Here is a 41,122-nt window from a genome sequence, read left to right as displayed (position 1 = left end):
ATCCACGTTCAGTGCTCTATATTCCTAGCCGATATCCATTGAGATATAAGCGCTAGTGCTTAACCGAATGGCATTAAACCTTGTGTTGGCTTTTCCTAACCAGACAAAGTCAATCATTTTGAAGGGTACTCACCCGTTTTACCTTTATCTGAATCGCTCGTTACAGTCCAGTGCTCGTTAGAATCATATGCTTCATCGCAGATATCTAACGAGAAGCCCATATCCACGATTTCTTTTAATGTGAGGTTATCGGCAAGCTTTGCTATGTCACCTGATTTATTACGTAATTCCATATCCATCTACCTCTTAACAAACGCCCTTTCACCATATTAAATATAGTGGTCATGCGGTCACTTGTCCTGCAAGTAAGAAAAAGGCCCGCAAATTGCGGGCCTTAATTAAGAATGTCATCACTAAATTCATATTGAATCAGAAGCTTAACGCATCGATGTTAAATTTGTTGCCAAGGACCACCAGCATTTGCCGGCTGCTCACCTTTAGTCCACCACTTCGCTTTGTATGTCTGACCATTAAATGTGACTTGATCGCCACCTGAATAGGATTTGCTTGCGCTCCACTCACCCACACTCCCATCATCAAATGCTTCCCAAGCAGAGCTATTCCCTGGTTCTTCACCTTTGGTCCACCATTTCGCGGTATATTTCACACCATTGAACAGTACTGTATCACCAGTGTTGTAGACCTTGTTTTGATCCCAAGTCGTTTGGCCAGCTGTCGAGTCAGCTTGTACAGTCACAGCAATCGTCGCGGCTTCACTGGCAATGCCATCAGAAACAGTAACCGTCACATCAACAACGGTATCCACTGTGACAGTAGGTGCAGTAAAAATAATATCAGCACCAGTTGCGGTAGTTGCTATTGAGCCTTCAGAAGCAGTGAAAGTCAGTAAATCACCATCGGCATCTTCCGCTTGGACACTGATCACTACGCTCTGTCCACTCTTCACCGTCGCATTCAACGGCGCAGTCAGTACTGGCGGCGTATTATCTACGATACCGCTACCTTTAACGTTAATAACAACAGAACTCGTGGCCGACTTACGTCCATCAGAGACTTTCACCGTAACGGTATCTTGCATGTCCGTCGCAGTATTAGGGGCTTGATAAGTGACAGTCGCAGTACCGTCACCGTTATCAATCACGGTTGCATTAGTCACGGTAAAGCTCAGGAGATCGCTCTCTGCATCTGTCGCAGACACAGCAAAACTGATCACAGCACCAGCATCAACATTTTGCGAGGCTGGTACGGTCAAGGCTGGTGCAGTGTTTACAGTGCCATCACCAGCTGAGAATACCTTGTCGATTGCTTCAGCCAAAGGTGAGCTAAGGTTAGTACATTGCTTCAGCTTAGTACCGTAGCTAACAAACGAACCTTCACACTTTATATCGCCATGTACCTGCCAGACAATAACACCGCCAAGCTGGTTATCGACAATATACTGCGCTTTTTGCTCGATCGAAGGCACATCGTCATAGCTGAGGAAGTACTTCCCCTTCACCGCGTAAGGAACTTCAGCATTGGCATCCCACATATGCTCCCAGCCAGCGGCTTGCATAATATAGTTATAGTTTGGCTGCCCTTCGAACTCTTTCCAGTTGTCTAGGTCAACAGCAGACTCTGTAGGGCCATCAACACTAAAGTTCACGGTGCGCTTGTCTGTTGGAGCCCCGACATACGCGGTTGCTTCGGTGGTTTGGACCCCACGGCCATAGAACGCCGCACCGAAGTTAATTTTATCTGACGGGATCCCTTTGGCTGCCATCCACACACGAAGATGATCAAGATCTAAATCCTGATACTCTTCTTCCGGGTATGGGTATAGCGGTGCATTGTGCCCCGCAACATTAGACCACCCACCATTTAGGTCGTAGGTCATCATATTGAAGGAGTCCATCGATGCAACCAAGCGTGGCCAATTATAGCCTTCGAGTTTCGCTGTAGAAGCTGAAAATGCCGCTGTCAGCAACTTGTTAGGGCCAATACGCTCGCGGATATCTTCCATTAATAGTTCAAAATTGCCGTAATCTTCCGGGTTACCCTGAAAGTTCATTCCACCGGTTCCTGGGTATTCCCAGTCAATATCGATACCATCGAAGCCCAATGCCATTAATTTATCGACATCTGCCAAGAAACGGGCTTTTTTCACCGGATCCGCCGCCATTTCAGGAAAGTGCTTTGACATACTCCATCCCCCCAGTGACGCCATCACTTTCACCCCTTTCTGATGGGCAAGATCAATCAGGCCGGGAGCACCACCCGCTTTCTTAAGTGGGATCGGCATTTGGCCAGAAACACCGCTTGGTGTATGAAGCCAGCCGTTACCTGATTTAACAAAGCCTTGCTCTTGAACTTTTCGCAGTGCATCCGCTTCCCAAGCTTCATTGCCTGGGAACTGATGGATATACTCTAATTCGCCCCACAGAATATGGAAGTCCCAGCTAGAGTAAACATCCGGATGTAGCAGGGGACCAGGCTCCTGCACAGCACTCGGTTGATAGATATTTTTATTGCGTAAGTCGCCACTGTGTAGCGAACCGTCTTTGGCTACGCCGAAAAAAGAGAAGTTCAAAATGGAGTAAATATCCATATTGACGTTCAAGTGTGTGGCTTCCCCTTTCACACTGAACCCAGCATTCGTCCCTTTCCATGCTTCCCACTGAGTAATATAACCAATGACATTCTTGTCATGGGTTGGAGCGGCCTGGACACTTGTGGCAGTGCCTGCCATCAGCATGGCTGCCATAGCGCATGCCAATTTACTCAGGTGTAATCCCTTTTGCATTTTTGTTCTCCACGTAATGGTTGTACCAACCTACATAAGTGTTTGATCAACCTTGCAGGTTAAAATACTTGATCAACGACTGATCCAGATTGGTATTATTGGAAGTAAAAATTGAAGGCACATTTTTTTCGCCCTCAAAAAAGTTCCATTAAGTGTTAGCTAGGTTTTTATGATGTGTGAAAGCAAAAATGTACCCCTAGCGGCGTTTTTAATGTCATTTCAAATCAATATGAAATAGTCATGCAAGATAGCGACAAAACATCGATAGCCGTTCAAAATTTAACCGCGCAGCAAAACATTGAATGATAGAGGGAAAATATATCGCTTATCTATATGGCTGAAGATCAAAGTCCGACCATTTATCTACCGCAGCCTGTTCCATCCTCACTATTTACCGTTAAAATATACTGATTGAGGCACCGCACGTTAGGCGTGACCCATAATATAAAAAAGGGACAAGCAATGATTAAAGCAGCAACAAATCAATCTCAGGGGATGCTGTTATTTAAACTGACTCATCTGCAGTCTTTTGCCATTGGCACACTTAAGGTAAAAGAAATTGTTCCCTTTACCCCGTTAACCGCTATCCCTCATTCGCATCCGACAGTCTTAGGTGCCGCTACCTTACGCGGCGATACCCTGCCTGTTATTGACATGGCGAAGGCCGTGGGCTATCCCCCTCTTTCTAAGGATGAGCTCAAAAACAGCTATATCATCATTACCGACTGCCGCCGTATGTTGGTAGGTTTTCTTGTCCGAGGCATTGACCGTATTACCGAGTGTAATTGGCACAATATTGACTCGCCGCCCAGCGCTCTGGGTAAGAACGTGTTCGTCACTGGCGTTACCAAGGTTGATAATAAATTGGTCCAACTACTGGATGTAGAGCTACTTCTGTCGAAGGTGTTTCCGGACAACCCAGATAGCCTACAGCCCATTTTGACCGACATGGAACGTGAAGTATTGAGGCCGCTGAAGATTCTACTGGTTGATGACTCAGCGGTTGCAAGACGGCAGTTGTCACAAGCCCTTGACAGTATTTCCATTCCCTACTTTATTGCGACAAATGGCCATGATGCTCTTGAGATGCTCAAGCATGCAGCAGGAGCCGGTACGCCATTTGACATTCTGGTCAGTGACATTGAAATGCCAGGGCTTGATGGTTATGAGCTTGCTTTTGAGGTACAGAACACAACACAACTCTCGCATGCTTATATTATTTTGCACACCTCTCTATCTAGCGAAATCAGCGTATCGCAAGCGCACCAGGTAGGCGCGCATGAAGCGCTGACAAAATTTGAAGCCAATGAGCTAATCCATGCCATGCTTCGCGGCGCTGAAAAGAAGAACAGCTTAACTGCGGCATAAACGCGATACCGTCACATCCGGGAGCTATACACTCCCACATAAAGCCAAATATTCTCGTTTGGCTTTATAGCCCTCCTTTCCCCTCAGCAATAGCATACCCACTCCTTCGTTGACGCTTATTAAAAGGGAATGACATTCCTGTAAAGCTGCGCCTTGTTGTAATACCAATCTGGATAAGTAGTTGATCAAGCATTTGCACTGGAAAAATCGTTGTTATCAAGGCAGAGATTGCAGTAACTAGTGGCTCTAATTACAAAATATCTAACGTAGAGAACAGCGATTTTAACCTGCAAGGCAGATCAAATATTTATGTAGGTTGGTATAACTTGGGTATAGGGATAAAAAGGTGAAATTAATCTTCACCAGCACGTTCTTTATTCCTAATTAAACTAATCTGATACCCATCCATTGAACATAGATCGCGTTTTCACCTTGGAGGCACTATGGGCGATTCATTAATCTTCGGCATTAATTTTCTATCAGGGCTATTCATTATCTTTGTCGGGCTAGGTGTAGTTGCGGTGATATACATGTACATCACTGACATCCACCAGCACAACCATGCTATTCGTCATAACTACCCTGTGATTGGCCGTTTCCGCTATTTATTCGAAAAACAAGGGGAGTTCTTCCGCCAGTACTTTTTTGCCATGGATCGAGAAGAAATGCCTTTCAACCGAGCGGAACGAAGTTGGGTATACAAAGCCGCCAAAAACATTGACCGCACTCTTGCCTTCGGTTCAACCCGAAGCCTTGAACCAACGGGGACCATCATGTTCATGAACTGCGCTTTTCCAACACTGGAAGAGGATGCCGTCACTCCTGCCCCCATCACCATAGGTCCCACCTGTCGCACTCCCTATACCACCAGCTCAATTTTCAATATTTCAGGGATGAGTTACGGCGCAATATCTAAGCCAGCCGTCCAAGCGCTGTCACACGGTGCCAAAATAGCGGGTTGCTGGATGAACACAGGGGAAGGAGGCTTGAGTCCTTATCACTTAGAAGGCGGCGCCGATATTGTATTCCAGATCGGTACAGCCAAATACGGCGTCAGGAACGCAGAAGGTCACCTCAGCAAAGAGAAGCTCGAAGAAATCGCGGCTCACCCTCAAGTCAAAATGTTTGAGATCAAAATGAGCCAAGGGGCTAAACCCGGTAAAGGTGGGATATTACCCGGCGGCAAAGTGACAGCCGAGATAGCTAAAATTCGTGGCATTCCCGAAGGTCAAGACTCAATCAGCCCTAACGGACATATCGATATCCGTACTGTTGGGGATTTACTGGATATGATTGATTTCATCCGGCAGACCACAGGTAAACCGGTCGGTTTTAAATCCGTTATCGGTTCGTTAACCTGGTTTGATGACTTTTTGGAAGAAATTGAACGCCGAGGGAAAAACAGTGCTCCGGACTTTATTACCATCGACAGTGCAGATGGTGGTACAGGGGCTGCGCCTCAGCCACTTATCGACTATGTTGGACTACCACTGAAAGAGAGTTTACCGCTTGTTGTTGCCAGACTGGAAAAACACCAGCTGAAAAATCACATAAAAGTCATTGCATCAGGAAAGCTGATCACACCATCCAAAGTGGCCTGGGCCATTGCACTCGGTGCTGACTTTGTCGTTTCAGCCCGCGGGCATATGTTTGCCCTTGGTTGTATCCAGGCGATGCAATGTAACAAAAATACCTGCCCAACAGGCATAACGACGCACAACAAGCGACTACAACAAGGGCTGCATGTGGAAGATAAAACCCAACGAGTCGCCAATTACAATAAGTATATTCATTATGGCTTAGGGGTCATCGCCCACTCCTGTGGTGTATCCAATGCCCGGCTACTTAACAAGTCACACATTCGAATAGTGACAGAGAATGGCTTATCCATCGCACTGGATAAACTCTATGAGAACCATCAATAGACCGTTTCCGTCAATGCGTAATTTCAATTAGAAATTAAAAACAACGTTTTCAATAAACTCAATGGTTAAATAAGCAGCACACAACAACTTATCCTAGACTAATTGATGGTAATGAACGGTGTTTTAATATACTTTTGGCACCCAGCGCCTTTGAATGCACTCAAAGGCGCATTTTCAACTGTTTTTACCTTGCTCTGACATTGCCTGACAAAAGCCGTGTCAAAGTAACCTCACTGACTGACAACATATTATTAAATCATGATATCCCGCACAATCGCAGCTATTGCATTACTGACAGCATCCGCATTCTCTTACGCTTCCCCTGAGCTGCTTGCCCCTATTGAAGTCCATAATATACAACTTAACGCTGTAGAAACGCTCATCATCGATGGTGATATCAATGACAGCCTACAGCAACTGGTGAACAACAAACTGAAAGATAAAAGTAGCGATTTCTACGTCATTGATGAAATATCAGAAGATACCTTCAACAATACACTGACGGTTGTGATTACCCTGTACAACCAACACCTATCGTTTCTGAGTGAAGATTTGTCTCTCAGCTAAAGACAAAAGATCATATATCAAAAACAGCGCCGCAAAGGGCGCTGTTTATAAATAACTCATGCTAAACATCCCCCGTCAGGAGACTGGCACAACCGCGTGTTGTTCAAGCTTATGCTTCAAGATCTTTAAAGATACAGGCTTAGAAACAAAGTCATTCATACCAGCGGCAAAACATTTATCTTTTTCTTCTTTCACGACATTGGCAGTGAGAGCAACAATCGGTGTAAAACCTCCAGTTTGCTTCTCTATTTCACGGATCTGACGAGTCGCTTCAAAGCCATCCATGACTGGCATCTGGCAATCCATGAATATCACATCAAAGTGCTTCTCTTGGTAGAGATCCACCGCGAGTTGGCCATTTTCTACCACCTCAACAATCGCACCGGCTTTCTCCAACATCATCCTTGCCACTTTCTGGTTGATCAGGGTATCTTCAACCACCAAAACCCTAACCGTCAGTTCGCCTTGCTGTGAGGCTTCGTTCCCCTTAACACTTTCTGTTAATGCTTTAGCACCAAGAGTATTATCGCCATCGTCACGCTTGTTTGACTTACTCTTCAACACGGGGGGTTGCACTGCTTCTTCTATCACTTTTTGAGGTTGAGCACGAACAGTATTCTTATCTGGCCGAGACGGCACTGGCTCCAGTACCCTTTCCTTGTCTACCCCCCCTGTTTGTGGAGAGAGCAACTTCAATATCGCCCACTTCAAATGCGCATCTTTATATGGCCTAGTCAGAAAAGATTTTATACCTAGGTTCAGCGCTTTCTCTTCATCATTCATTTCTGGCGCTGCAGAAATCATCATTAACTTCGGACAATTAGCCCCAAAATGCTCCTGTAGCAGCTTGGCTAGTTCAAAGCCATCAAGCAGTGGCATAAACTTATCAATGATCACCACGTCGAAACTGACCCCTTGTGTCATTGCCTTTTCAGCCATCGGGATTACCATATTTGGATCGAGGCAACTTACCGCTTTTGCTCCAAAAGCTTCGAGTTGCACCGTTGTAATACGCATATTCAACATGCTGTCGTCAACAAGAAGAAAATTCAGTCCTTCAAAAATAGATCGCTCTTCTACAGGGATAGTTACTTTTTCAGATGGTAAGTCAATCACGAAAGAAAAAATGCTGCCTTCACCGGGTTGGCTTTCAACGCTGACCTCCCCTCCCATAAGCTTGACCATTTCCCGGCAGATTGCCAATCCCAAACCGGTGCCACCATATTGCCTTGTCGTACTGCCATCTGCCTGCTGAAATTTTTCAAAAATGGTGTCTTGCTTATCCTTTGCGACTCCAATGCCTGTATCAGCAACTGAAAATTTAACTCGACAATAATCCTTTGTGCTTTTCTGTTGCTCAATAGAAAGCGAGACTTGACCTTTATCGGTGAACTTAATCGCATTACTCACTAAATTATTTAGAACTTGCCTCAACTTAGCCCCGTCCCCCGCTAGCATAGGACTAATACTTTTATCAACCGAGCATGTAAAATTCAGGCCCTTCTCTGCTGCTTTGACTATAAACAGGGACTCAACTTCTTTGTTCAGCTCAAACACATTAAGCGGCACAGTTTCCAACTCCAACTGACCCGCTTCTATTTTTGAAAAATCGAGGATATCGTTAATCAAATCAAGCAGAGACAATGAAGAGGTATGGAGCATTCTAATATATTCTTTTTGATCAGTAGGCATCGACATGTCACGCATCAAACCTGATAACCCAATAATGCCATTCATCGGAGTACGGATTTCATGGCTCATATTGGCAAGGAACTCACTTTTCTTCAGGTTTGCCTGCTCTGCAGTTTCTCTCGCCGATTCCAGTTCTCTATAGTGGTGTCGAATGTGTTCTGCGGAACGATTGTACTGCGTGGCCAAGGTTGTCATTTCATCATCAAACCAGCGCTTCGTTAACTGCACAGGAAGCGGGACATTTTTTTCATCAAACTTGGTTACCGAAATAGACATCTTGATTAGCGGCTGAACGACAAGTCGATATGCAATAAACCATATACAAACACAGATAAAGAATACTTGGAGGCTATGGCCAAATAGCAGTAAAAGAAACGTATCATAGAGACTCTGATAAACTGGCTGGAGATCAGACTGGACAACCAAAGTGCCAAGTACAAATTCTTTTTTTCTTGTTTGATACGTCAATGGCCACTGCCGCTCAATAACATCCTCAGCAAGGGGGGTGCCTAGCTCAAGGATAATCTGATCACGGTCGAAAATTTTGACATAAGAAATAGAAGGTAAGCTCAAAACCCCTTCAGCCTGTGTCATTAACAATTCGCGATCTTCTACCCACAAGCTCGACGTTAAACTGGACTGGTAACTGTCTTTAATTTGGACAAATCGACTGTCTATCTCTTTTAACTCCCCTTTGTATTCTAGATACAAACTCAACGTCGTTGACAACAATGTAAATAAGGAGCTCAACAAGATAATCAAAAACAGTAACTGCTTAGCCAAGCTCAATTGACGACTTTTTTTTAACGGTCCTGTCACGTCCTTCATCCTTAAACTCGCATCTTCCTATTCCTCGACTAATCTAATAATAGACCTTCAAAACGGAATATTTAGACAAGGATAGAAAATGAAGAAAAAATCGTTATTTTCGTTAGGTTTCGTGTTCGCTCTCCCACTTTTCGCTTCCGAAAGCAATGCTGAAACCATCAATTATTATGTCATTGCCAAACAAGCGGAGCCATTCCAGATTGAAAGTGGAAATAAGCACAAAGGCATAGTGACTGATATTGTCAACGCCGTATTTGAGCAAAGCCAATACAATATCCAATACCACACTTATCCCTTCAACCGTATGATCGCCTTACTAGAAGCAGGCGATGAGACAAACTGGATCACCTATGGCAGCCCGCACTGGGGAGGAGTCCAAGCTGAAAACCTATCAAACTCCCCCATATACAATGTTCAACATGTGTTAGTCAGTAGCAACGCCAGCCCCTTTAATTTCAACACGATGCAAGATTTAAAAGACAAGGTTGTTGTCTTATTACATGGCTTTGACTATCCAGAACTTATTCCTTATATCAAAGAGGGGACGATCGATGAACTAAGAGTTAAAGACTACAGTGCAGCCTTTCGTGTAATAAATAAAATCCCTGGTGATACCGCTTTTGTGGAAATGGCTTCGCGAATTAAGTACAACTTAAAAAAAGAAGACCAGGATAAAAACAAATATATACTGCAGCCTTTTAGTACTGTTATCCCTGACTACCCTATTTATCTCGCATTTGACCCTAAAATGGACCCTGAACTACAGGCGTTTATCAACGAAAGACTCGATACACTAAAGTCAACAGGAAAGATAGATAAAATTGTTGACACTTATTTTTAATCAGCCCATAGGTATAAAGCCATCAATACATAAAAAAAGCCATCTTCTTCAAGATGGCTTTTTTACAATCATATTTCCTTCGTATTACTTAATAAATGAATTATCAAACATATGGCCTAACTTACTGGCTTTAGTTTTCAAGTACCCCTGGTTATACGGGTTATTTCCCTCTTGTAAAGGAACACGCTCAGATATATTTATCCCCGCTTTTTCTAATGCTTTAACCTTCCTCGGATTGTTTGTCATTAACTTTACCGATTCAATATTTAAAAAGCTCAACATTCCCTTACAGAAAGAATAATCTCTCATGTCTGCCGCAAAGCCAAGTGCTTCATTAGCCTCAACAGTATCAGCACCGTTATCTTGAAGATGATAAGCACGGATTTTATTTATTAGGCCAATACCTCGGCCTTCTTGTCTTAGATAAAAGAGCACACCGCTACCAGCATTTACGATATTCTCCATCGCCCTTGATAACTGGAATCCGCAATCACAGCGAGCGCTGAACAAGGCATCTCCAGTCAAGCATTCCGAGTGCAAGCGGATCAGTGGTGGCTCGCCGCTTTTCAGGTCACCGTAAACCAGCGCTAAATGTTCTTTTCCTGTTGCATGCTCAACAAACCCATACATCCGGAATGTACCCCACTGAGTAGGAAGCTTTGCACTATCAACAAAATGGACGTAGTTGAAAGGCTCTTGTTCAGCGAAGTAATCCCTCACTTCCATAAGAATTTTACCCAGTTCATTCTGGCCTTTACCATCACCACCATCCCCCCAGTAACTGTCTTTATGGGAGTGCTCTGTCAATAGCTTGTCACCCGTACTGACCAATAAATGCGTAAAGTGTGGATTCTGACGAAATTTTTCAAAAACAATATAACGCATCACTGAATGGCGTACATCCATCCAGTCCGATTTTACCAAGTGGCCATAATTACGGCTTAATTGAAACGCCTCGTCTGGGGTTGAAGCATTTAGTATTTTTTGTTGAACAGAGTGGTCGGTAAACTTCTGAGCTTGATAATAATGTTCGCTGGTTGGCCAAGTAACGTCACTCAACTGAATAGGACTATCAGCAAAATTAGATAAAAATCCGAAATCTTCGTTGGGCTCATAGAACTGAATTTCTTCAATCATTTATTGCACTCCTAATAAATGAACAATTACAACTAATGGTATTGTAATGCCTCCTTTTACTTACAATTAAGTATAGTTAAAGTATGAGAACCACAACAAAAAAGTTAAACTATTTTATTAGTATTTTTTTTCGTTAAAAGTTAAAGTCATTATAATTTAGAGCGTTATAGATAAACTATTGGTTATCAAACAGAAATTATTACCACAAAATAGTTATAAAGTGTTAGAAGTCTGCCTAGTCAATTAGCCAACCAAAAAGGCTGTAATTAACGAGGACACTTCCTGTTCGAAATTTAAGCAACAGCAAGAAAGTAAGGAAAATATGAGATAAAAAAACGACACCACGATAACTCATGGTGTCGTTTTTTTATCTTTATTAACGCCAAGCCTCAAAACTTAACATTTAAAGGCTTAAGCTTTATAAGCTTTATTATTCGCTTTTAGGTGCTGTTCGTTTACCGGTCATAAACTCTTCAAGCACTTCAGGTGTCAGTTCACCTGCGGCTTCTAAGCGCTTTAGCTCTTCAACAATGCGCTTTTGCTCGTCAATCGATGGAATAGCCAGCTCAGGCTCTTGTTCGATATCTTCTGGAATAGAAATATTGTCTAGCATCATTTCACTCTTGTTTTGCAGTACCTACATTCAAACTCGGAGCAGTATACATGATTTACAACAAGAAATATTGATCAAAAACCATCAACTAAACTGGCCTATGACCAACTCCGTTTCCACTAGTACCTCGTAGTCATGGTCATGCTTGTGAATCACATGCAGTTCCACTTCACCGAGTTTAGGGTGCTTAAAGTGGTAGTGGCCATCAGGAAAATGGGTGCTACCATCACCTTGAAAAGTGATCACAAAATGTTCAATGAACCTGCCAAGGTCATCAAAACCGTGCCGAGGCTGCTGTGTAACACCACTCACCGTAAATTCTGCCTCATGACCGGATTGATCAAAAACTTTAACCTTCTCACCAACCAACTTTTGTACATTTTCCATCGACATTGGATTTCTAGACATTGTGTTAGCCCTTTCAACAGCCATTCTTCTGTCTTTAAGCGTAAACCACTCACCCTAAAAAACCACAAAGGGCGCCATAAGGCCCCCTTTATCGTTAAATCAACCGGTTAAATCGAGTCATTAAATCAATAGCTATCGTCGTACTCCGGATAAGCGTCACGCTGGCGTGCGATACGGCGCTTTTTCTTCTTTGATGATTGGTCGAAATCTTGAAAATCATCTTCAAAATCGAAGTTGTGTTTTGACTTAGACCCTTTAGAGAATTTTTGATCTAACTTAGCCATGCTTGCTTCCTGAAACCATTCCAGAGTAAGTAACAAATACAGATTAATTGAACGCTGGCAACGACACATGCCAACAGCAAAATATCACTACCAAACCGAATTGAAGTGTAACTTTGGATTATGACAAAAATACTAAAGATCATCGGACCGGCGACAAATAGTATCAAGGTCATCAATCCCATAATGCCATTTGTGATATGCATCTATATTCTCTTATCGCTACCTCCTCCAACTTAGAGGAGATATCGAGAGAATAGGAGATCACCGCAATTTATGTACAACAAGTAATTTTACTGGCCACGATAAAATTTGTTGATGATGTGATCTTACGTTTTCCCGCTAAACACTTTCAATAACTTGATTGAACGGCACTGCTAGCATTGATTCCAGCATATCGGCTTTTTCTGTGTCTTCACGCCATACCAAATACAGCGATTGCTCCATTACTGGTGCGTTTTCAACAGGAAACAGCAAACCATCCTGCACACTGCCCGCAACAACAGGCGAAGGCAAGAACCCCACCCCCTTGTTGTTGATCAAAAACTCTAGCGCCATCTTGCTCGAGTGGGTATGCATAATTGGCGTCTTCTGAAGCTCAACAATCCGGCTATGCTCAACCGAAAAACGTGTTCCCCAATCGAGATACACCATTGGCAGTGACTTCACCTTCTCCATCGTGCAGTTTGTTTCTTTGGTAACGAGCTGCAACTGATAATCACGCACTTTAGTCACCTGCAGATTTTCAATCTTTGGTGGCTCAGAGGTAATCGCTACGTCAACACTCTTATCCAACAATTGCTTCGCCAAACTTTGGCGAGGAATAGATTCCAAACGCAGCGCAAGCCCATCGACATGCCGATAGATCCGACTTATCCAATCTGAAATACCGTCGAATTCCCAGAACAGCGATGAGGCCCCAATGGTCACTTGCTGATTAAGCGTCTCGGTCAATGCCACATCCTGCCTTGCCCGTCCCCAAGTTTGCAAAATGGCTTCGGCATAAGGTTGGAGGCGTTCACCGGCAGCAGTTAAATGTACATTTCCGCGTTGACGCGAAAACAGATCATTCCCCAGCTGAGTTTCAAGTTGGCGTATACGAAAGCTCACCGCGGACTGGGTTAAAAACAGGTTATCTGCAGCACGGCCAAAGTGGCGCGTTTTTGTTACTTCCAGAAAGGTTCTAAGTAGTTCAGTATCCACAAGGTCCTCGACATCGAAGATAATAGAATAAAGGCGGCATAATACATGTGTATTCCCCCTCATATTAATCAATATTTTTTATCGTGACGAATAAAATTTCTTACTTTACAAATCAAACAACCTGAAAGAATATCTGCGTAAATTACCTTTGGAAGCATAGCCAATGAGAAGTGTAGGCAAATTTTACGACGATAATAATTTCCCACGAGGTTTCAACCGCTCAGGTGTTTTCACTGTTAGCGAAGCTCAAATACTCGAAAACTATGGTCGCACCATGCGCGGCCTCGCTGAAGGTTCATTGATTCCTGAAACAACTAGTGAGCAAGAGTTTTTGGCCGAAATCAGCGGCAGTAAAGAAATTCAAACCAACTATGCCAAGTGCTGGTTTAAGTATTTGAACAAAACCACCAACAAAGTCCGTAGTTACACACTTTGTGTTTCACAAAGAAGGCAAAGTGCTAACGACTTTGATGATGATGATGTCGAGACTGATATCGATATCTTAACTGAGTAAAGTACCTTTACTCATCTATTACCCATTACGAATAAGCCATCCACCTCCGTGCGATGGCTTATTTATTTATACCCCTGTCAAGGTTGACAGTAATTAGGCGACTGCTATGAAAATTTGTTTTGTTATGTATCCGTGGGACAAAGTTGAGCCAGAGAATGACTCGACATTACGTCTGATCCACGAGGCTGCCTCGCGCGGTCACACGGTCGCCATTACAACACCGAATAATCTGACTATGCGACACAGCACGGCTATCGCATTCTGCCAAGTGCTGAAACAGACGGAGGTATCTAGCAATATCCTAAGTTTTTACCGCAAAGCAGAGTTTCGTAAAGTCCAGTTGCCATTGGCAGGTTTCGATGTCATTTTCATGCGCGCCAACCCGCCGCTAGATACCATGGCATTGAACTTCCTCGACTCAGTGCGTGATCACACCTTCATCATGAACGATATCGACGGGTTACGTGTAGCAAATAACAAGCTTTACACTACATCGCTGCCTGATCCGAACAATGAGTTCATCCCGGTGACCCATGTATCGAAAAACCGCGACTACTTGGAGCGCGTGCTGGAAGAAACCCCTAACGATCGCATGATCATGAAGCCGCTGAATGGCTACGGTGGCAAAGGGGTCATCTTGGTTGAGAAAAGTGCCAAGTCGAGCGTGAAGTCACTGTTGGATTTCTATATCGGTGATGACAAGAACTACGTCATTCTTCAAGACTACATCGAAGGTGCTGAAGAAGGTGATGTACGCATCATGATGCTAAACGGCGAGCCTATCGGTGCAATGCGCCGCGTGCCAGCCAAAGACGATGTGCGCTCTAACATTCATGCTGGCGGTAAAGAAGTGAAGCATACATTGACCAAGCAAGAACTGCGTCTGTGTAAGCACATTGGTCCGAAACTGGTTCGCGATGGTCTTTACTTTGTGGGATTGGACGTTATAAACGGCAAACTGGTTGAAGTAAACGTGTTGAGCCCTGGTGGCATCACTCGTATCAACCGCTTGAACCGTACCAAGTTGCAAATGCAAGTTATTGATTTTGTCGAAACGGTTGTTAAGGCAAAAGAAGTCAGCATTACTCGTAAAAATGAATTTCGTCAGGTGATTGCCGATGCTACAACTTTCTGAAGCGGAAGTACTGGAAAGGATCCAGCAGTTCATTCCGTTTGAAGCACAGCTTAACGATGGAAGTTTGACCATTCGTATCAGCGAATATCAGCCATATATCGCCACAGCTCTCCATCATGGTCACAACCTACGCGGTGACCTGATGCCAAACTGTTTGCTTACAGAAGAAGAACGTTACTTCGAGGAAGATCCCTTCACCGGTGATTTCATTTCCTCGCTGCCAATCGTTCTTCAAGGCGAAGACTCGCGCTACGAGTACGACTTGAACCGTGCGCCTGAAAACTGCATCTATGATGAAGCATGGGGCAAACCGGTTTGGCAAACAGCGATCACCGATGAGGAGCGTGCGGTTTCGCTGGCAAAACACGACGGTTATTACCGTATTCTAGCGTGTCTTATTGACACGCTAGAAAGCCAGTTCGGTCTTTGCCTGTTGTATGACGTTCATTCGTACAACTACCAGCGCATTGACCGTAATGTGCCTGTGTTCAACCTGGGCACAAAGCAGGTCAACACGCGTCGCTGGCGCAAAGAAATTGATAGCTTGGTCGATAAGCTGCGCAACATCGAGCTCCCGAATGTTGAGGTAACCGCTGAAGTCAATGATGTTTTCCAAGGTATGGGCTATCAAGCCAGCTTTGTGAAATCCAACTTCACCAATACACTGATCATGCCGTTGGAAGTGAAGAAAGTCTTCATGGATGAGGCCCGCGGTGAAAGCTTCCCGCTGGTTATTGACAAGCTTCGCGCTGAGATGAAAAACGTACTGACCGAACACGCCGCAGAAACCATTTTGCGCCGGACAAAGGTTAAAAAGCTGACAGGCAGCCATGTGCTGGCTTCTAAGTTGCCTCGTGAAGTACTCAAGCTCGATCGCCAACTGTTTTCGATTGCAAGGGGTGTCAATACACTTGGCTATATCACCCCGCTGAATATCAAACAGGAAAAACGCCGGTTCTTGCACCGTCCTTATGACTACCAGTTGAACTTTACTTATCGTCAGCTGGATTTGGACCCGTTCAAGTTCCGCGAGCAACTATACCGCTTGCCGGTAGAAGATATCCGTGACGCGGATATCCAAGCAATGTACCGCAAGGTGATTGATCAACTCGCGGTTCGTATCGACTTGCTGACCAGTATTGGTAGCGATGAGTTCCTATACAACTCGTTACGCTACTATGGCCAGCCGGATCAGAACGATATCGCCAACGCGAATTTCTTCTTGCACGCCGGTGAATACAGCGAACCAGAAGAGGAAACCATTTCAGCCCAAGAAGCGATTCAGGCTTTTAAGCAAGCCGCCGATGAATATGGGTTGAAATGTAAAGTTGCAGGTTCTAAACAGCTTATCGCCCGTGCAATGGTCAGTGGCCGGACAATCAAGGTTAACCAAACGGCAAAATTCAACCGTAAGGATCTTGATGCCCTTATCCACCATGAACTAGGGGTTCACCTGGTAACTAGCGCCAATGCCGATATACAGCCATTGAAGGTGCTTAAATTGGGTTTACCGGGCAACACCCATACCCAGGAAGGCTTGGCGATTTTATGTGAGCATTTATCGGGTAGCTTCCCTCTACACCGTTTAAAAACACTGGCATTACGTGTGGTGGCCGTCGATATGATGGTCAAAGGTGAAAGCTTTAATGAGACCTTCCATGTGCTAAAACATGATTATGGGATCAGTAACGATCAAGCCTTCACCATTACGGCCCGTGCGTATCGTGGAGGAGGCTTCACCAAAGACTACCTCTATCTGAAAGGGTTGAAAGATGCATTGCATGCCTATGCCAATGACGATCTGACATCGTTGTTTATCGGTAAAACTGGTTTTGAATTCAAGCCATTGCTTGATGAGTTAATCACCCGTGAGATCCTCAAAAAGCCGACTTATATGCCAAAAGCATTGGCTATGAAGGATACCAGCGATCCTATCATTAACTACATGCTCAAATGCATTAAGTAACGCCGGCTTCAAAAACATAAAAGCCGCGAGAGTCATTCCTTGCGGCTTTCTGTTATGTCAATTCACTCACACTCTTTTTGCTCGTAAGCAATGACAGAAACAATCGCACCGTCTTGATCGCTGATAGCACAAATACGGCCAACACCGGGAATATCTTTGGGCTCATAGACAGCACACCCGCCCGCAGTCTTCGCTGCTTCTACCGTCGCATCAACATCATCAACCGTAATATAACTCCCCCAGTGGTTGGGAATATTCTCATACCCTTTGGGTTTACCCATGATACCGCCAACAGGTTGACCTCCCGCTTTGACAATATGGTAGGTCCCCTCCTCCATTGGCATCGCTTCAACTTCCCAACCGATAACCTGACGGTAAAATGCTATCGCTTTCTCAGGATCATCAGTCATTAACTCAGACCAGCTGAATGCACCATGTTGCTCAAAAACATTTGCCATACGTTTCTCCTTATCGACAATATACCAATCTGGATAAGCATTTAATCAAGGATTTGCGCAAGAAAAATCGTTGTTATCAAGGCAGAGATTGCAGCAACTAGTGGCGCTAATTATAAAATCTCTAACACAGAGAACAGCGATTTTAACCAGCAAGACTGATCAAATATTTATGTAGGTTGGTATTACATATCTGCTATTAAAGCTAGCCCAACTCGTCAAATCTGGGCCTATTTATACTGCTTTTCAATAAAAATACACGGGGTAAAATCACCTCTTGCTATCTTGATCCGCATTCTGTTTTTTAATGATTTTGACATGCACAGTACTTTGCTTTTATCAGTATGAAGGATACGATGAACCAATGTATCGTGAGAATTAGAGAGGATTGGTCGGGTAAACATGGACGATATCCAGCGGGCACTGGATGCCTACAATAGCCCCAGACGCCACAACTTCAATTTAAACGGCAAAGCCGTCTCGAACCTTGAAGCCGTGCAGCATTTCTTATCTCAAGCTTTGTGCTTGGCAAAGGATACTGGAAAAGCTGATATCCTCATGACCATGGCCAACATCAATAGCTTCCAAGGGAATATAGACCAAGCAATACACAGCTATAATCAAGCATTGTTAAGCGCTAACCACCACCAGCAGATCAAACTCAATAGCTACCTTGCGGTATGGCATCATTTCCTAGGAAAACCTCAACTCGTCACTGCGCACATAGAGCAAATCTCTCATCTCGATCCAAAAAGTGCAAAGGCTATAACGGGTGTTATCACTATTATTGAAAATAACCTCGATACCCCTATCCTTTACCACCACACTGGCTCTCTCCCAATATCAAACTGTTCTTCACGCCATGCCATTGTAACGCTAGGTTATAAGCTCAATAGCGACGGCTCTATCGCTAAGCCTTTAGTACTGAGACTGAAGCACACCCTCAAGCTTGCGACCCAGTCACCAAACAGCTTAATCATTGTCACTGGTGGTGTTGAGACAGCTGGCATCACCGAAGCCGATCAGATGCAAACATGGCTAGTCGAAAAAGGAGTAAGTATCAGCAGAATAATAAAAGAAGAAAAAGCGGCCAACACCATAGATAACGCCCAGCTCAGCCTGGAGATATTGCAACGTCGCCAAATCCAACATGCCACTTTGGTTAGCGCGTCGATTCACGTACACCGTTCACAAATACTGTTCGAGACCATTCAAGATAGCCAGCAACAAAACGGCTACAAAATGCCTGACTCCCACATCGCTTTTAACCATCTCGCCGTTGATGACGAATTATCACCCGGGCGTTTTCCTAGCGGTCAAACACGCATTAACTGTTACATTGATGCGCTGCGTGGTTATGGGTTGGCGGCGTTTAGTTGTGGTGACCTTCGACAAATATGATCAAAAATAAAAAGGACCCGTCATGGGCCTAATTTCCACCCCCCTCATGGGCCGGATCAAATCAATAATAAAACCCTTCATACTGGGTATATTCAAAAGGCTCTAGCTCGTACTTACTTTCAAGGAAGGTAATAAGATCAACCAAGTCTGTTACTGTCATGACATCGTTATAACTTGGCATTATGGACTCACCCGAACGCATCACTTCTTCGGGTTCATATCCCTTGGCAATTCGGTGTGATGGATTGATAACGGAAACAACCAGTTCCTGATATTTTTTCAGGCTTGTTACCTTTCCGCCCAGCGCGACATTGACACCGGACTCATCCAATACCTCCGGCCGCTCATAGCCTTCCATTATATGACAGCTTAAGCATTGATAGTGCTGGAACAATTCTTCACCATGAGACACATCCCCCGGAGGTAACGTAAACGTTGCGGTATTTCCGCGCTCTGACGGTTCACAGCCGGTCAGCGCGATGGTCAATATAGAACCAAGTAGCAATGGGAAAAGTTTCATAAATCACCACCTGTTTTTGCTTAGATTTGTCAGCAGATTCTGTGGCTATGATAAGTGTAGAAGGATATAGAACGAGATAGTTGCCAAATCAGCAACTGTCTAACACTTGATTGACTGCGATCAAAAAACAGCTGTGCGTTCAAAGACAGAACAGAAGCTATCTTCGCAAAAATCAACGGTAGATTCCCTTTGCTTACATGGTTAGGATTAGCGATGAGCAGCTTACTGATATATGTGTCATCCTAATCGGACGACAATAATGTTCAGTTATGCGCTATAAACTAAACGAATACACCTTGATTAGTGAGAGTTACCCAAATGTCTAACGTAGTTCAGTTCTCGGCTTTCAGTGGCAACAAAAATAGCAGCATTCCCCAATCTAACAAACCACTGAGTCCAAAGGTATTAAGAGAGCAAGCGGCTATAAAGCAAGACAAACGCTGTTACTTCTGTGGTGAACGCAAAGAACCGAAAGAGCTAAACTGGCTTGATAAGACCGGCTTCAAGGCAAAAACGCATGTTATCTGTAGCGCCTGTAGTTCTGGTGCCAAATCACGTTCAATGGATGAGCTGCGAATAATTCTTGCGCTAAAAGCGTTGGATTTCAGAACGATAAAACTGCAGCAATACCTTGAGCTAAGAGAAAAAGGTGTTCAGATAGACGGTGTACGAGAATATAAGTTCTACTTTGAAAATGTAGCCAATAACCCTGTTCAGGTATAGTAATCTTCTTACTTTGATGCGCTAATCAAAAACAGCCTGGCAAAAGCCAGGCTGTTCAATAGATATCTGTAAACGAGGTAATGAGTTAAGTTATACCAATCTCGATATGTAGTTGATCAAGTATTTGCACTGGAGAAATCGTTGTTATCAAGACAGATATTGCAGTAACTAGTGGCTCTAATTACAAAATCTCTAACATAGATAGCAGCGATTTTAACCAGTAAAACAGATCAAATACTTATTTAGGTTGGTATTATAGTAGGAACAAAAAAAAGCCTCCGCATAAGCAGAGGCAATACCAGCAAATAACAAACACTTTTGAATCGCCTTCAATATAGCGTCAGCAGCAAACATAAACTTACCATTATGCGCCACCACCGTTAATTGCCAGCAGATAGTGTATTTTACTGGCTCACTTTTTCTTGAATAATGACAACGATACCCTCGACCCTTATGACTTCAACCAAGGTGCCTGCAGGTATGTTGGACTCTGATTTAGCGGTCCACGTCGTATCACCGAGTTGCAAACGCCCTTGCCCAAGCGGGAAATCATTTTCGAGTACGCATGTTTGGCCTATCAATTGTTCTGAGCGCTGATTCAAACTGCGTTGCTCGTCACCGGCTCTATCTTGTTTGTGCTGATAGCGCCACCACAACCAAGTCGTGAACAAGCAGAACACAGCAAAAGTCAGCCATTGCATTTCCCAACCTAATGGTAGGAAGAACATGATCGCTCCAACCAACAGTGCTGATACTCCTAGCCATAGCAAGTAACCTGCTGTGCCTAATAATTCCAATAGCAACAATACCAGCCCTAGCGCTAGCCAGTGCCAGGCGTTCATTTGCTCAAGTAACGTGATCATACCAGCTTACCTTTCTCTCCTTCTTTACTGCTCCCTGACTGGCTGAGGATCTCAGTGATCCCCGCAATTGAACCCATCAGGCCAGTCGCTTCCAGAGGTAACATAATAACTTTACCATTCTCCGCTTGGCCTATCGCTTTCAACGCATCAGTATATCCCTGGGCAATGAAGTAGTTCACCGCTTGAAGATCCCCGTTGGCAATGGCATCGGACACCATAGCAGTCGCTCTGGCTTCTGCCTCTGCCGCCCGCTCCCTTGCTTCTGCTTGCAGAATAGCGGCTTGCTTATCACCTTCCGCCCGCAAGATTGCAGATTGCTTGTGGCCTTCAGCTCGCAAAATTTCAGCCTGTCTTACCCCTTCAGCTTCTAGAACCTCTGCTCTCTTATTACGCTCCGCTTTCATCTGAGCATTCATTGCTGAAGTCAGATCAGCCGGTGGTTGCACATCTTTTATTTCGATACGAGTGACTTTAACACCCCAAGGGTTTGTGGCCTGGTCAACAATGGTCAGTAGCCGTCCATTAATGGTGTCTCGCTGTGATAGCATCTCATCGAGCTCCATCGAACCAAGAACAGTACGGATATTAGTGAGGGTTAGATTACGGATAGCATGTTCAAGATCAGTCACTTCATAAGCGGCTTTTGGCGCATCGATGACCTGCACAAAACACACCGCATCAATGGTAACATTGGCGTTATCTCGTGAAATTACTTCTTGCGCCGGAATATCCAGCACTCGTTCCATCATATTGATCTTGTTACCGACTTGGTCGATAAAAGGCACAATCAAATTCAAACCAGGACGAAGGGTTTTGGTATAACGCCCAAAACGTTCTACGGTCCACTCACTACCCTGTGGAACGGTTTTAACACCCGAAGCAATAAACACTATTGCCACTATGATAAATACACCAACAGTGACCAAAGTATCGTACGGCATGTGGCTCTCCTTAATAAACAGCGTTCAGTTAATAACCAGAATACCGTATGCAACCATATCAATACAATGGCTACATCCCTGAACTTTAATCAAAAAGCCCCACAGTTGTTGGGCTTCGCTAGCAATCTATGGTTATCAAACTTGGAAACGACCAACTTGCTGCCGCAATGTCTGGCATTGCGTTGCAAGTTGTATAAAGGCTTCTTCCGTTGCACTTACCTTCCCAACCACTTCTTGACTTTTATCCGCTATTTTTTGGACGTTCTGGCTAATATCTTCACTCACCTGGCTCTGTTGGCTCGCTGCAGTGGCAATACCACTCTCACGACTACGTTCCATTGCCGCTACCGCTTGCTTCGCAGCATGTTGCAGACGCTCAATCATCGTTTGGATTTCACCAGTGCTCATTTGTGTTTTGCTTGCAAGTGAACGTACTTCATCGGCTACCACCGCAAAACCTCTTCCCTGCTCGCCAGCACGAGCCGCTTCAATGGCCGCGTTCAATGCCAGTAAATTTGTTTGCTCGGCATTTACCTAAGTCTGTATAAAACCTACAAGGTATATTTTGAAGCGCAATTCTAACACTAACACCATAAGGCACTGATTTTATTTGCAATTAATGTAACTGAAATCATTACAAACCATTCATGCTCACTTAGATTGAGGCATTGCTGACTCAACCCCCATCCTTGTGTTTCCTTCGCCCCTAAGCTATCAAGCTAACCGAATGGGCAATCACTCCATACTTAGGTATGATCGGTGTATGGTCCCATCAACATAAACTGCCCATGTATCTCAACAACCTTAAACAGTATTTTGGCTTCGATAACCTCCGCCCCGGCCAGGATGAAGTGATCAGTAAAGTCATTGAAGGCCATTCAGCTGCCGCTATCTTCCCTACTGGCTCGGGCAAGTCACTGTGCTATCAGTTACCTGCTTTGCAGCTTCCCAACCTGACACTGGTCATCTCGCCATTACTGGCGTTGATGAAAGACCAAATTAACTTCTTGCACAGTAAGGGCATTCAAGCGGCTTCCATTGATTCAAGCCAAAGCTGGGAAGAGACACAGCAAGTCATGCAAGGGGTACGGTCGGGGACCATTAAGATTCTGATGATTTCAGTCGAAAGGCTGAACAACGAACGTTTTCGTCAGTTTATCTCCCAAGTACCAATTTCATTATTAGTGGTCGATGAAGCCCACTGTATTTCCGAATGGGGCCATAATTTCCGCCCAGATTACCTCAAACTTCCTCAGTATCGCCAGTTGTTGAATATCCCTCAGGTGCTCTTGCTGACAGCGACGGCAACCCCAGCGGTTATCAGCGATATGGGACACAAGTTCGGGATTGAAGATAACAATATCGTGATCACTGGCTTCTATCGCCCTAACCTCGATTTGACTATCACCCCGACGTCAGAGTCCGACAAACAAGCTGCTTTATACAATACACTGGCTAGCGATCCGTCACTGCCGAGCATTGTTTATGTGACGTTGCAAAAAACAGCAGAAGAGCTTGCAGCGGCGCTGCAACAACAAGGGATCATGGCACAGGCATATCATGCAGGGATGGACAGCGATCGTCGCCAACAAATTCAAAGTGATTTCATGGCGGGCAAACACCAATGTACGATTGCCACCATTGCCTTCGGGATGGGGATCGACAAAGCAGACATCCGCCGAGTTATTCACTTTGATCTTCCCAAATCAATAGAAAACTACAGTCAGGAAATCGGTCGAGCCGGACGTGATGGCCAGCATTCAGACTGCATACTGCTTGGCAACAAGTCAGGGCTCAATGTGCTGGAGAATTTTGTGTATGGCGATACCCCCGATCAATCTGCGATTGAAACGGTACTTAGGCTCATCAAACAAAATGTACCACAGTGGGAAGTGGTGCAACTGCGGCTCTCCAAAGAAAGTAATATCCGGATGTTGCCACTGAAAACCTTGCTGGTATATCTGGAAATGGCCCAAATCATCGAGCCTCAGTACACCTACTTTGCCGATTACCGCTTTAAACTGCTTACTGATCAGCAGTTTATTATCAATCAGTTCCAAGGTGAACGACAAAGCTTCGTTAGCCACATCTTTGCCTGCTCGCCAAAAGCGCGTACCTGGCATACGGTTGATTTCGATGCCTTATGGCAGACTGCCCAGACAGAGCGTAAACGTGTTGTCGCAGCCATCGACTACTTCAGTGAAAAAGGCTGGGTTGCTTTAGAAAGCAAACAGATGACCGATGTGTACCGTGTTACCAATCCAAACTTCGATATTAAAGAAGAGGCCGCTCGCTTATATCAGCTGTTCAAGGCCAAAGAGCAGAGTGAAATTGCAAGGTTAGACAACATGCTCGCCTTCTTCGAAAACGAGCAATGCCTAAGCCACGAATTAGCCAGCTACTTTGCTGATCACCAAGCCCCACAACAATGTGGTCATTGCTCGGTCTGCCGTGGAAGCGTTGCCAAGCTGCCATCTGATAACCAATTGGCTGATGTATCGGAAAACATGCTTAAAGCATGGTGCGATCCATTTATTTCCGCTTGCCCAGCAGCCCCTTCAGCAGCCGCTCTCACCCGTTTCCTATGCGGTATGACAAGCCCGCTTCACAACGTCATTAAAGCTCGCCAGCTATCAGGTTTTGGGAAAATGGAACAGTACCCTTTTCAGCAGACATTGACCCAAATTCATCATATTTATCCAAACCTTAGCTAACAGAATTAAATCATATATTTCTTGCCCTCCTCACAGGGTGAGGGCAGTGTCCTATTACACATCGTCATTTGTATTATGAAAAATAACATTACTCCGTGGCGATCTTCGTCACAAAGTTTTATGATGTCCGCATAAACACAAGTGACTTTAAGTTGTAGGATTCAGAGCTACCGAAGGGCAAGCAAACACCTTGAAGTGACTTGGGTATAATATAAATGGAGATAGAGTAAACGCCATGACAAACGAAAGCCAAGAGTACCAAACCTGCGAAGCATGCGGTGTATCTGCTGAGATGGGTTTCATCATTAAAGAAAATGATGATGTTGCTGATGTCAAAATCTTTGGTGGTAACAAAGCTGCACTAGAAGCAGAACTTGCTAACTACCTTGCGCTCGCTAAAGAAGTTAATGCTAACTTCAAGCATGAAGTTAGCCCGCTTAAAGATGACAGCACTGAACTAACTGCACGTATCCAATTCGAGTGCAGTGCAGAAAAACTGATTTTCGAGCTTAAAACACGCTCACTAATGCGCTAAACCGCTTAGTAAACTGAAAAATATGTAATTTTACAACATTTTTCTTATGATTTAGAAAAGCCGATTCCTTCATGGTATCGGCTTTTTTTGTACCATTTTTCAGCTATATTTAACAAAGCACTCAATAGGGACATAGTTACTCTTTTCACTTGCATATATTCCCATTAAACTGGTCAGATATGCTTGCAAGCGATGTTCTGTTATTAATGAGTATCAAACTAAGTGCATTCGCAAAGCGAATTAATAGTGGAAATTGATCTCGCTTTGTATGAAAATGCAGCAGCATTATGAATCACTAAGCACATGATATTGAATCCATATCATGGATAGAAAAGGAAATATTCGATGAACAGCAATAAAGCACGAGTGATCTCTAACTGGAAACCAACTAACGAACGCGAGTCTGCAGCATTGAAAGAATTTTTGATGCAAGAAATGGGGGCAAAAACGGCTCATCATGAAGGCGGTACTGGCAAACTTGGCCCTGATTCAGGTCGCCTTATTCGCTAATCCAGACATTTGATATTCAAGTAACAGTTCCCCCTGTTACGATAATGCAGCCTGTCCTTTGGGATATGGCTGCATTTTCTTTAAGAGTACATTTTTATGGGTGCATGGTTGGTGGCAATTGAGCCTTAATTACGACTTCTTTTCAATCTTGGTCCACTTCAGGGCACCATTGGTTTCAAAGTGTTTTTCCGGCTGACATTCAATCAGCACGCCTTCAATGGCGATCACTGCCCCCAACGAGTATGACTGCCCTTGATAGAAGCAAACACGCTGAGTATTGAATGTCCCTTCAAGGCTCAATTTTGGCTGAGATTTTACCGATATCTCTTTTGCCATGACAGGCAATGACGCTGGCATCGCCAATAGCAAGAACAAAGTAAACACAATAAACTGAGAACGGGAAATGCATTTACAACAAGCCTGCCATACCGAATTCCGCTTTTTCATTACCACATCCTCCTTGATAAACACCTAGAGCCCACACACAACTAACCCTTAGCTATTATTATCGACCCAATTAGTCTTTTACTTAAGCAATAAGATGATAATTCGTTAATAGCGATTATTCTTTAACTGCAGCGACAACGGAGATTTCGACTAGTAACACGTCACGTGCCATGCTTGCTTCAACACATGCACGGGCTGGAGCATGACCGGCTGGCACCCAGTTATCCCATACCGCGTTCATTTCAGCGAAATCTTTCATGTCTTTGATGTAAATTGTCGCAGAAAGCATGTGCTCTTTATCACTGCCAGCTTGTTCCAGTAACGCCTCTACTTTATCCAACATGGTTTGAGTTTGTTCAGTGATACCTTGTGTCGCATCTGCACACACTTGGCCACACAGGTAAACCGTACCATTATGCTTAACGATACGACTCATACGCTGTCCAGTTTCTTGACGTTCAATCACAGTAAATGCCTTCTTATGTTATTGGGACCTGATAGAATGTAATTCTTTTAATTACGGAACAGCGCTATATTAACAACTGCACACAACGTAGTAAAAAGAAGTTATGACTATCAATTTGATAGCGAATCGAGTGTTTATAGATTCTTTAGCGCTTCTTTTTGGCTCAAGGGAGATAATTGTTCTTGATAGCGCTGAACAAAAGACTTCACATACTCCGCATCTGTCTTAGCGTATTCTCTCAGCACCCAACCAATCGCTTTTCGAATAAAAAACTCTTGTTCACCAGCTAGCATTAGAATTGTTTCTTCAAGCAGCGAGAGATTTGTCTCTTTCTTGTGTTTGAGGTGAATAAGCAATGAAGCGCGACGCAGCCACATATTGTCTGACTGACGCCAACCTCGAACGACATCTTCAAGCTCTCGGTGTTCTTTCACTAAAGGACCAATAAGGTTCGAGGATATTTTGTCCACCGTGTCCCAATGGCTCGCTTCAGTTAGCATTTCTTCGTAAACAGGAAACGCCTCTAGGGTACGAAACGAGGTGTAGTATTCGGCGGCATCCATCGCAAGGTATTGCTCTTCACGGTTTTCCCCCGACCACAACCATAGCACCAATCGTTTGTACTCAATGAAAGAAGTGATCTGAGTATGCTCACGAGCTTGCTTGAATATCGCCTTTCGTTCTGGTGCCTTTACACCATAAAAATCCTGTTCGGTTTTCATATACGCTTGCATGGCTTTTGCGTTATCAGCATTACCCACTTCGGCCATTCTCTGCTGTATGAATATCACCATAGGAATAACAAGTGACATCAATAACTTCCTTTTGTTTACATGTTATTAATATATTTCACCAATATTGGAACACAGTTACTGACTTAATACCAACGTCTCATACCCAAGTGACTTCAATTGGGAAATTCAGAGCTTCATCAAGGTGTTCAGTTCAAGGAAAATGACCGAATGAAACAGGAGTCTATTTCGAGGTTATTTGGGTATGTCTAAGACTTTTTCACCCTATTGATAAAGTTGACGAATGCCCGACCTCTTCCTAGGTTTATAACAATAATAAAATAATCCTAATTACAGTCATCTTTGCCTAATCAATTTAACACCGCTTAGCCAACAGAAGGGATACCCGCTTATGGTGCCAAGAGAGGTCAAAACGGTTAACGATGCCAAGCAGATCATCGAGGAACGCAAGCTCAGTCACGTCAAGGTTGGGCTGTTCGATAACGATGGCGTGATGCGCGGCAAGTACATGTCGAAGGAGAAATTCTTTTCTTCCCTCGATACTGGTTTTGCCTTTTGTGACGTTGTCTTAGGATGGGATGTCAAAGATCAGCTCTATGACAATGCCCAATACACAGGCTGGCACACTGGCTATCCCGACGCGCCAGTACGTATTATCCCTTCAAGTTGCCGCGATGTACTGGGTGAAGACGGCATGCTGCTGTTTATGGCTGAGTTTGCCGGAGAAGCCGAGTCGGTATGCCCAAGGGCAACACTACGAAGAGTATTGGATAAAGCCAAATCCATGGGACTTCTCCCCAAGGCTGCTTTCGAGTATGAGTTCTTCCTCTTTCGTGAAACCCCCCACTCTGTTCGCGAAAAAGGTTTTCGTAATCTGAAGCCTATAACCCCCGATTGGTTTGGCTATTCGATGATACGAAACTCAACCTACTCCGAACTCTATCAGTCTATCCTTGCGATGGCCGAGACCATGGACTTTCCCATTGAAGGGATCCATTCAGAGACAGGTCCTGGGGTGATTGAAGCGGCTATTGCCGTCGACTACGCTTGTCATGCGGCCGACAAGGCGGCACTGTTTAAGACCTACATGAAAGTACTGGCCCAGAAGAATGATCTCATGGCGACCTTCATGGCTAAATGGAGTAATGACTACCCTGGTCAGAGTGGCCACATTCATCTTTCCCTACTAGATCAAGACGGCAAGAATGTATTCTTTGGTGCCGATCAAGCCCATTCAATGAGTGCCCTACAACGTCATTTTCTCGCCGGTCAACAACGCCTGATGCCAGAACTGCTTTGTATGGTCGCACCATCCGTTAACAGCTACAGCCGAATGATCCCCGGGTTTTGGGCCCCAACCGATGCCACTTGGGGGATCGAAAACCGCACGACGTCACTGCGGGTGATCACTGGCTCTCAAAAATCACAACGCATTGAATACCGTATCGGTGCGGCGGATGCCAACCCCTTCTTAGCACTTGCTGCTGCCTTGGGTTCTGGTCTGATTGGTGTAGAACAAGGCTGGGAGCCATCGGACCCAGTGCTAGGGAATGCTTACCAACAAACTCACAGTGACACTCTCGCTTTGCCCCGAACGCTCTGGGATGCCACCCAGCAATTCAAGCAGTCTGAAGCTGCCGTTTCACTCTTTGGCCAGGCATTTGTCGACCATTTTGCCGCTTCGCGAGAATGGGAGGACAGGGAGTTTAGAAAGCATGTAACTGACTGGGAGCTCAACCGTTACTTCGAGATTATTTAACACAAGGAAAGGCGCTTGAATCATTCAGCCAAACCCAATAGGCAACAAGAAGGGGTTATCCAAAATACAATATCTCCAGCCGATGGCAGTGTTGTCGCGACTGTGACGATGGCGACTCCCGAAGTTATCCAACAAACACTGGATAAAGCGAATGTCGCTCAACAAATATGGAAACAAGTGCCTTTAGCCCAACGACAAGACTACTGCAGTCGGGCTATTGATGCGCTGCTGAGTCACCGAGATATGATTGCCAGCGAGTTGAGCTGGATGATGGGTCGACCGATACGGCATAGCAGTAGTGAATTAAGAGGTGTCGAAGAGCGGGCTAGGTACATGATAAAGCATAGTGAGCAGGCGCTTGCCACCATCAAACTTCCTGAAAAAAAAGGCTTTACTCGTTATATCTCCAGAGAACCATTGGGTACGGTCTTGGTGATCTCGCCTTGGAACTATCCCTATCTCACCGCTATTAACTCAATCATACCGGCCCTGCTAGCAGGTAATAGTGTGATCTTAAAGCCGTCTTCCCACACGCCTCTTTGTGCGCAACGATTCCAACAAGCTTTTGATGAAGCTCAACTGCCTGAAGGTATATTCCAGCATTTGTTCTTAAGCCATGACGCAACCGAAGATACCGTTAGCAGTGAGCAAATTCAGCATGTGGTATTTACTGGCTCCGTTACTGGCGGAGCAAACGTCGAGATCGCTGCAGCTGGTCATTTTCACGGACTTGGCCTTGAGCTAGGCGGTAATGATCCCGCTTATGTCTGCAATGATGCCGACATAAACCTCACAGTTGACGCTATTGTAGACGGTGCGCTCTATAATGCGGGGCAATCATGTTGTGCCATTGAGCGGATTTACGTCGATTATCGGGTACATGATGAATTTGTCGAAAAGGCAATTCAACGCGTCAATCAATACCAATTGGGGTTTCCGCTCGATGAAGACACAACGTTAGGTCCTTTGATATCGGTATCAGCGGCCGACCATGTCCGTCAACAAATTACAGAAGCCAAACACCAAGGTGCTCAGACTCATATTTCTGAAGTCTGTTTTCCAAACAGTAAACCCGGCACCCCTTATCTCGCTCCTCAGTTGTTAACGAATGTGAATCATCAAATGCGGATCATGACAGAAGAAACATTTGGTCCGGTATTACCCATTCAAAAAGTATATTCAGATCATGAGGCTGTCGATTTAATGAATGACAGCGAATACGGTTTAACCGCCTGCATTTTTACATCTAATATAAACCGGGCGATCAGTATTGGCGAGCAAGTCGAAACCGGAACCTTTTTCGCCAACCGCTGCGATTACCTGGATCCCGCTCTGGCTTGGACTGGGGTCAAACACTCAGGAAAAGGCTACGCTTTATCAACACTCGGATTCGAAACGTTAACTCGACCTAAGTCATTCCACCTTAAGCATCCGACCGAATAGTCATGCCACCTAACATACCGGACTAACCTATGACTCTGCTGCACTGGCACTACCCTACAGAAATTCTCGTTGGCGAACATGCCAGCTCGCAGCTCGCCTCAGTGTGCAAGACGCGATCTATCCAGCGCCCTCTCTTTGTTGTCGATCCCGCACTAACCGATAACCAAACTACCCGAAATCTTGTCTTATCTTGCCAATCCGCTGACTTACCGAGCTCTATTTTTAGTGACTTTTCAGGTAATCCGACAGGCGAGCAGGTGGAATATGGCATTGAGTACTTTTTAAAAGGAAATCATGACGGTGTCGTTACCCTTGGCGGGGGATCATCCATTGACATAGGCAAGGCCATCGCTTTGGTTGCAAAACAGCAACAACCCTTATGGCAGTTTGAAGATATTAACGAGAACTGGACCAAAGCTGACGCTAACCTTATCGCCCCAGTCATTGCATTGCCGACCACCGCTGGGACAGGATCTGAAGTCGGTAGGGCATCAGTCATTACCGATACTCAAAGTCAGTCCAAACGCATAATCTTTCATCCGAAAATGCTCCCCGTACAGGTGATCCTTGACCCGGTGCTAAGCGTTGACCTTCCTCCACATCTCACGGCTGCCACAGGGATGGATGCGTTATCGCACAACCTTGAAGCCTACTGCTCCCCCAGCTATCACCCCATGGCCGAAGCGATTGCCATCGAGGGAATGCGCCTAATAAAACTCTATCTACCTATTGCTCATATTGATGGGAACAACCTGCAAGCCAGAACTCAGATGTTAATAGCCTCAACCATGGGAGCAACAGCCTTTCAGAAGGGGCTTGGAGCGATGCACGCTTTGGCTCATACCCTCGGGGGACGCTACAACTTACATCACGGCCTATTAAACGCCGTCTTAATGCCCTATGTGCTGTGTGCAAACCGGCATTATCTTCATGAAAAGATGTTAAGGCTTTCCCATTATCTCGAGCTGGAAAATGAAGGTTTTGACGGTGTGCTTGAATGGATACTGGCTCTACGCAAGCAACTTCACATCCCTCATACCATGGCTGAGCTAGGCGTCAATATTCAGGATCAAAAAGCCATTGCGGCGCAATCTGTACAGGACGCAGCAGCCAGTGGAAACCCTATCCATCTTTCCCAAGAACAATACGAAAACGTGTTTTACCATTCACTTAACGGCACGCTCGATCTATAGGATGGCACATGAAATTAGGTGTATTACTGTGTGATGATGTTAGGCCTGAGCTGCAGGGCAAACATGGAAACTATCCCGCGATGTTTTCCAATCTATTTGCCGCTGTCGACCCAAATATCACACTTGAATTTTACCGAGTCATTGACGGTCAATACCCACAATCCTTGAATGAGTGCGACGGTTATCTCACCAGTGGCAGCCGATACAGTGTTTATGAACAAAGCCGGTGGATAAATGTTTTCCAGGGGTTCATTCACCAGCTCTACTTTCAGCAAGTCCCACTGGTCGGTATTTGTTTTGGCCATCAGATGATCGCGCAGGCGTTAGCCGGGGAAGTAGTATGTTCAGAGCGAGGCTGGGGAATTGGAGCGAAACAAATATCCATTGATTTAAAAGCAGCACAACGCTGCCCTTGGATAACCGAACCACCTGACACCTTATCACTGCTGGTAAGCCATCAAGATCAAGTCCTTCGCTCCCCTGCAGACTGTATCACCCTTGCTGGCAGTGATTTTTGCCCAAACAGCATCCTATTAGTCGGCGATCATTTTCTGAGTATCCAGGGCCACCCAGAATTCACCCCTGAATACCTTTACGATTTAATGAAACTCAAAAAGAGCTGTTATCCCACCGCGACATATCAAAGCGCATTAGATTCGTTGGTTCAGCCGACAGATCACCTTCAGGTGACCCGATGGATCATTCAGTTCTTCCGCTACCGGCAACTTATCAACGAGCCCCGTTCCTTTAATAAAACCAAATAAGCCCTTCAAACAAGCCAACTCATCTCTTTCTCCTCACGACTAATCGTTAATCGTTAATCGTTAATCGTTAATCGTAAAGTTGGCCATGACGCAAAACCCCAGCAAACAACCTCTCTTGAGTTACGATGTTGTTCACTGGGGCGTGCACCTTTGGGCTATCTCAGCACTTAGATATCCTTACCAAAGTCATTGAATATTAAATCAAACTCAGATGGGTACGTATCGTTGAATGTACAATTACTGGGTACTTTAGTTAAGGTTTTAATCGTATTTGCCATTAACCCAGCAGGTGACAAATTAGTTATTCTATTTTGCAGTAAATAATAACGGAGTGTTTTTCTACTGTTTATCTTCATACTGTAACGCAGCTGTGCCTTATCAATCAGCCTCGCCATGTTATTCTCAACTGTTTTAATTGATTTACCAAGAACCGTGCTGATAAAGTCGTTAGAAAATCCACACATAATAAAATATGCATACGTTTCCTGTAATGGTGTAAAGCTCTCACATAATCTAGACGCTTTAAAGTCAACTTCGTGACCTTGATTATAATACGTTGTTGGATCATTAAACGCAGAAGACAATGTAAAAATGAAGCCAGTATTATACATACTGACATCAATACCGACTACTTTGCCATCAGCATTTATTATTGGACGTTTAGAAACGTAATACGCTTTACAGCCTGACTCCAACCTTATTATATTTAATGAAAAAATATAATCTTTACTCTCTAGCACATGCTTGTTTTGAACATCGATCACCGCAGCGAAATCGCTAAAGTTACATTGGATCTCTGAATTTTTCGCCCCAATAGCAAGCTCACTTTTCAAGCCTAGAATATCTTCATAAGGTTTATTAATTGCAGCATAATTTCCCTTTTCATCATAAATGGCACAGGGAAATGGGCAAGAAATATTCTTGAGTCCGACCGCGTAAACATATTGCTCATCTGTTATGTTCATTATTCTTTTAGTGAGTTAAAACTATTAACTCAGCACCTAACTGACTTTTTATAATCAAAATTATTGATAGTAAACATACTTAGCCATCAGATAATATCAAGGTTTTTAATTGGTCTTATGTAAGGAAATGTAACAAGCTTTGGAATGAACAAAATGTAATCGATTTCAATGGAAAGGTAGATGATCAGCAATACACAATGACTCTCATACCTTTATATTTCAGCATTTATCATAACTAATAAGCAGTAGATATGACGCCCTACTGCTTACTGTATATCCAAGAAGTCTCAAACTCCCAAGGGGAAGGCATCAGCAACTACTTCACGCCAACAATAACGCGCTTAGCCAACGACATCGCGAGGTTGTTATCATAGTAAGCCGCTTCATTGATAAAGTGCGGGTACGCCTCGTAATCCCCTTCCCAGCAAATTTCTTGCCCGTTAAACAAGGTGAAGATAGGGTCACCATGACGAAGCACCTTAAAATCGGCATCTTGCACACTGTGATGAACCATGCCCATACGCTCACCATTCTCATTTTCAGGCAGCTTCAACGTTTCATGGTACTTGTATGCTTCATAGCTGGCCGGAAGCTCCGGTAAGGCATCACGATTATGCAAATCGACAAAGTCCAAAATATGGCCTGTCATTTCTTCCATCCAGTCTAAAACATCTTGGCGAATAACAGACTGTGGTTGCGGGCCAATTTCTACAATCACGCCCTTTTCAGAAATAGAGCTTAAAAAGCTGTGCTCATGGACCGGGATATGATCTTCCAATACCACAACAGCACTTGGCATCTTTACAGTGACATACGCTCCCAACTGTCGATTAAAAGCATCAGTCTGAAGTAAGATAAGAGATGGCCCCATATTGCTGGTCGTATTATGCAAATCGATAATAAAGTCGGTTTTTGCTGCGCCCTTTGGCCCTAGCTGCGCGTTAATAGCCTTCGCACGGCTTTGCTCATAATTTGCCAGATCAAGATTGTTAAGGTCGTCAGTTGCAAACTGGCGGTTCATATCACAATCGAGGTAACGTTTATTTTCTTCAAACGCTTTTGGGTTCGCAAAAACGGTTTCTACAGAAAAGCTCTCACGTTCAATCACCTGTGGTGTGTCACGCCATTTGCGCAATAAATAAATACCACTGAATTCATTACCATGGGTGCCACCAACAATCGCAACTTTATTCAATTTATTCGTCCCTGTCATCTTTGCTCAGACTCGTCTTCATCAATTAATACCATATCCACTGATAACAGTTTCACTGATAATTTTCCATTAAAATTGCATAATAATTGACTCATATGAGGCTGGTCGTGCCAGCATCCAATACACCCTAATTCCACTGGGGACGTGTTTGGGCCAATTTCAGGTAGGAATGTAGCTGGCCGTTTTTATATTCAATGGCTGAGTGAATACTGCTTCCTTGACTGGCGACCACAGTGCAAGCGTAGCGATTTTCGTCCTTATAAATAGTCAGTTCGAGCATGCCGCTAACCAACCGCCACTCACCACGGGTTTTCTGCCTTCTGAACAACGTAAACTCTTCCAGGCTACCATTCGGGTGGAGTAATAGCTCAGTAACATACCCTGCAGAACAGGTTTTGATCCAATGTTGTTGGGTTAACTCTGTCAGAGAAAAATCGCGCTTGCCTGATAACCACGTTTGCAGCTCATCTTGCTGCGAGCTATCAGGCGTCGGTAATCGATCCAGATCCAGTAGCCTGACTCGTTCCGATTCGCGGTAAAACAGCTGCAACAACTTTTGGGTCTTATTATCAGACATCCCTATCTCCCTAGAACAGTTTAGGCTTCCAAATGTAACGCTAATTAAATTACAACATTAGTGTTAAACATTGATTTTGCAATACAAGTCAAAACTTCACTTTGCCTCTCATCACTTTTTTCTGGCCTCGCTGTGTTTTTTTATCTACTCGCCTTTTCTGTGAATTGCGAGTCGGTCTCGTTGCGCGACGGGCTTTTTGCTGCACAACCGCCGCTTTGATCAAAGCGACCAGCCTTTCCAGCGCATCTTCACGGTTCAGCTCTTGAGTGCGATATTGCTGGGCTTTGATGACGATAACCCCCTCTTTCGAGATCCGGCTATCGGATAATGCTAGCAACCTTTCTTTATAAAAAGCAGGCAATGACGAGCGTGAAATATCGAAACGAAGGTGAATGGCCGATGAGACTTTGTTGACGTTTTGTCCACCAGCCCCCTGGGCACGTATTGGTGTCAGCTCAACTTCCCAGTCACCCAACTGGACTGCATTAGAAATTTCTATCATAAAACTAAAATGAAAAAGGGTTCTGAGGGTAGTATACCTTTACTTGACGAGTTTGTGTCGCCGACAGCGCTTAGAACAGTAACGAACACTATCCCAACATAGCCGCCATTTTTTGCGCCAATGAAACGGGCGCCCACAGGCTACGCACATTTTCTGCGGCAGATGACTCTTTTTCATTTAACCCTCACGCAATAGTGGTCGTCTTTCCTATTTACGATCAATAACGTAAAACCGCTCAACAGCTGTATTCGCGAGTTGTCCGGTATTCTGGGTTAAATCTTATGGAATTTATGGCTTCACTGATTGCAGATATCGGTAATTTGATCCGACCTTGGATTGATGATATCGCCACTGCAGTGATCACTTGCTTACTTGTAATGTTTGCAGCTGACATCAATCGGTTTATGCGCAAACAATTAGTCGGCACCAACTTCATCGTCAGAACGATCATTTTTATATTGGTTAATGCATTTGGTTACGGATTTTTTATTGTCAGTACCGCTCCATTATTGTCAACGCAACTAAGCCAGCTGGCTAACCACTGGCTTATTACGGTTATCTCGACTTTATTCATTGTCATCGGTGTTTGGGCCCAGCGACACCGCCAACAAGTCTAACGATGACTTTATCAATGTTAGCCGGCTAATCTGAAGATGTAATACATCATCATCAGCCACAGACCAATACCCGATACAGCGACAAATGAGAACACGATGAGCTGCTTTAACTTTGATAGAAAGCACGACATATGCATAACGAACCTCCTTGCTTACCACTGGACTTGGAATGTGTTAATTAACCAAGCTTTAACAACATCTTACCCCTGATGCTGAGCAAACAGTTAAGAGACAGATCGGCTTCTGGGAAAGTGGCCCAAAATGCTAAATCTTTGGCATGAAATGTAAAAAGCCCGGCATTCGCCGGGCTATATTTATCACGTCATTTTATACCCGACGGTATGGTAGGTAGATAGGTTCCCAAGTGTGCTCAGCCAACTCTTGAATAATATCTTTGCCTGCTAAGTCACATTTTGGGTCTTTCGCCTGCATATCGGTCAGAATTCGGGTGGCGACATGCAAAGATACCTGCTTCAAATTGCTGATGCGCGGGTATACACAACCGGAGGCCAAATCGTCATCCTCGACCATTTCTGCCAGCGCATAAGAAGCCGTAGTGAACATATCCAGCGTCACCTTTTGAGTGCGAGACACAATTGCGGCCAGCCCTACCCCAGGGAAAATAAAGACATTATTCCCCTGTCCTATCCGGAAGTCTTGACCATTGTAACTCACATCACCAAATGGGCTTCCTGTTGCCACGATAGCCTTGCCATCACTCCAACGGTATATATCTTCAGGTAAGGCTTCACAATTCGCGGTAGGATTAGACAACGGAAAGATCATCGGCCGCTGGCTATACTCCATCATTTTCTGGATGTGGCCTTCTTTGAAGGCGCCACCAATACCACTGGTACCCAATAGTACCGTTACTGGGTAGTTATCAATTAACTCGGTTAATGATACCTTGCCAGCCTCAGCGACATTCCAGTCTAGAGACATCGCTCTTGGTTTAGCGTAGCGCTTCTTGTATTCATCCAGTCCATCACGATCATCAAACACCAATCCTTGCGAGTCCATGATAAAGATTTTTTCTCGAGCCACCGCATGAGAGCAACCTTCCTTGAGCAGACCAGCAAAAATCTGATCAGCGACGCCGACACCGCCAGCCCCCGCCCCATAAACCACATAACTCTGGTCTGCTAATGTCTCACCTTTAATTTTGACCGCCCCCAGAATTCCGGCTAATACCACCGACCCCGTCCCCTGGATATCATCATTAAACGACGGTAAGTACTCCTCGTAGTCCGAGAGGTTGTCGAAGGCATTGGATTTACTGAAGTCTTCCCATTGAAGAACCGCTTTGGGGAAATTACGCTTAACCTGATGCACAAACTTCTTAATGAAGGCTTTATATTCCTCACCTCTCAGACGTCGACGAGGAACCCCTAAGTACATAGGGTCATCAAGTAAATCTTGATTATCTGTTCCAATATCCAGTGTTATAGGTAAGCAATGAGCAGGATGAATACCAGCCCCCAAGGTATATAAAGACAGTTTCCCAATGGGGATGCCCATACCTCCGACCCCCTGGTCGCCAAGCCCCAAGATGCCTTGGCTATCCGTTACCACGATTATTTTTATATCTTTGCCAGTGAAATGACGGGCAAGCTCATCCATACTTTCAACGTTGTCTTCAGTGATATAAAGACCACGAGCTTTTTGGTAGCGGTGACTAAACTCCTGGCAGGCCTTACCGACTGTCGGGGTATAAATAATCGGTGTCATCTCTTCTACGTGCTTGGAAAGCAGCGCATAAAAAAGGGTTTCGTTCCTATCTTGAAGGGCACGCAAGAAAAGGTATTTTTCGATATCGGTTGAAGCATTTTTAAAGCCGTCGTACACCCTATTCAATTGATCTTCAAAAGTCTGGACACGTGGTGGTAGCAAACCATCTAACTGAAAAGCAGCTCTTTCTTCATAAGTGAATGCAGTACTTTTATTTAGAGTTCGATCATTAAGCAATTCAGTGCCTGTTAGCGATACGGGCCTAAACTCATTGCCACTTTCATCCTTCCAACGTAGATACTTTCCTCTCGTCATTCATCCTCCGTTCACATTATTTTCATTGTTATTTTTCCGGCTTTCTTCTGTATAGAAAGCAGCAGAAATTATAATCCTTATGATTAATGAAAAATGTGACAATCGAAGACTTGTCTTAAATGAATAAAAATGACAGTTGACGTCTATACCAGCAACGCAATACTAATATTCAATGATACAGCATCTATGTAATTCAAAATTTTTGTTGTACAAGCTTATCTTTTAGCATGAAAAATGCATTTCAATGCCTTTTTATCCAAGTGCTTACTTCTTGTTTTATTAAGTAAATTTACTGACCTCGTCTTTACAAGGTCTCGCACTAACTGCTTATCCTTCATAGCCTTTTCTCTTTACCACAGTCAACACACTTCCATATTGATTTAAATTTTAACTTTTGAATCCAGTTACGGCGCACTTGTACAAGGCGCCCACTACAATAATCACACATACAGATAACCAGTAGGTTTAAACTTGAAAAAAACGAAAATTAATATGTCATAATCCTGACTGTTTTTTTCAGGAGAAAGTCATTTTTATGTCTATTTCATGTAAGGCTGACGCAAATGGAATGCACATCACATCAGAAAAAAGTCACCATAATCACAAAAGATTAACACCCCAGTTAAACACAACACCGAACGTAACCATTCAGAACTACAGAAAAATTCGCAATTAGTAACATAGTTCTTAGGTAACCGTTCACCAGACCCCCATTGAAAAATCATTTGTGATCCATCGCACTTGATCCGCTTTTCCTTCTTGAGTGATCCTTTTCAGCCTTCATGCTGGCTGTATGAAAAAGAAAGAATCCAAATTTGCAGATGCGCCGCCTGTCGCTTCTAATATCAATGAAGCTAACGCACTTATCGAAGAGTTGTGGGAACAACTTCGGCACTACGAAGATAAGCTGAAGGCCAGCTGTTCTAATTCTTCTAAACCACCTTCTTCTGATGGCCCTAAAGAGCGGGCTGAACGGAAAAAGCTCAAAGCTCTGGTGGCCGCAATCCGAGAGGAGCTAAACAGGGTCACACAGGGCGTCAACGACAACTCTCGAAGCTAAAGGAAAGCGACGTTACCGTTGATTGCTTACCGGACTCAACTTGTCCGTGCTGTGGCAAGTCGGCTATCTCTGTTCACAACACCCCATTTTACCGGCATCAAGTACACGAGATACCAAAGCCAATCGTTGATATTACGGAGTATCGGCTATTTTCGGGACAGTGCCAGCATTGCAATAGGGTTGTGAGAGCGAAGAAACCTGACAATATCCCTCAAGGTATTATGGGTCCTAACCTACTCAGCTATATTGCTGTATTGGCAGGGCAATTTCATTTAAGTATCCGTAAAATTCGCTCACTGTTAAAAGAACAATTAGGAACAACATTTTCTGTTGGCGCTATCAGCGAAGCGCAGACCAAAGTTGCCTCAATGTTGACCCCGCTGCACCAGGCCATTCGAGATAGCATACAAAAAGCACCACTGGTTCATGTTGACGAGACATCTCATCCTCGCAATGGTGAAGATAGCTTACGTTGGTGTTGGTTGGTAACCAGTGAAAACTTGGTTTACGAAAAGATCTTGTTTTCTCGCTCTGCGCACTCAGCCAAAACTATGCTAGGTGATAACTACACTGGCCTAGCAGTGACCGACCAATGCCCGAGCTATAATTGGCTGGAGCCCCAAAAACACCAACTATGCTGGTCACATGTAAAAAGAAACGTGCAACAAATAGCCGACTACAGTGGTGCTGGTTATACGGCCTTTGTTGGGCAACGCCTTGCACTTATCGCCAATATGGTTTTTAGAACACGTCATCGGTTTGAAAATAGAGCCATCGAGTACAGTTGCTATCTCCACCGCATGAACCGACTTCGAAAGTCGTTTGATCACTGGCTTCAAAAAGGCAGTGGCCTGGTTGTTCAGAGATATAAAGGTCGCTGTGAAAAGCTACAAGCCCATCGGCAAAGTCTATGGTTGTTCCTGACCAGCGCTTCTATACCACTAACCAACAATGAAGCTGAGCGACGAATACGTGGTTGTGTCATCCAACGCAAGATTAGCTTTGGTACTACATCTGATGCCGGTGAGAAGTTCAGAGGTCGGATGCACTCGCTTGTTGAAACTTGTAATAAACGAGGCATGTCCACTTTGTCAGCATTGATGGAGATCGTACAGGCTGTTACTGCTCGCCAGCCTTATCCAAACGTATTTAGCTTGTAACCCCTAAATCAAGTACCTACTGGTGAACGCTTACGTTCTTAGCTTATATACCTCACCTAACCTTACCACTGCTTACGAATTGAGGAAGCGGATATACCTAGTATTTTTTTAAAATTCCGACAAAAAACCGATGACGATGAGTAATACCAATCTGGATAAGTCGTTGATCAAGTATTTGCACTGGAAAAATCGTTGTTATCAAAGCAGATATTGCAGTA

The 41,122-nt window shown here is 44.3% G+C and carries 39 protein-coding genes and 2 pseudogenes; 19 read left to right on the top strand and 22 right to left on the bottom strand.

The window, feature by feature from the left end:
• Positions 1–113 precede the first annotated feature (113 nt).
• Entirely contained in the window at positions 114–293 is a 180-nt protein-coding gene (locus ACVA53_RS21075; RefSeq protein ID WP_255043840.1) for a hypothetical protein, read from the bottom strand.
• A gap of 158 nt (positions 294–451) precedes the next feature.
• Positions 452–2,803 carry a glycosyl hydrolase family 18 protein gene (locus ACVA53_RS21070; protein WP_446506163.1) on the bottom strand — a complete coding sequence of 784 codons (2,352 nt, stop codon included), beginning with the start codon at positions 2,801–2,803 and terminating at the stop codon, positions 452–454.
• A gap of 462 nt (positions 2,804–3,265) precedes the next feature.
• On the opposite strand from ACVA53_RS21070, the gene ACVA53_RS21065 reads away from it, so the two are divergent.
• From ACVA53_RS21065 to ACVA53_RS21055, 3 genes are all read left to right on the top strand, one after another.
• Complete coding sequence (locus ACVA53_RS21065; RefSeq protein ID WP_446506162.1) at positions 3,266–4,171, top strand: chemotaxis protein; 906 nt, start codon at positions 3,266–3,268, stop codon at positions 4,169–4,171.
• Positions 4,172–4,614: 443 nt separating this feature from the next.
• Entirely contained in the window at positions 4,615–6,096 is a 1,482-nt protein-coding gene (locus ACVA53_RS21060) for an FMN-binding glutamate synthase family protein (RefSeq protein WP_446506161.1), read from the top strand.
• 258 nt (positions 6,097–6,354) lie between these two features.
• Entirely contained in the window at positions 6,355–6,663 is a 309-nt protein-coding gene (locus tag ACVA53_RS21055; RefSeq protein ID WP_255043845.1) for a hypothetical protein, read from the top strand.
• 75 nt (positions 6,664–6,738) lie between these two features.
• Here the strand turns inward: ACVA53_RS21055 and ACVA53_RS21050 are convergent, their stop codons facing one another.
• Positions 6,739–9,174, bottom strand: a complete 2,436-nt coding sequence (locus ACVA53_RS21050) for a response regulator (RefSeq protein WP_446506160.1) — start codon at positions 9,172–9,174, stop codon at positions 6,739–6,741.
• An 88-nt stretch (positions 9,175–9,262) separates the two neighbouring features.
• Between ACVA53_RS21050 and ACVA53_RS21045 the strand changes: the two genes are divergently transcribed.
• Positions 9,263–10,024, top strand: a complete 762-nt coding sequence (locus ACVA53_RS21045) for a substrate-binding periplasmic protein (RefSeq protein WP_446506159.1) — start codon at positions 9,263–9,265, stop codon at positions 10,022–10,024.
• An 84-nt stretch (positions 10,025–10,108) separates the two neighbouring features.
• Here ACVA53_RS21045 and ribA read toward each other — a convergent pair whose 3' ends face one another.
• The 5 genes from ribA to hdfR form a co-directional block, all read right to left on the bottom strand.
• A complete protein-coding gene (gene ribA / locus ACVA53_RS21040) occupies positions 10,109–11,161 on the bottom strand; it encodes a GTP cyclohydrolase II (RefSeq protein WP_446506158.1) in 1,053 nt (350 codons plus the stop codon).
• A gap of 430 nt (positions 11,162–11,591) precedes the next feature.
• The gene (locus tag ACVA53_RS21035; RefSeq protein WP_255043887.1) at positions 11,592–11,774 is read right to left on the bottom strand and encodes an ATPase; all 183 of its coding nucleotides are present in this window, start codon (positions 11,772–11,774) and stop codon (positions 11,592–11,594) included.
• Positions 11,775–11,858: 84 nt separating this feature from the next.
• Positions 11,859–12,182 (bottom strand): DUF6916 family protein, encoded by a 324-nt coding sequence (locus ACVA53_RS21030; protein WP_255043852.1) that lies wholly within the window; start codon positions 12,180–12,182, stop codon positions 11,859–11,861.
• A 125-nt stretch (positions 12,183–12,307) separates the two neighbouring features.
• Positions 12,308–12,466, bottom strand: a complete 159-nt coding sequence (locus ACVA53_RS21025) for a hypothetical protein (RefSeq protein WP_255043853.1) — start codon at positions 12,464–12,466, stop codon at positions 12,308–12,310.
• 339 nt (positions 12,467–12,805) lie between these two features.
• Positions 12,806–13,666 (bottom strand): HTH-type transcriptional regulator HdfR, encoded by an 861-nt coding sequence (hdfR, locus tag ACVA53_RS21020; protein WP_255043855.1) that lies wholly within the window; start codon positions 13,664–13,666, stop codon positions 12,806–12,808.
• 163 nt (positions 13,667–13,829) lie between these two features.
• Here hdfR and maoP point away from each other — a divergent pair, with 163 nt between their 5' ends.
• The 3 genes from maoP (at position 13,830) to ACVA53_RS21005 (ending at position 17,281) form a co-directional block, all read left to right on the top strand.
• Positions 13,830–14,180: a DUF413 domain-containing protein gene (gene maoP / locus ACVA53_RS21015; RefSeq protein WP_255043857.1), complete on the top strand. Its 351-nt coding sequence runs from the start codon at positions 13,830–13,832 to the stop codon at positions 14,178–14,180.
• A 106-nt stretch (positions 14,181–14,286) separates the two neighbouring features.
• Entirely contained in the window at positions 14,287–15,315 is a 1,029-nt protein-coding gene (gshB, locus tag ACVA53_RS21010) for a glutathione synthase (protein WP_446506157.1), read from the top strand.
• Positions 15,299–17,281, top strand: a complete 1,983-nt coding sequence (locus ACVA53_RS21005; protein ID WP_446506156.1) for a flavohemoglobin expression-modulating QEGLA motif protein — start codon at positions 15,299–15,301, stop codon at positions 17,279–17,281. Before gshB ends, ACVA53_RS21005 begins: the two co-directional genes overlap by 17 nt.
• Positions 17,282–17,343: 62 nt before the next feature.
• On the opposite strand, the gene ACVA53_RS21000 is transcribed toward ACVA53_RS21005, so the two are convergent.
• Positions 17,344–17,739, bottom strand: a complete 396-nt coding sequence (locus tag ACVA53_RS21000; protein WP_255043863.1) for a VOC family protein — start codon at positions 17,737–17,739, stop codon at positions 17,344–17,346.
• 399 nt (positions 17,740–18,138) lie between these two features.
• Between ACVA53_RS21000 and ACVA53_RS20995 the strand changes: the two genes are divergently transcribed.
• Positions 18,139–19,137 carry a YdcF family protein gene (locus ACVA53_RS20995; RefSeq protein ID WP_255043864.1) on the top strand — a complete coding sequence of 333 codons (999 nt, stop codon included), beginning with the start codon at positions 18,139–18,141 and terminating at the stop codon, positions 19,135–19,137.
• 61 nt (positions 19,138–19,198) lie between these two features.
• On the opposite strand, the gene ACVA53_RS20990 is transcribed toward ACVA53_RS20995, so the two are convergent.
• Entirely contained in the window at positions 19,199–19,657 is a 459-nt protein-coding gene (locus tag ACVA53_RS20990) for a cytochrome C (protein WP_255043865.1), read from the bottom strand.
• 318 nt (positions 19,658–19,975) lie between these two features.
• Here ACVA53_RS20990 and ACVA53_RS20985 point away from each other — a divergent pair, with 318 nt between their 5' ends.
• The gene (locus ACVA53_RS20985) at positions 19,976–20,380 is read left to right on the top strand and encodes a hypothetical protein (RefSeq protein WP_255043866.1); all 405 of its coding nucleotides are present in this window, start codon (positions 19,976–19,978) and stop codon (positions 20,378–20,380) included.
• A 404-nt stretch (positions 20,381–20,784) separates the two neighbouring features.
• Here the strand turns inward: ACVA53_RS20985 and ACVA53_RS20980 are convergent, their stop codons facing one another.
• From ACVA53_RS20980 to ACVA53_RS20970, 3 genes and pseudogenes are all read right to left on the bottom strand, one after another.
• Positions 20,785–21,243 carry an NfeD family protein gene (locus ACVA53_RS20980; RefSeq protein WP_255043868.1) on the bottom strand — a complete coding sequence of 153 codons (459 nt, stop codon included), beginning with the start codon at positions 21,241–21,243 and terminating at the stop codon, positions 20,785–20,787.
• Positions 21,240–22,184, bottom strand: a complete 945-nt coding sequence (locus tag ACVA53_RS20975) for an SPFH domain-containing protein (protein ID WP_255043869.1) — start codon at positions 22,182–22,184, stop codon at positions 21,240–21,242. The genes ACVA53_RS20980 and ACVA53_RS20975 overlap by 4 nt, the downstream gene beginning before the upstream one ends.
• A gap of 135 nt (positions 22,185–22,319) precedes the next feature.
• A pseudogene (locus ACVA53_RS20970) lies at positions 22,320–22,712 on the bottom strand (methyl-accepting chemotaxis protein); the annotation flags it as partial.
• A 260-nt stretch (positions 22,713–22,972) separates the two neighbouring features.
• On the opposite strand from ACVA53_RS20970, the gene ACVA53_RS20965 reads away from it, so the two are divergent.
• From ACVA53_RS20965 to ACVA53_RS20955, 3 genes are all read left to right on the top strand, one after another.
• The gene (locus ACVA53_RS20965) at positions 22,973–24,898 is read left to right on the top strand and encodes a RecQ family ATP-dependent DNA helicase (RefSeq protein ID WP_446506155.1); all 1,926 of its coding nucleotides are present in this window, start codon (positions 22,973–22,975) and stop codon (positions 24,896–24,898) included.
• 235 nt (positions 24,899–25,133) lie between these two features.
• Complete coding sequence (locus ACVA53_RS20960; protein WP_255043871.1) at positions 25,134–25,433, top strand: YfcZ/YiiS family protein; 300 nt, start codon at positions 25,134–25,136, stop codon at positions 25,431–25,433.
• A gap of 345 nt (positions 25,434–25,778) precedes the next feature.
• Positions 25,779–25,943 carry a hypothetical protein gene (locus ACVA53_RS20955; RefSeq protein WP_166645346.1) on the top strand — a complete coding sequence of 55 codons (165 nt, stop codon included), beginning with the start codon at positions 25,779–25,781 and terminating at the stop codon, positions 25,941–25,943.
• A gap of 129 nt (positions 25,944–26,072) precedes the next feature.
• On the opposite strand, the gene ACVA53_RS20950 is transcribed toward ACVA53_RS20955, so the two are convergent.
• The 3 genes from ACVA53_RS20950 to ACVA53_RS20940 all read right to left on the bottom strand — a co-directional run bounded on the left by ACVA53_RS20950 (position 26,073) and on the right by ACVA53_RS20940 (position 27,668).
• The gene (locus ACVA53_RS20950; protein ID WP_373689575.1) at positions 26,073–26,327 is read right to left on the bottom strand and encodes a DUF1496 domain-containing protein; all 255 of its coding nucleotides are present in this window, start codon (positions 26,325–26,327) and stop codon (positions 26,073–26,075) included.
• A gap of 178 nt (positions 26,328–26,505) precedes the next feature.
• Entirely contained in the window at positions 26,506–26,856 is a 351-nt protein-coding gene (locus ACVA53_RS20945; protein WP_255043874.1) for a RidA family protein, read from the bottom strand.
• A gap of 134 nt (positions 26,857–26,990) precedes the next feature.
• On the bottom strand, positions 26,991–27,668 hold the full coding sequence (locus ACVA53_RS20940; protein WP_255043875.1) for a DNA alkylation repair protein: 678 nt from the start codon (positions 27,666–27,668) through the stop codon (positions 26,991–26,993).
• 331 nt (positions 27,669–27,999) lie between these two features.
• Here ACVA53_RS20940 and ACVA53_RS20935 point away from each other — a divergent pair, with 331 nt between their 5' ends.
• Genes ACVA53_RS20935 through ACVA53_RS20920 form a run of 4 tightly spaced genes read left to right on the top strand, consistent with a single transcriptional unit; the run spans position 28,000 to position 32,767 of the window.
• Positions 28,000–29,367: a glutamine synthetase family protein gene (locus tag ACVA53_RS20935; RefSeq protein ID WP_255043876.1), complete on the top strand. Its 1,368-nt coding sequence runs from the start codon at positions 28,000–28,002 to the stop codon at positions 29,365–29,367.
• Between the two features lie 15 nt (positions 29,368–29,382).
• Positions 29,383–30,810 (top strand): aldehyde dehydrogenase family protein, encoded by a 1,428-nt coding sequence (locus ACVA53_RS20930; protein ID WP_255043877.1) that lies wholly within the window; start codon positions 29,383–29,385, stop codon positions 30,808–30,810.
• 29 nt (positions 30,811–30,839) lie between these two features.
• Positions 30,840–32,003 (top strand): iron-containing alcohol dehydrogenase, encoded by a 1,164-nt coding sequence (locus ACVA53_RS20925; RefSeq protein WP_255043878.1) that lies wholly within the window; start codon positions 30,840–30,842, stop codon positions 32,001–32,003.
• Positions 32,004–32,011: 8 nt separating this feature from the next.
• Positions 32,012–32,767, top strand: coding sequence for a glutamine amidotransferase-related protein (locus ACVA53_RS20920; RefSeq protein WP_446506154.1), 756 nt, complete (start codon positions 32,012–32,014; stop codon positions 32,765–32,767).
• 167 nt (positions 32,768–32,934) lie between these two features.
• On the opposite strand, the gene ACVA53_RS20915 is transcribed toward ACVA53_RS20920, so the two are convergent.
• The 5 genes from ACVA53_RS20915 to ACVA53_RS20895 form a co-directional block, all read right to left on the bottom strand.
• Positions 32,935–33,732 (bottom strand): helix-turn-helix transcriptional regulator, encoded by a 798-nt coding sequence (locus tag ACVA53_RS20915; protein ID WP_255043880.1) that lies wholly within the window; start codon positions 33,730–33,732, stop codon positions 32,935–32,937.
• 316 nt (positions 33,733–34,048) lie between these two features.
• Entirely contained in the window at positions 34,049–34,945 is an 897-nt protein-coding gene (locus ACVA53_RS20910) for an aspartoacylase (protein WP_255043881.1), read from the bottom strand.
• Positions 34,946–35,072: 127 nt separating this feature from the next.
• Positions 35,073–35,522: a hypothetical protein gene (locus ACVA53_RS20905; protein WP_255043882.1), complete on the bottom strand. Its 450-nt coding sequence runs from the start codon at positions 35,520–35,522 to the stop codon at positions 35,073–35,075.
• An 88-nt stretch (positions 35,523–35,610) separates the two neighbouring features.
• Entirely contained in the window at positions 35,611–36,024 is a 414-nt protein-coding gene (gene arfB, locus ACVA53_RS20900) for an alternative ribosome rescue aminoacyl-tRNA hydrolase ArfB (RefSeq protein ID WP_255043883.1), read from the bottom strand.
• A 39-nt stretch (positions 36,025–36,063) separates the two neighbouring features.
• Positions 36,064–36,201, bottom strand: a complete 138-nt coding sequence (locus ACVA53_RS20895) for a DUF2256 domain-containing protein (RefSeq protein ID WP_255043884.1) — start codon at positions 36,199–36,201, stop codon at positions 36,064–36,066.
• Positions 36,202–36,314: 113 nt separating this feature from the next.
• Here ACVA53_RS20895 and ACVA53_RS20890 point away from each other — a divergent pair, with 113 nt between their 5' ends.
• Positions 36,315–36,641: a DUF3392 domain-containing protein gene (locus tag ACVA53_RS20890; protein ID WP_274134625.1), complete on the top strand. Its 327-nt coding sequence runs from the start codon at positions 36,315–36,317 to the stop codon at positions 36,639–36,641.
• Positions 36,642–36,968: 327 nt separating this feature from the next.
• Here ACVA53_RS20890 and ACVA53_RS20885 read toward each other — a convergent pair whose 3' ends face one another.
• The gene (locus tag ACVA53_RS20885) at positions 36,969–38,684 is read right to left on the bottom strand and encodes an NAD-dependent malic enzyme (RefSeq protein WP_255043886.1); all 1,716 of its coding nucleotides are present in this window, start codon (positions 38,682–38,684) and stop codon (positions 36,969–36,971) included.
• Between the two features lie 793 nt (positions 38,685–39,477).
• Between ACVA53_RS20885 and ACVA53_RS20880 the strand changes: the two genes are divergently transcribed.
• Complete coding sequence (locus ACVA53_RS20880; protein ID WP_446506153.1) at positions 39,478–39,744, top strand: DUF6444 domain-containing protein; 267 nt, start codon at positions 39,478–39,480, stop codon at positions 39,742–39,744.
• A 20-nt stretch (positions 39,745–39,764) separates the two neighbouring features.
• Positions 39,765–40,904, top strand: a pseudogene (tnpC, locus tag ACVA53_RS20875) (IS66 family transposase); the annotation flags it as partial.
• Positions 40,905–41,122: the final 218 nt, after the last annotated feature.

Source organism: Photobacterium sp. DNB23_23_1 (assembly GCF_052873815.1).
Note: the sequence above shows the minus strand (reverse complement) of the source record. Positions and strands in the feature narration are given on the sequence as shown.

Excerpts from the sequence above, each read along its gene's own strand:
- maoP (WP_255043857.1), top strand. The coding sequence starts at position 13,830 with ATGAGAAGTGTAGGCAAATTTTACGACGATAATAATTTCCCACGAGGT.
- ACVA53_RS20940 (WP_255043875.1), bottom strand. The coding sequence starts at position 27,668 with ATGTCACTTGTTATTCCTATGGTGATATTCATACAGCAGAGAATGGCC.
- ACVA53_RS20960 (WP_255043871.1), top strand. The coding sequence starts at position 25,134 with ATGACAAACGAAAGCCAAGAGTACCAAACCTGCGAAGCATGCGGTGTA.
- ACVA53_RS20985 (WP_255043866.1), top strand. The coding sequence starts at position 19,976 with ATGTCTAACGTAGTTCAGTTCTCGGCTTTCAGTGGCAACAAAAATAGC.
- ACVA53_RS20990 (WP_255043865.1), bottom strand. The coding sequence starts at position 19,657 with ATGAAACTTTTCCCATTGCTACTTGGTTCTATATTGACCATCGCGCTG.
- ACVA53_RS20895 (WP_255043884.1), bottom strand. The coding sequence starts at position 36,201 with ATGAAAAAGAGTCATCTGCCGCAGAAAATGTGCGTAGCCTGTGGGCGC.
- ACVA53_RS20955 (WP_166645346.1), top strand. The coding sequence starts at position 25,779 with ATGAACAGCAATAAAGCACGAGTGATCTCTAACTGGAAACCAACTAAC.
- ACVA53_RS21045 (WP_446506159.1), top strand. The coding sequence starts at position 9,263 with ATGAAGAAAAAATCGTTATTTTCGTTAGGTTTCGTGTTCGCTCTCCCA.
- ACVA53_RS20885 (WP_255043886.1), bottom strand. The coding sequence starts at position 38,684 with ATGACGAGAGGAAAGTATCTACGTTGGAAGGATGAAAGTGGCAATGAG.
- ACVA53_RS20890 (WP_274134625.1), top strand. The coding sequence starts at position 36,315 with ATGGCTTCACTGATTGCAGATATCGGTAATTTGATCCGACCTTGGATT.
- ACVA53_RS20965 (WP_446506155.1), top strand. The coding sequence starts at position 22,973 with ATGTATCTCAACAACCTTAAACAGTATTTTGGCTTCGATAACCTCCGC.
- ACVA53_RS20980 (WP_255043868.1), bottom strand. The coding sequence starts at position 21,243 with ATGATCACGTTACTTGAGCAAATGAACGCCTGGCACTGGCTAGCGCTA.
- ACVA53_RS21000 (WP_255043863.1), bottom strand. The coding sequence starts at position 17,739 with ATGGCAAATGTTTTTGAGCAACATGGTGCATTCAGCTGGTCTGAGTTA.
- ACVA53_RS20880 (WP_446506153.1), top strand. The coding sequence starts at position 39,478 with ATGAAAAAGAAAGAATCCAAATTTGCAGATGCGCCGCCTGTCGCTTCT.
- ACVA53_RS20975 (WP_255043869.1), bottom strand. The coding sequence starts at position 22,184 with ATGCCGTACGATACTTTGGTCACTGTTGGTGTATTTATCATAGTGGCA.
- ribA (WP_446506158.1), bottom strand. The coding sequence starts at position 11,161 with ATGATTGAAGAAATTCAGTTCTATGAGCCCAACGAAGATTTCGGATTT.
- ACVA53_RS21055 (WP_255043845.1), top strand. The coding sequence starts at position 6,355 with ATGATATCCCGCACAATCGCAGCTATTGCATTACTGACAGCATCCGCA.
- ACVA53_RS21035 (WP_255043887.1), bottom strand. The coding sequence starts at position 11,774 with ATGCTAGACAATATTTCTATTCCAGAAGATATCGAACAAGAGCCTGAG.
- ACVA53_RS20910 (WP_255043881.1), bottom strand. The coding sequence starts at position 34,945 with ATGACAGGGACGAATAAATTGAATAAAGTTGCGATTGTTGGTGGCACC.
- ACVA53_RS21005 (WP_446506156.1), top strand. The coding sequence starts at position 15,299 with ATGCTACAACTTTCTGAAGCGGAAGTACTGGAAAGGATCCAGCAGTTC.
- arfB (WP_255043883.1), bottom strand. The coding sequence starts at position 36,024 with ATGATAGAAATTTCTAATGCAGTCCAGTTGGGTGACTGGGAAGTTGAG.
- ACVA53_RS21075 (WP_255043840.1), bottom strand. The coding sequence starts at position 293 with ATGGAATTACGTAATAAATCAGGTGACATAGCAAAGCTTGCCGATAAC.
- ACVA53_RS21060 (WP_446506161.1), top strand. The coding sequence starts at position 4,615 with ATGGGCGATTCATTAATCTTCGGCATTAATTTTCTATCAGGGCTATTC.
- ACVA53_RS20925 (WP_255043878.1), top strand. The coding sequence starts at position 30,840 with ATGACTCTGCTGCACTGGCACTACCCTACAGAAATTCTCGTTGGCGAA.
- ACVA53_RS21025 (WP_255043853.1), bottom strand. The coding sequence starts at position 12,466 with ATGGCTAAGTTAGATCAAAAATTCTCTAAAGGGTCTAAGTCAAAACAC.
- ACVA53_RS20920 (WP_446506154.1), top strand. The coding sequence starts at position 32,012 with ATGAAATTAGGTGTATTACTGTGTGATGATGTTAGGCCTGAGCTGCAG.
- ACVA53_RS21065 (WP_446506162.1), top strand. The coding sequence starts at position 3,266 with ATGATTAAAGCAGCAACAAATCAATCTCAGGGGATGCTGTTATTTAAA.
- gshB (WP_446506157.1), top strand. The coding sequence starts at position 14,287 with ATGAAAATTTGTTTTGTTATGTATCCGTGGGACAAAGTTGAGCCAGAG.
- ACVA53_RS21030 (WP_255043852.1), bottom strand. The coding sequence starts at position 12,182 with ATGTCTAGAAATCCAATGTCGATGGAAAATGTACAAAAGTTGGTTGGT.
- ACVA53_RS21070 (WP_446506163.1), bottom strand. The coding sequence starts at position 2,803 with ATGCAAAAGGGATTACACCTGAGTAAATTGGCATGCGCTATGGCAGCC.
- ACVA53_RS20905 (WP_255043882.1), bottom strand. The coding sequence starts at position 35,522 with ATGTCTGATAATAAGACCCAAAAGTTGTTGCAGCTGTTTTACCGCGAA.
- ACVA53_RS20995 (WP_255043864.1), top strand. The coding sequence starts at position 18,139 with ATGGACGATATCCAGCGGGCACTGGATGCCTACAATAGCCCCAGACGC.
- ACVA53_RS20935 (WP_255043876.1), top strand. The coding sequence starts at position 28,000 with ATGGTGCCAAGAGAGGTCAAAACGGTTAACGATGCCAAGCAGATCATC.
- ACVA53_RS20915 (WP_255043880.1), bottom strand. The coding sequence starts at position 33,732 with ATGAACATAACAGATGAGCAATATGTTTACGCGGTCGGACTCAAGAAT.